Raw genomic sequence first — 57355 nt, 5'->3', positions numbered from 1 at the left:
ATAACAGCCTGGACACGCTGACCAGCCATGCCAAGGCGTTGGAGGAATACGGCTGGCAGGGCGCCTTGATCGGCACCGGATGGGGCCGTCCCGACACCTTCACCGTGGGCACCGCATTGGCTGCCCGTACCGAGCGCTTCAATCCCCTGGTTGCGATCCGTCCAGGCTATTGGCAGCCAGCGCAGTTTGCCACCGCGGCGGCGACGCTGGATCACCTGAGCAATGGACGCTTGCGCATCAACATCGTATCCGGCCAGGACAGGCTGGCAGCCTATGGCGACAGCGAAGGCGACCAGGCGCATCGCTACGCGCGCACCCGTGAATTCATGCAGCTGGTGCGCAAGCTGTGGACGGAAGAGAGCGTGACCTACAAGGGTGAACATTTCCAGGTCACCGACGCCACCGTGGTGCCGCGCATCCAGGCGCGGCCGGGACGGCCGCATCCCAGGCTGTATTTCGGTGGTGCATCGGCGCCGGCTGAACGCGTGGCGGCCACCGAGGCCGATGTGCAGCTGTTCTGGGGCGAACCGCTGGCCGACGTGCAGGCGCGCATCGAGCGGCTCAAGACACTGACCGGGCAATTGGGTCGGGAACACGCGCCGCTGGAATTCGGCCTGCGCATCACGGCCGTCGTGCGCGAGACGTCGGCGCAGGCCTGGGCCGATGCCGAGGCCAAGGTGGCGAAAATGGCGGCGACGCAGGGGGCCGGCTGGAACGACCATGGCCGTACGTTCCTGGCCGAAGGGCAGAAGCGCCTGCTGGATCTGCAGGCGCGTGGCGATGTGCTGGATGACAATCTCTACACCGCGCCGGGGCGTTATGGTGGCGGGGGCGCGGGCACCACCTGGCTGGTGGGTTCGGCGCAGGAAGTGGCCAGTTCCTTGCGCAAATACCAGGCGCTGGGGATACGCCATTTCATCCTGTCGGATACGCCCTATCTGCAGGAGATCAAGCGCCAGGGCGAAACGCTGCTGCCTTTGCTGCGCGGTTGATCCCGCCATACGTTGAAAAAAACATGGCCCACCGTAAGGTGGGCCATGTGTAGTGAAAATTCCAGGCAGCCGGTAACGGACGGCAGCAGGTTGATCCTGTTTCGGCCGGAACACCGGCGCGGCGGCTAAGCGCTCGGCGGCGAACCATGTGGCGCTAGCCCAAAAAGGGGGCGTGGGGGTTTACCCCTCACAATAAAAATTCCTCTTAAAGTTCCTTCAACTTCTTCGCCGCATCGATCGCGAAGTAGGTCAGGATCCCATCGGCCCCGGCGCGCTTGAAGCCCAGCAGGGACTCCATCATCACCTTGTCATGGTCCAGCCAGCCATTCTGGGCCGCCGCCTTCAGCATGGCGTACTCGCCGCTCACCTGATACACGAAGGTCGGCACCCGGAACGCATCCTTGACGCGGCGCAGCACGTCCAGATAAGGCATGCCGGGCTTGACCATCACCATGTCCGCGCCTTCGGCCAGGTCGCCGGCCACTTCCCGCAACGCTTCATCGATATTGCCCGGATCCATCTGGTACGCCGATTTGTTCGACTTGCCGAGATTCGAGGCCGAACCCACCGCGTCGCGGAAGGGCCCGTAGAACGCGCTGGCGTACTTGGCCGAGTAAGCCATGATGCGCGTATGAATGTGATCGGCGCCTTCCAGTGCCTGGCGGATGGCCCCGATGCGGCCGTCCATCATGTCGCTGGGCGCGACGATGTCGACGCCCGCATGCGCCTGCACCAAAGCCTGCTTGACCAGGAGTTCCACGGTCGGCTCGTTGATCACATAGCCGTCGTCGTCGATCATGCCGTCCTGGCCATGGCTGGTGTAGGGATCCAGCGCGACGTCCGTCAACACGCCCAGTTCCGGAAAGCGCTTCTTCAGCTCGGCCACCACGCGCGGCACCAGGCCGTCGGGATTGGTGGCTTCGATGCCATCCGGCGTCTTCAGCGACGGATCGATCACTGGAAACAGCGCCAGCACCGGAATGCCCAGTTGCACGCATTGCTCGGCCACCGGCAGCAGGGTGTCGAGCGAATAGCGCACCACGCCCGGCAACGACGGCACGGCCTGTTGCAGGCCCTTGCCTTCGGCCACGAACACCGGATAGATCAGATCGTTGGCGGTGAGCGTGTTCTCGCGCACCAGGCGACGGGTGAAATCGTCACGGCGCAGGCGGCGCGGGCGGGCAGCGGGGAATTGAGCGGAGATGATGTGGTGGTTCATGGCACTACCTTCGGTGAAATCCAGTTCGCGATATGTTCGCCGGCCTCTTCCAGGCCAATGCGCTCCAGCGCCGAGAAAGGCACGGTATGCAAGGCGCCGATGTCGGCCAGGTCCTTCTTGACGGCAAACACGGTACGCATGCGTTGGCCGTAGGGCAGCTTGTCGGCCTTGGTCAGCAAAGCCAGCACGGGGCGGCCCGTCGGTGCGATGAAATCGACCAGGCGCCGGTCCAGGTCGGTGACGCCGCGGCGGATGTCCACCAGCAGAACGACGCCGACCAGCGACTGCCGGGTGGCCAGGTAGCCGCCCAGCACTTCAGCCCATTTTTCGCGCTCGGCCTTGTTGATGGCGGCGTAGCCGTAGCCCGGCAGGTCGACCAGGTAGCCGATCTTCTCGTGCTCCGGATCCAGCGGGTCCGGCAGACCGAACATATTGATCAGCCGCGTGCGCCCCGGCGTCTTGCTGGAGAAGGCCAGGCGGCGCTGGTTGGTGAGCACATTGATGGCCGTCGACTTGCCGGAATTGGAGCGCCCGACAAAACAGACCTCCGGCGCGCCGGGGGGCGGAAGTTGGTCCAGGCGGGCTGCCGAGACGAAGAAGGACGCGCGATGGAGGAGGGACACGGTATCGATGGAAACGGTTGGTTGCGAACCCTATTGTATAATCGCCCCCTTGCAAGGGTGGCTCCACGCCCGCGGTTCTGGATTCCTCGGACAGTATTCGCTGCATATGTTCGATTACCGGTGTCCGGTATTCCGGCAGGGCTGGTGAATGGCAAACATAGCTCAAGTAACGACTAAGAATCGTTACGAATAAAGCTGCGATCATCGAGGTTTACACATGAAGCGTGTGCAGTCCCGAATGTCAGTAGCGGCGCTGATGCTGGGCGCTTTCGTAGTTTCAACCACTTCCTGTCTGGCAGCTGACGCGCCACCGGGGGCAGCCAAGCCGGATGCGGCCAAAGGCGGCCAGCTTTACGAGCAGGGCGATGCCGCTCGTAACATCACGGCCTGTGTAGCCTGTCACGGCGCCGGGGGCAGCAGCACCATCCCGGCGAATCCCAATCTTGCGGGCCAGGCCCACGAGTATCTGGCCAAGCAGCTGGCGGATTTCAAGTTGGCGGAGGGCGCCAAGGCGCCGGCCCGCAACGGCAGCGGTGGCAATCCCACCGTCATGACCGCCAACGTGGCGCCGCTGACTCCCCAGGACATGGCCAATATCGCGCTGTACCTGGCGCAACAGCCGCTCAAGGAACCCGCGACGGCTGGTCACAAAGAGTTGGTAGAGTTGGGCCAAAAGATCTGGCGTGGCGGCCTGCCGGAGCGTAATGTACCGGCTTGCGCGTCTTGCCACAGCCCCAACGGCGCCGGGATACCAGCACAGTATCCGCGCCTGTCAGGGCAGTTCCCGAGTTATATCGAGGAACAACTGAAGCTGTTCCGCAGCGGTGATCGCAAGAATAGCGACCCGATGCACACGATTGCCGATCGCATGTCGGATGCCGAGATTCAAGCGGTATCGGACTACGCGGCCGGCTTACGTTAAAAAATATCGAAGCGCCCGAACCATGTCCGGGCGCCTGCTGTCTATCGAAGGGGGGTTGCCGGCTGATCCGGTCCCCCCTTTTGTTTTATGAATCAGAATACCTCCTCTTCCCGCTTCACCCTGCGCAGCATCCCCGGCGAATTCTTCGAGCTTCTTGGCTCGATGCGTTTCGCTGTCAGCCTGCTGATGTTCATCTGCGTGGCCAGCACCATCGGCACCGTGCTGGAACAGAATCGCGCATCTTCGCAATACATCGATCAGTTCGGTCCGTTCTGGTTCGAGCTGTTCGATAAATTCTCCATCTGGCACATCTACAACAGCTGGTGGTTCCTGTTGATCATGACTTTCCTGGTGGCCTCCACCTCGGTCTGTCTGATCCGCAATGCGCCGAAGATGCTGCGCGACGCGGTCTCTTTCCGCGATTACGTCCGCGCGTCCAGCCTGCGTGCCTTCCCGCAACGGACCGCGTTCGACAGCGCCGCTTCCGTGCCCGCCGCCACCGACGCCGTGCGCAAACTGCTCAAGCACCTGGGCTACGCCGTGCGCGAACGCCAGGACAATGGCGCGGTGCTGCTGGCGGCGAAGAAGGGCAGCGCCAACCGCCTGGGCTACATCCTGGCGCACACCGCCATGATCGTGATCTGTATCGGCGGGCTGCTCGACAGCGAGCTGCCCATCCGGTTGCAGGTCTGGCTGGGCGGCAAACATCCCATTTTCGACAACATGCTGATCAGCCAGGTGCCCGACAGCGGCCGGCTGTCCCTGCACAACCCCAGCTTCCGTTCGAGCATGCTGGTGCCGGAAGGCGGGCGGGCCAATAGCGCGGTGGTGATGGTCAACGACGGTGCGCTGGTGCAGCCCATTCCGTTCACGCTGACGCTCAAGAAATTCGCCATCGATTACTACTCCACGGGCATGCCCAGCCGCTTCGCCAGCGAGGTGGAAGTCCAGGATCCCGACACCGGCAAGACCTTCGACCAGACCATCGAAGTCAACGAGCCGCTGCGCTACAAGGGTGTGACGGTCTACCAGTCCAGCTTCGACGATGGCGGCAGCACCGTGCAATTGCGCGGCTATCCCCTGCGTGGCACCGACGCCACGCCTTTCCTGCTGGATGGCACGGTGGGCAAGACGTCGGATGCGGGCAAGGACGCCCCGCCATCCCTGCACGATGTGCGGGTGGACGTGACCGCGTTGCGGCCTATCAACGTGGAAGATCTGTCCGGCGGCACGCCCAAACCGGCGACGAATTTTTCGCAGGACGTGGCAGCGGTGGCCGGCAGCGCGGCCGGCAAGAAGAACGACAACCTGCGCAACGTCGGCCCCGCCGTCGAATTCCGCCTGGTCGACGCCAGCGGCCAGTCGCATGAGTTCCGCAATTACATGCTGCCGGTGGTGCTGGACGGCGCCCCGGTATTCCTGACCGGCGTGCGCAGCAACGCCAGCGAGCCCTACCGCTACGCCCGCCTGCCCGTCGATGCGGACAACAGCGTGGCCGAGTTCATGCGCCTGCGCGCGCTGCTGGCCGATCCGCAGGCACGCAAGGAAGCGGCGCAACGCTTCGCCGACAAGAATGCCCCGCAGGGGGTGGACAAGCAGCCGCTGGAAGCGGCCGCCGAGCGCGCCTTGCAGACCTTCTCCGAAGGCGGCCTGCAGGCCGTGGCCGCCTTCCTGCAAAGCAATACGCAGCCCGCGGACATGGAACGCGCCGCCGACATCGTCGTGCGCCTGATCGGTTCCAGCGTGGCGGAGTTGCGCGCCATCGAACGCGAACGCGCCGGCCTGCCGCCCCTGGCCACCAGCGGCGAAGCGGGCGCCCAGGCGGCCGTCTGGTCGCGCATCGCCGTGGCCGCGCTGTCGGACCTGGCGTTGTATCCCTCGCCCGTGTTTTTCACCCTGGCCGATTTCAAGCAGGTGCAGGCCAGCGTATTCCAGGTCAGCCGCACGCCCGGCAAGAAGGCGGTCTACCTGGGCTGTCTGCTGTTGATTCTTGGTGTGTTCAGCATGTTCTACATCCGCGACCGCCGTGTCTGGGTGTGGATTACGCCCGAGGGTGATTCCGGCAGCGCCGTGCAGGCTGCCATGACGTCGCAGCGGCGCACCCTCGATTTCCAGCGCGAGTTCGAACGATTCAAGCAGGCGCTGCTGCGCCTGAAGCAGTGAGGCCCCCCCAATGTCAGATTCCACCATTTCCACTCCTGCCGCCGAACTTTGGCAGGAAGGCATTTCCGAAAGCGGCGACGGTCGCATCCAGCGCGGGCGTCCCGACTGGACCGATGCCGTCTTCTTCCTGCTGCTGGCGGTGGGCGCGGGCTATGCCCTGACGCGCTTCGCCGGCTCGATGGATTACTACGAGAAGCTCATCCTGTGCGGCGCCGTGCCGGTGCTGACGTGGATGGGCTGGCTGTGGCGGCCCTTGCGCCGCCTGATGATCGCCGCCGCGCTGGCCAGCGGCCTGGCCATCATGCTGTACGGCACCGACCTGAACCGCGCGGAACAGGTGTTCTTCCTGAAATACCTGCTGTCGTCGCAATCGGCCATCCTGTGGATGTCGGCGCTGTTCGTGCTGGCCACGGCCTGTTACTGGATCGGGTTGTTCAGCCCGACGGCGGCCTGGCTGGGCAGCGCGCTGACCTGGGGCGCGGTCTTCGCCGGCCTCACTGGCATGCTGGTGCGCTGGCGCGAAGGCCACATGATGGGGCCGGACCTGGGCCACATTCCGGTCAGCAATCTGTATGAAGTCTTCGTCCTGTTTTCGCTGATCACCGCGCTGTTCTATCTGTACTACGAGCGCCGCTACAACACGCGCGCCCTGGGCGGCTTCGTGCTGCTGGTGATTTCGTCCGCGGTGATGTTCCTGCTGTGGTACGCCTTTACCCGCGACGCCGCGCAGATCCAGCCGCTGGTGCCGGCCTTGAAAAGCTGGTGGATGAAGCTGCACGTGCCGGCCAACTTCATCGGCTACGGCACGTTCTCGCTGTCGGCGATGGTGGGGTTCGCGTACCTGATCAAGGAGCACGCCAACACCACGTCCTGGCTGAAGATGTCGCCGCTGCTGCTGGTGGGCGCACTGCTGTGCGCGGAACCCATGATCTTCCGCACCAAGGAACTGTCGCCCGTCTGGATGGAGTATTTCGGCATCGGCATCCTGATCGTCTCCGCCATCCTGCTGGGCCGGCGCCGCATCGCGGCGGCGCTGCCTTCGCTGGAGGTGCTGGACGACATCATGTACCGCGCCATCACCATCGGCTTCGCTTTCTTCACCGTGGCGACCGTGCTGGGCGCGCTGTGGGCGGCCGATGCCTGGGGCGCCTACTGGCAGTGGGATCCCAAGGAAACCTGGGCCCTCATCGTGTGGCTGAACTACGCGGCCTGGCTGCACATGCGCCTGATCAAGGGCCTGCGCGGCGTCATGGCGGCTTACTGGGCGCTGATAGGCCTGGTGGTCACCAGCTTCGCCTTCCTGGGCGTGAACATGTTCCTGTCCGGGCTGCATTCCTACGGGCAGTTGTAGGCGCCTGCAAAGCCGGTCTCAGTCAGATCGCCGGCTTGAGACCAAGCGGCTGCATTTGCCGGTCGGCCGCAGCCGGGCCGGCCCCGAAGCCCAAAGAAAAAACCCGCCTAGGCGGGTTTTTTCACAGGTGGCGCTTGCCGCCGGCCTTTGCGGCCAGGGTGTCCAGCGCCTGGCTTCAACGCCCCGCTCAGGGCAGCGTCGATTCCCCGCGCAGCAGGTCTTCCACCGATTCGCGCTTGCGGATGACGTGGTATTCCGCGCCGTCCACCATCACTTCGGCGGCGCGCGGCCGCGTGTTGTAGTTGCCGGCCATGACCATGCCATAGGCGCCGGCCGACTCGATCGCCAGCACGTCACCCTGTTCCACCACCAGCGGACGCTTGCGGGCCAGCCAGTCGCCGCTCTCGCAAACGGGACCGACGACGTCGTACTCCACCGGCTCGCCCTTGCGCTGGTGCAGTGGCAGCACGCCGTGCCAGGCGTCGTACAGCGTGGGACGCAGCAGGTCGTTCATGGCCGCGTCGACGATGGCGAAATTGTGCGTCTCGCCGGGCTTGAGGAATTGCACCGTGGTCAGCAGCACGCCCGCATTGCCCACCAGCGAGCGGCCCGGTTCCATCACCAGCTTCAGGTGCGCCAGCTTGCGCGCTTCCAACCGGGCGAATACCTGGTCCAGCAGCGCCTTGGGCGACAGCGGGGTCTCATCCACATAGGTGATGCCCAGGCCACCGCCCAGGTCCAGGTGCTCGATGGCGATGCCGGCCTCGGCCAGTGCATCGATCAGGTTGAGCAGCTTGTCCAGGGCATCCAGGTAGGGACTGACTTCGGTGATCTGCGAGCCGATGTGGCAATCCACGCCCACCACGTGCAGGCCCGGCAGGCCGGCGGCCGTGCGATAGGCGTCAAGCGCGTTCTCGATGGCGATGCCGAACTTGTTTTCCTTCAGGCCGGTGGAAATGTACGGGTGGGTGCCCGCGTCCACGTCGGGATTGACCCGCAGCGACACGGGCGCCTTCTTGCCGATCGACACCGCGACATCGGACAGCAGGTGCAATTCCGCCTCGGACTCGACGTTGAAACATTTGACGCCCGCTTCCAGGGCAGCCTGCATTTCCCAGGCTTGCTTGCCCACCCCGGAAAAGACCACCTTGGCGGGATCGGCGCCCACGGTCAGCACGCGCTTGAGTTCGCCGCCGGACACGATGTCGAAACCTGCCCCCAGCCGCGCGAATTCCTTCAGCACGGCCAGGTTGGAATTGGCCTTCATACCGTAGCAGACCAGCACGTCGCGGCCCGCGATGGCGCTGCGATAGGACTCCCAGGCGGCATGCAGGGCGGCACGGCTGTAGACGTACAGCGGCGTGCCCAGGCGGTCGGCCAGCACCTGCAGCGGCACGTCTTCTGCGTACAGGGAGCCGTCCTTGACGTGGAAAAAGGGATGGCCGGCCGGTTGGGTGCGCTGGGGAAGGGAAACAGTCATCGTTGTGAACCGGTCGACGGAAGGGTAGGAAGGGCGGGGATGATGCGAACGTCGGGCGCGCTGCCGGGAATGGTCGGCGGCAACGGGGCCGGACGGATGCCGACGGGGGGCTTGGCCTGCTCCTTGCTGTCGCCGGTGGGCAGGTAGAGCGGGCCTTTATAGCCGCAACCCGCCAGCCAGGCGCCGGTGGCCAGCGTGGCTACAATGCGTAGAACCCTGCGGCTGCTTGCCTTATGGGACACTGGGAACTCCGAAATTCATGCAGGTTGGGATTATGAACGAAACCGAATTTCTTGCATTGGTCGAGCAGGTGCTCGATTCTCTCGAAAGCCAGGCTGACGACTGGGCGGCTTCGCTGGATGTGGACATCGAGGCCAATCGCAGCGGCAATGTGCTGACCCTGGTCTTCGAGGACGACACCCATGTCGTCGTCAACAGCCAGGCTGCCATGCAGGAGATATGGGTCGCCGCGCGTAGCGGCGGTTTCCATTACCGCTACGACGGCAAGCACTGGAACGATACCCGCGGCGGTCCCGGCCTGGCCGATGCCCTGTCGCAGATCTGTTCGGACGCGGCCGGCGTACCGATAACCGTCAAGCTCTGACGCCCCTGTCGCGGCGGCTCGGGCCGGACCGCCGGCGCCGGGCCTTCTTCCCTCCGGTTAGCGCGGAATGGGAATCGAGCCTTCGCCGAACGACGTACCCTGCGGTTTCTGCGGCGCATTGTTGAAGCCGTCGCCGTCATTCGTCGACGAACTCAGCGCGTTCAGGAACTCGCCCAGCGAATCGCCCTGCGGCAGGCCCAGCCGCGCCACCGCCTGGCCAGGCGGGAATTCCGAGAAATAGTAGTCGCCGCCTTCGGAGATCAGGCCGTCCGGCTTCGGACGCTGCTTCTGCTCCGGCACGCCCTTGAGCACGTCACCCATATAGCTCAGCCAGATCGGCAGCGCCACGCCGCCGCCGGTTTCGCGCGAGCCCAGCGACTTGGGCTGGTCATAGCCCAGCCACGCCGTCGCCACCAGGCTGGGCGTATAGCCGGAGAACCAGGCGTCCACCGATTCGTTGGTGGTACCGGTCTTGCCGGCGATGTCGTTGCGCTTGAGCACGGCGCGGGCGCGGGCGGCCGTGCCGTAGGTGGCCACGCCACGCAGCATGTCGTCCATCACGAAGGCGGTACGCGGGTCGATGGCGCGCGCGGCGGAGTCGCCGGCCACCACGGGCTTGGACTGCATCACCACCTTGCCGCTGCTGTCGGTGACCTTGTCGATCAGGTAGGGCGTGATGCGGTAGCCGCCATTGGCGAACACCGAGTAGGCGCCGGCCAGCTGCAGGGGCGTCACCGAGCCCGCGCCCAGGGCCAGCGGCAGCACCGCGGGCTGGCGCGACTTGTCGAAGCCGAAGCGGGTCAGGTAGTCCTGCGCATATTGGGGGCCGATCGCCTGCAGAATGCGGATGGACACCATGTTCTTGGACTTGTACAGACCCTGGCGCATGGTCAGCATGGGCTCGTACTGGTTGCCGTAGTTCTTCGGGCTCCAGGCCTTGGAGCCGGTCTGCGACGCGCTCAGTTCAAAAGGCTGGTCCGAGATCTGGGTGGCCGGCGTCAGGCCGCGTTCCAGCGAGGCGGCGTAGACGAAGGGCTTGATGTTCGAACCCGGCTGGCGCCAGGCCTGGGTGACCCGGTTGAAGTTGCCGCGGTAGAAATCGAAGCCGCCGACCATGGCGCGGATGGCGCCGTCCTGCGGTGACAAGGAGACGAAGGCCGCCTGCACCGCCGGCATGTTGATGACTTCCCAGCTGTCGTCGGGCAGCTTGTGGATATAGACCACGGAGCCGCGCTTGATGCGCAGTTCCGCCTTGGCCTTGTCATTGAGGGCGCGGGCCACCACGCCCAGCGCCTTCTTGTCCGTGATGGAGATGACTTCGCGCGAGCTGCGCACCAGGCGGATCTCGGTGGGGCTGGCCGACAGGACCACCGCCACCAGCAGGTCGCCGCTGTCGCTGTACTTGTCCAGCACGCCGTCCAGGAACTCATCCATCTGGCCAGGGTTGTTCTCGACGCCGGCGGGCATGTCCAGCTGGTCTTCCGGGCCGGGGTAGGGGGCACGGCGGGTGTAGTCCAGCACGCCCTCGCGCACCGCGCGGTAGGCCGATTCCTGGTCCTTGGACTGCACGGTGGTGTAGATATTCAGGCCGCGCGAATAGACGTTGTCCTGGTACACGCCGAACAGGAGCTGGCGCGCCAGTTCAGCGACGTATTCGCCGTGTATCGAGTAGCCGCCCGCCGGCGTGCCTTCAGCCGACTTCAGCACGATGGGCTGGCTCATGGCCGTCTGGTATTCGGCGTCGGTCAGATAGCCCAGGCTGTGCATGCGGCCCAGCACGTAATGCTGGCGGATTTGCGCCCGCGGCAGGTTGGACAGCGGATTGAACCGGGACGGCGCCTTGGGAATACCGGCCAGCATGGCGGCTTCGGAAGGCGTGATCTCCGACAGCGGCTTGCCGAAATACGTGCGCGAGGCAGCAGCGAAACCGTAGGCGCGGTGACCCAGGTAGATCTGGTTCATGTACAGCTCAAGAATCTGGTCCTTGCTCAGGCTGGACTCGATCTTGAACGTCAGCAGCAGCTCGTAGAACTTGCGCGAATAGGTTTTTTCCGACGACAGGTAGAAGTTACGCGCCACCTGCATGGTGATGGTGCTGGCCCCCTGCGTCTTGGACATATTGATGAGGTTGGTCAGCCCAGCCCGCGCCACGCCGGTCCAGTCGATGCCGCCGTGCTGGTAGAAGCGGTCATCCTCGGCCGACAGCACCGCCGCCTTCATGACGTCGGGAATCTCGTTGAAACGCAGCACATTGCGGCGCTCTTCGCCGAATTCGCCGATCAGCACCTTGTCCGCCGTATAGACGCGCAGCGGCACGCGGGGCCGGTAGTCGGTCATCGCGTGCAGGTCTGGCAGATTGGGCCAGGCCAGTGCCAGGGCCATGCCCCCCAGCAGCAGTCCGCATAACCCCAGGCCCAGGCCGAATATGCCGAGCTTGACGAAAAAACGGAGGAAGGGAGAGCCGCTATGGGTGGGCTGGTCTTTCTGGGAGGGGTTCTGGGGCTTGCTCATCGCGGCGATTTTAAGGGCAACTCGCGGCCGGGCCCTGGCGCGAACGTCGGTTTCTGTAACAGCGTGGTTCAGTGTAGCGCGCGGACAACTCTTGCCAATGGGATAATACTCACCATGAACGTCATCCCACCCGCCTGCCCGGACGAAGATCCGGCCCCGGACACTGACTCCGCCTCCTGCCCGGACTCCGAGTCCGGGCTGCTTTACGACCCCTGCCAGCCCTTGCCCGGCCCGCGGGCGACCTTGCCGTACGACCTGCCTATTTTCCTGGTCGGCATGATGGGCGCCGGCAAGACAACGATAGGACGGGGCCTGGCGCGTGCGTTGGGGCGCGAATTCGTCGACCTGGACCATGAACTGGAAGCCCGCTGCGGCGTGCGGGTACCCGTCATTTTTGAAATCGAAGGCGAGGAAGGCTTCCGCAGGCGCGAGTCGACAGCGCTGGAACGCTGCGCCTCGCGCCGCAACATCGTACTGGCCACCGGCGGCGGGGCGATCCTGGCCGACGGCAACCGCAAGCTGCTGCGCGAGCAGGGCGTCGTGGTCTATCTTAGTGCCAGCGTGGATGAATTGTTCCGGCGTACCGCGCGCGATCGCAACCGACCGCTGTTGCGGACCGCCGATCCCCGCGCGACACTGCGCGACCTGCTGCAAAAGCGCGAACCGCTTTACCGCGAGGTCGCGCATCTGACCGTGGAAACCGGCTGCACGCCGGTCTATTCCCTGGTGAAGTCGCTGGTGCCCAAACTGCAAGCCTACGAGATCAAGCAAGCATGAATGTCGTTGACGTCGATGTCCCTGGCGGACGCTATCCCATCCGTATCGCCCCGGGGCGCCTGGATGCCCTGGACGAGTCCATCCCCGCGGATGCCACGGCCATCGCCCTGGTCACCAATCCCACCGTGGGCGCGCTGTACGCCGAGCGCGCCGAACGCGCGCTGGCCCGCAGCGGGCGCCGCGTGCTGCGTATCGAGCTGCCGGACGGCGAGGCGCACAAGGACTGGCAGACGCTGAACCAAATTTTCGACGCGCTGCTGGCCAACGGTTTCGATCGCCGTTCGGTGCTGGTGGCCCTGGGCGGCGGCGTCATCGGCGACATGACCGGCTTCGCGGCGGCCGTCTACATGCGCGGCATCCGCTTCGTGCAGGTGCCGACCACGCTGCTGGCGCAGGTCGATTCGTCCGTGGGCGGCAAGACCGGCGTGAACCATCCGCTCGGCAAGAACATGGTTGGCGCCTTCCATCAGCCGGTGGCAGTGGAAATCGATACCGACGTGCTGGGCACCTTGCCGGCGCGCGAAGTGTCGGCGGGGCTGGCGGAAGTGATCAAGTACGGCATGATCCTCGATCCGGTCTTCTGGGCCTGGTGCGAGGAAAACGCCGGTGCCTTGCGGGCGTTGGAGCCGGCTGCCATCGCGCATGCCATCCGGGTGTCGTGCGAATTGAAAGCGCAGGTGGTGGCGCAGGACGAACGCGAAGGCGGCCTGCGCGCCATCCTGAACCTGGGCCATACCTTCGGCCACGCCATCGAATCGGGCCTGGGCTACGGCGCCTGGCTGCATGGCGAAGCCGTGGGTTGCGGCATGGTGCAAGCGGCGGAACTGTCGGCCGAAGTGGCCGGCTTCCCGGCCGGTGACGTGGATCGCGTGCGCGACCTGGTGGCGGCGATCGGTTGTCCCACGGTGGCGCCGGACCTGGGCGCGCAGCGTTGGATGGACTTGATGCGGGTCGACAAAAAGGCCGAGGGCGGTGAGATCCGCTTCGTCCTGACCCCGCGCATCGGCGAAGCGTTGACGCGCAAGGCCCCCGAAGACGCCGTGCTGCGCGTGCTGGCGCGCACCGTGGGCCCGGTCTGATGGACGATGGGGCGGCGGCGATGAACATGACTGTGCTGGCGCCCTATGCTTGCGATCCCGCCCACAGCCGGGGCCGCAAGCACGCTGAACCGCCGCCGACCAATCGTACCGATTACCAGCGCGACCGCGACCGCATCATCCATTGCACCGCGTTCCGGCGCCTGGAATACAAGACGCAGGTCTTCGTCAATCACGAGGGCGACCTGTTTCGCACGCGGCTGACGCACAGCCTGGAAGTGGCCCAGATCGCCCGTACGCTGGCGCGCAGCCTGCGCTTGAACGAGGAACTGACCGAGGCGATATCGCTGGCGCACGACCTGGGCCATACGCCGTTCGGCCACGCCGGACAGGACGAGTTGAACGCCTGCATGCGCGAACTGGCGCCGGCGGCCGGCGGCTTCGAACACAACCTGCAGAGCCTGCGTGTGGTCGACGCGCTGGAAGAACGCTACGCCGCCTTCGACGGGCTGAATCTGTGCTTTGAAACCCGCGAGGGCATACTCAAGCACTGCTCGCTATCGCATGCGCGGCAACTGGGCGATGTCGGCGAACGGTTTTTGTTGAAGCGCCAGCCGTCGCTGGAGGCGCAGCTGGCCAATCTGGCCGACGAGATCGCCTACAACAATCACGACGTCGACGATGGCCTGCGCTCCGGCTTGATCACCTTGGAGCAGTTGCAGGACGTGAGCCTGTTCGCGCGCCATCACGCCGAAGTCCTGCGCCTGTACCCCGCCGTGGCGTCGCGCCGCCAGATCGCCGAGACCATCCGGCGCATGATCAATACGCTTATCGTCGACCTGACCGAGACCACGGCCGCGCGCATCGCTGAACATGCGCCCGCCACGGTCGAAGAAGTGCGTGCCGCGCCGCCGCTGGCGGGGTTTTCGGCGGCGGTGCGCGCCGAAGCCGATGTGCTCAAGCGCTTCCTGTTCGACAATCTTTACCGCCACTTTCGCGTGGTGCGGATGACGACCAAGGCGCGCCGTATCGTGCGCGAACTGTTCACCGCCTTTCTGGACAATCCGCGCCTGCTGCCGCCGGACTATCGCCGCCCCGACGAGACGGCGCAGGCCCGCGCCATCTCGGACTACATTGCCGGGATGACCGACCGCTACGCCATGCGGGAACACCGGCGCCTGTTCGACATATCGGAAGGGTGAAGCAGGGGCCGGGGTTGCCAGCACCGACCTTGCCCCTGTTTCCTGAGTCTTCCCGGCGCAGTGGATTCAGTGCGCCTGCGGCCCGGGTTGCGGTTCACCTTGCGTTTGCAGCCGGGTGCGCAGCAGCCATCCCGCCAGCAAGGCGGCCACCAGCGCACAGACGGTGCCGCCCAGGAAGGCCGCCTGGTAGCCCAGGTTCAAGGCCTGCGCGGGCGCGGCGCCCGCGGCCGTCGCCACGCTGGTGCGTGACGCTGCCAGGCTGGCCAGCACCGCCAGTCCCAGGGAACCTCCCATCATGAACGCCGTATTGACGACGCCGGAAGCCAGGCCCGATTCGCTGGGCGCCACGTCGCTCATCGCGGCCAGCAGCATGGGATTGAAGGCAATGCCGGCACCCAGGCCCAGCAACACCATGCCGGGCAGCACGTGCAGGGCGAAGCCGCCGTCGCTGGGCGCATGGCTGAACAAGGCCAGGCCCGCTGCCGCCAGCAGCAGCCCCACGGTGAGCGGCCCGCGCACGCCGAAGCGGATCACCAGCCGCGCCGACACGCCCAGCGACAGGGCCGCCATGATCAGGTTGGCGGGCAGGAAGGCCAGGCCGATACCCATGGCGTCGTAACCCAGCACGCGCTGCAGGTACAGCGCGGAGATGAAGAACCAGGCGAACAGGGCGCCGGCCCACAGCACGCCCACCACATTGGCCACCACCACATTGCGCAGGCGGAACAGGCGCAGGGGCACCAGCGGCGCACGCACGCGCGCTTCGATGGCGAAGAAAGCGATCAGCAGCAGCGCCGCCGCCGTCAGCATCGAGACGGATTGCGCGGACGTCCAGCCTGCCTCGTTGCCGTTGACGACGGCGTACACGGCCAGCATCAGCGCCAGCGTAATGGTGACCGCGCCGCCAATGTCCAGGCGGCCCTCCATCGCCTGGCCACGCCCGCGCGGAATCAGCCGCACGCACAGGCCGTACACCAGGGCGCCGATGGGGATGTTGACCAGGAAGATCCAATGCCAGCTCAGCACCGTGGTCAGCAGACCGCCCAGCAACACGCCCAGGCTGCCGCCGCCCGCGCACACAAAACCGTAGACGCCCATGGCCTTGGCCCGTTCGGCGGGCTCGGTGAACAGGTTCATCACCAGGGACAGCGAGACCGCGGAAACCACCGCGCCACCCAGCCCCTGCATGGCGCGCGCGGCGATGAGAAATTCCTGGGTCTGCGCCAGGCCACAGGCCAGCGAAGCCAGCGTGAACAGCGCCAGGCCGGCAAGGAACAGGCGGCGGTGGCCATACAGGTCGCCCAGCCGACCACCCAGCAGCAGGAAACCGCCGAAGGTGAGCATGTAGGCATTGACCACCCAGACCAGCGCGGTTTCCGAGAAGTGCAGGTCGCTGCGGATGGAAGGCAGGGCGACGTTCACGATGGTCGTGTCCAGCACGATCATCAACACGCCCAGACAGAGGATGGTCAGGGCCAGCCAGCGGCGCCGGCCTTCGATGCCGTGATGGTTCATGCGGTAGCTCCACTAGTGGGTAGAACGATGGCGTGCGTCGGGGCGGCGGCAGCGGCTCGCCGCCGCGGTAACGCCTGAGACGTTTTTTGCCCGTCCATTGTGCCAGGGGCCGCCGGGCGGGGTTCGGCGCAGGCCGCAACCCCATGCTGTGCCGTGGGCGGCACGCTATTTGCCAGAGTGCAGGCATCAATTGAATCGGAATCGGCAAATGGCTTTCGTAATAGACGAGCTGCAAGATGACTTTCAGCGGACCTCCGCGGTCAACCCCTCGGTAAACCCCTCGATCCACCCATCGGCCGCGCACATCGCGGACTCCCATACTCAGCTTTACCAGCGCATGGTACGCGACCCGGAATGTCCCGAAACGCTGGGCCTGTCTCGTGCGTGGCTGGCCCGGCAGCTGGCGGCCATGGATCCCGCCAAGGCCGAGCTGCCGGACGATCCCCGGCAGCTTTACGCCTGGATGGACGCCAACGTGGACGCCGTGGGCGAGCGCTACAAAGCCTACCTGGCGCGCCGCAAGGCAGGCGGCAAGCGCGAGATGTTCATGACGCGTTCCCACGCCCTGCATTTCCTGGCGCAAGTCGCACCGACGAAATTGGTGGATGGCTCCTGGCTGTACGGCAGCTTGCGGCATCAGGGCGATGCGCGTTTCGAGCCGCTGATACGCACCTATCTTGAAGAACTGGGCATGGGCGACGAAAGCCAGAACCATGTCACGCTGTTCTCCAATCTGCTGCGCGCGACGGGCGCCGATGGATGGGAGCCGACCGCGGACGCGTTGTATGAACAAGGCGCCGTGCAGTTGGCATTGGGTCTGCATGGGCACGAACTGACCGCGGAAATGGCAGGCTTTAATCTGGGCTACGAGCAACTGCCCTATCACTTGCATATCACCGCCTACGAACTGGATGAGCTGGGCATCGATCCTTACTACTTCACCGTCCACGTGACGGTGGACAACGCTGGCTCCGGCCATGCGCGGCAGGGTGTCGATGCGGTCCTCAATCTCATGCCGGAAGACCCCGTGGAACAGGCAGAGTTCTATGAGCGTGTGAAGCGCGGCTTCCTGCTCAATGACGTGGGCATCTCTTCGACCTCGATCGCCAGCAGCTTCGATCCTGGCGAGGTCGTGGTGGAGATCTTTCAGAAGAAGTCCCGCTACGGCAGGGCGGCGCATGCGGACTACTGCCGCATCGCTGGCCGCACGGTCAACAACTGGTTGTCCATGCCCGAAGACATGCCGGAGTTTCTTCAGCAATTGCAGGCGCAACGTTGGATCGTGCGCCACCAGGACCCCGCACAGTCGAAATTCTGGGGCTTGCTGTCCGGTGCGCATGCGTGCATGTTCGGCGTTTTCAATGCGTTCGAACTGCAAGCGATCTATGACTGGATCGCCGGCGATTGCGAAGCGTATTTGCCAGGGCCGGTATTGCCCGGACGGGAAGCCCGGCCCATGGTCAACGGTCGTCACCTGGGTTTCCGCGCGGCCCAACGGTATGCGAGCCGCCACGCGAGCCGCAAGCAGGCGGCGGCCGCCACGAGCGATCTGATCGCCCAGCTGGCACCCGGTTCCCATTACACGCCGGAAGGGCTCGCGGCGACCCGTGCGTTCGCAGAGCATGCCTACGCAACGCCGGTTGCTTGATGCCGGTCCGGGTTGGTCCCGGCATGGTTTACGGCCGCGGGCGATGGGCAGTACCACCCGCAAGGCGTCGATGGTTGCTCAGGGCTGCTAGTACACTGTCGGGCTGCTGCAGAGTAGTACGGCCCGCCGCCAGGCGGCCGGGCGAGCCCACATCCCATGACCACGAATTCGACATCCTCGACGCTGCCGACCGATACTCTCGAGTCCCCCGATTCCCGCAAGGGATCGAAGCGGGGATCGAAGCCCGCGTCTGCCGCCAAGGCGGAGGTCGATGAACGCCTGTATGTGGCGTCCGTGGCAAAAGCGATGCGGGTGTTGGAGGCCTTCGACAAAAGCGCCAGCGAGTTGTCCATCGCGGATATCGCGCTGCGCACCGGCATGGGTCGCAGCGCTGCCCAGCGCTTCGTTTATACGCTGTGCCAGTTGGGCTACCTGCGCCGCCATCCAGCCACGCGTCTCTATTCCCTGTCGACCAAGCTGGTCGGGCTCGTGGGCGGCATGCTCAGCGCCAACGCCCGCCTGCAGGCTGCGTATCCGGTGTTGTCGCAGTTGGCCCAGGAAACGCACGAGACCGTGTCGTGGGTGGAGCGCGATGGCGATGACATCGTCGTGTTGGGCAACATTCCCAGCGAGCATCTGGCGTCCGTGAACCTGCCGGTGGGCAGCCGTTTCGCCGCCTTGCCGGCGTCGTCCGGGCAGGTGCTGCTGTGCCAGGAATCCGATGCGGCCTTGCGGGCCATGCTGGGCCGCCTGGAGCCCGCCGTGCGCGCGCGTTTCGGCGATCGCGCCGATGACGACATCATCGGCCTGATCGAAAGGACCGGTAGCGAAGGCTACTCGATGACCGAAAAGAACCTGGGGCAGGGTAGTGTGTCCATCTCCGTCCCGGTATTCGACCACGCCGGCCGCGTCGTGGCTGCCATCAACCTGTCCACGCTGTCCATGCGTTACGACGTCGACGCGGCTCGCCGCGATCTTTTGCCGCGCGTGTTGCACACCGCCAAGGCGCTGTCCGCCGGCTGAGCACCGCTGCGCTTACGCTCCCCCGGAATTTCCCTGGTTTTACCCCTTTTCAATTGAATATCAATTAACCAAATTGATATCCAGTTGTTTTGTCGTGTTTTCCCTAATTTCCACCGCTGCTCGCGACTCCTATATTTTCTTCAATCGCTAATCAATTTTAGTAATTACATATCAATTACTTGTTGATCGCGGCTGATACTCGATGGAGTCGTCCCCAGCCATGCAAGCAAGTTCCGCCACCTCGCACGTCGACATCGCGCCCGTGCCTGATGAAACCCTCGCCGATCTGCTGGCGCGCCGTGCCGCTGAAGATCCGCAGGGCATCTACTGCTACTTCAAGGAAGAAGTCCTGACCTTGAGCGCGCTGAATGCGCGCGTCAATCAACTGGCCAATCTGCTGTGGCAGGACGGCCTGCGCCCGGGCGATCGCGTCGGCCTGATGTTGCCCAGCCATCCCGACCATATCGTCGCCATCTTCGCGCTGGCCAAGCTGGGACTGGTGCGGGTGCCCATCAACATCCATTTGAAGGGCCCGTCCCTGCAGCATATGTTCGATCATCTGGCGCCGCGCGCGCTGATCGCCGATGCGCTGCATGCCGAGGCCCTGGCGCCGGAGCTGGCCAAAGTCGAGCACGTTCTATGGCGCGGTGGCGACGATGCCGCACGCGCTTTCGAACGCCTCGACAGCCAGTCCACGGATGAACCGCCGACGCGGCCCGCGCCGGATGACATCCTTGCCCTGACGCCCAGTTCCGGCACCACGGGCGCGCCCAAGGGGGTGCTGAAATCCGACCGTACGCTGCGCGCGGGGCCGCAGGCCATTCTGCGCCTGACCGGCGCGCAGCCCGGCGACACCTTCCTGTTGTGGGAGTCGCTGCATCATGGCGCCGGCGTGGCCGTCATCATCTCCGCGCTGATCGGCGGCACGCGGCTGGCCATGGTCGAACGCTTCAGCGCCTCGCGTTTCTGGGACGATGCGCGCCGCTACAACGTCACGCACATCCATTACCTGGGCACGGTCATTCCCATGCTGCTCAAGCAGCCGCCGCGCGACAGTGACCGCAGCCACGGCGTGCGCATCGCCTGGGGCGGCGGCTGCCCGCCCGAATTGTGGAAAGCCTTCTCCGAACGCTTTGGCGTGGCGATGCGCGAAGGCTACGGGCTGTCGGAGCTGATCACCTTCGTCACGGTCAATCCCGCGGGGCCGGCGGGCTCCATCGGCAAGGCGCTGGATTACTACGACGTGCGGCTGGCGGACGATGAGGGCCAGCCCGTGCCGGTGGGGCAGGCCGGCGAGATCACGGTGCGCGCGCGCACGCCCGGCCTGGACTTCCTCGGCTATTTCCGCAATCCGCAAGCCGAGGCGTCGTCGCGCCGGGGTGAATGGTTTCTGACCGGCGACCTGGGCCGTCAGGACGCGGAGGGCTTCCTGTACTACGCCGGCCGCAAGAAGGAAATGCTGCGGCGGCGCGGCATCAATATCTCGACGTGGGAAGTGGAACGCGTGATCGCCGAGCATCCGCGGATCGAGGAGGTCGCCCTGATCGGCGTGCCCAGCGACCTGGGTGAAGACGAGTTGAAGCTGTTCGTGCGAGTGCGTGAACAGGAAGCCGGCATACCGGGCCAGCTGGATCCGCTGGACTTGATCAAGTGGAGCGAAGCGCGCCTGCCGTATTACCAGATACCCCGCTACGTCGCATTCATCGACGAATTTCCGAAGACGCCCACGCAACGCATCCAGAAGAAGGAACTGCCGCGCACGGTGAATGACGCATGGGATCTGGACAGTTCGGGATATCGCATCGGAAAGTAGCGGAGCCGGACGATCCGGCACATGCGCACACAAGGGACATGAGCCTGCGCGCATCATCACAAGGGGAACACAGATGAAGACGTATCGTTGGTCCAGCCTGCGTCAGGCGTTTGGCCGCGCCGCGGCCAGGGCACTGTTCGGCGTGGCGGCGCTTGGAATGGCGGGCACCGCGTGCGCGGCCTATCCAGACCGGCCCATCACGCTGGTGGTCGCTTATGCCCCCGGCGGCGCGGTCGATGTCGTGGCGCGCATCCTGGGCCGTGAATTGAGCGAGGCCCTGGGCCAGTCCGTAGTCGTCGAAAACAAGCCGGGCTTCGCGGGCAACCTGGGCGCGCAGTACGTCAAGCGCGCCACGCCGGATGGCTACACCTTGTTGATGTCCCCCAGTACGTCGTATGCGCTGATCAGCAAGCTGATGGGCGTGCAGACCGTAGGCTATGACCTGGCGAAGGATTTCCGGCCCGTCGCCATGGTGGGCGAACTGCCCATCGTCCTGGTTGCCAGCCATACCGTGGCCGCCAAGACCTTGCCCGAGTTCGTCGCGACCTTGAAGAAGGAACCCGGCAAGATCGCCTATGGTTCGTCGGGCAACGGCACGATCGAACATGTGGTGGCCGAGATGTTCCGCCTGCAGGAAAAGGTGGACATCATGCACGTGCCTTATCGTGGCGCGGCGCCGGCGATGACCGACCTGATGTCCGGCCAGATCCAGATGATGTTCGCCACCGCGCCGACGGCGCTGGCGAATATTCCCACTGGCCGTATCCATGCGATCGGCGTGGCGTCGGCGCATCGGCTGCCCTCGTTGCCGGACGTGCCGACATTGGCGGAGCAAGGTTTGCCGGACTTCTCCGCGCAAGCCATCTACAGCATCCTGGCCCCGGCCGCAACGCCCGATGCCGTTATCGACAAGTTGAATTCCACGCTGCAAAAGCTGATGGCGACCCAGCGTGTGAAAGACCAGTTTGCCTTGCAGGGCGTGCTGCCCTTGCGCAATAGCCCGACCGAGGCGGCGCATGACTTGCAGGCCGACATGATGAAATGGAACAAGGTCATCGATGCGGCCGGCATCACCTACACACCTTGATCGTTTGATACCAACGAATTTTTTAATAATGGGGGTACCCCCATTACCCCTTTTTTGGGCTATCGCCCCTGCCGCCACGGTTGCCGGCCGTCGCAGGGCCGGCGCTCCATTGAAATGGTTTTCAAAAATGGGGAACTCCCCATCGCACTCATGACTTCTGAAATCCTCGTAGAGTACCGTGACGACGGCCGTGTTGCCGTGGTCACCATCAACCGGCCTTATCGCCGCAACGCCTGCGACCTGCGAGCCTGGACGGATCTGCGCGATGCCTTCGTGGCGATCGGGCGTGACCGCAAGTTGCGGCTGGCCGTGCTGCGGGGCGCGGAGGGGCACTTCTGCGCGGGTGACGACATCCTGGCGTTCCGTGACGCTTTGTCGGATCCGGTCCGCGCCGATGCGTACCGCGCGGTCATCCAGGAGTGCTATGCCGCGGTACAGGACGCGCCCATCCCCGTCATCGCGGCGGTCAGTGGCGTCTGCGTGGGCGGCGGCTGCAGCCTGGCCATGTGCTGCGACTTTCGCGTCGGCGATGCCAGTGCGCGCGTGCGCGTGCCGGTGGCCTTGCTGGGCCTGGTCTATCCGACCATCCAGTTGCAGCGCCTGGCCAGCCTGATCGGCGTGCGCACGGCGCGCCGCTGGTTGTACACGGGCGCCATGATCGATGCCGATTCAGCTTGCGCGGCGGGCTATCTGGACGAGCGCTGCGATGGCGACGTACTGGACGCGGCCCTGCATTTCGGCCGGTCCATGATGGACAACGCGCCACTGTCCATTGCCGGCAGCAAGATGCAGCTCAATGCCATCGCCGCGGGTACCGTGACGGAGCACGCGGAGCGCATCGAGGCCATCTCGCGCCGCGCTAACGAGAGCGACGACTACCGCAACGCCGCCGCCGCGTTCGCGGCCAAAACCAGGCCGGTATTCACCGGCCAGTGAATCAGGTCGCTGTCTTGCGTGCCGGCGCGCTCTTCAACAGTCGCGCCAGGTAATGCCCGGTATGGCTGCCCGCCGTCTGCGCGACCGCTTCGGGCGTGCCTTCCGCCACCACCCGGCCGCCACCATCGCCGCCTTCCGGACCCATGTCCACCACCCAGTCCGCCGTCTTGATGACGTCCAGGTTGTGCTCGATGATCAGCACGGTATTGCCCGCTTCGACCAACTGGTTGAGCACCTTCAGCAGCAATTCGATATCGTGGAAATGCAGGCCGGTGGTTGGTTCGTCCAGGATGTACAGCGTGCGGCCGGTGCTGCGGCGCGACAGTTCCAGCGACAGCTTGACGCGCTGCGCTTCCCCGCCTGACAGCGTGGTCGCGCTCTGGCCCAGGCGGATGTAGGACAGGCCGACGTCGATCAAGGTCGTCAGCTTGCGTGCAATCGCCGGCACCGATTCGAAATACTCCAGCGCCTGTTCAACGGTCAGGTCCAGCACTTCGCTGATGTTGCGGCCGCGATAGCGGATCTCCAGCGTTTCGCGGTTGTAGCGCTTGCCGTGGCAGACATCGCAGGGCACGTACATGTCCGGCAGGAAGTGCATCTCCACCTTGACCACGCCGTCGCCCTGGCAGGCTTCGCAGCGCCCGCCCTTGACGTTGAAGCTGAAGCGGCCGGGGTCATAGCCGCGCGCCCGCGATTCCGGCACGCCCGCGAACAGTTCGCGGATGGGCGTGAACAGCCCCGTGTAGGTGGCGGGATTGCTGCGCGGCGTACGGCCGATGGCGCTCTGGTCGACGCTGATGATCTTGTCGAAATGCTCCAGGCCTTCCATCGCGGCAAAGGGTGCCGGTTCGGACTGCGCATGATGCAGCTGGCGCGAGACCGCCACCGCCAGGGTGTCGTTGATCAGCGTCGACTTGCCCGACCCCGACACGCCGGTCACGCAGACCAGGCGCCCGCCGGGAATCCGCAGATCGACGTTCTTCAGGTTGTTGCCGGTGGCGCCGGTGATGGCCAGCCAGGGCAGGGTGTCGTCCACCGGGCGGCGTGCCGGAATCTCGATGGCGCGCCGGCCGCTCAGGTATTGGCCCGTCATCGACTGCGGGTCGTCCTGCACTTCGTCCGGCGTGCCTTGCGCCACCACCTGGCCGCCGTGCTCGCCGGCGCCCGGGCCCATGTCCACCACGTAGTCGGCCGAGCGGATCATGTCTTCGTCGTGCTCGACCACGATGACGCTGTTGCCCAGATCCCGCAGATGCTGCAGGGTGCCGATCAGGCGATCGTTGTCGCGTTGATGCAGGCCGATGGATGGTTCGTCCAGGACGTACATCACCCCGGTCAGGCCGGAACCGATCTGGCTGGCCAGGCGGATGCGCTGCGCTTCGCCACCGGAGATCGTATCGGCGCTGCGGTCCAGCGACAGGTAGTTCAGGCCGACGTTGTTGAGAAAGCTCAGGCGGGCCTCGATCTCGCGCACGATGCGCTGGGCGATCTCCTGCTTGGCGCCGGTCAGCGCCAGCGCCTGGAACCAGTGCAGGCAATCCGACAGGGGCATGTGCTCGACTTCGTAGATGGCGCGGCCCTGGCGTTCGCTGCCCGGATGCGTTTCATTGCCGATCAGCACGTGGCGGGCTTCGGCGCGCAGGCGTGAGCCGCCGCAATCGGGACAGGTCTTGATGTTGCGGTACTTGCCCAGCTCTTCGCGCACGGTGGCGGAATCGGTTTCCTTCCAGCGGCGTTCCAGGTTGGGAATCACCCCTTCGAAGGCGTGGCGCTTTACCGTGCTGCGGCCTTTTTCGTTCAGGTAAAGGAAGGGGATCTCTTCCTCGCCCGAGCCGTACAGCACTTTATTGCGGACGTCTTCAGGCAGGCTCTCGAAGGGCGCCTCGATGTCGAATTCGTAGTGTGCCGCCAGGCTGGTCAGCAGCGAATGCGTGAAGGCATTGCGTCGGTCCCAGCCGCGGATGGCGCCGGCAGCCAGGCTCAGTTCCGGAAAGGCCACGACCCGCTTGGGGTCGAAGAAGCCCACCTGGCCGATGCCGTCGCAGCTGGGGCAGGCGCCCATGGGATTGTTGAAACTGAACAGGCGCGGTTCCAGTTCCGGCAGGCTGTGGCTGCACACGGGACAGGCATAGCGGCTGGAGAAAACCTGCTCGCGTTCGCTGTCCATGTCCAGGGCCAGCGCGCGGCCGTCGGCCAGCGTCAGCGCGGTTTCGAAACTTTCCGCCAGGCGCTGCTTGCTTTCCGGCCGCACGCGCAGGCGGTCGATCACCACGTCGATATCGTGCTTCTCGGTTTTCTTCAGCGCCGGCATGCTGTCGATTTCGACCATCTGGCCGTCCACGCGCAAGCGCACGTAGCCTTGCGACTGCAGGCTGGCGCATTCGTCCTCGAAACCGCCTTTGCGGCCACGCACCACCGGCGCCATGATGGCCAGGCGGGTTTCCGGCTGCCAGTTCAGCACCGCGTCCACCATCTGGCTGACGCTCTGCGCTTGCAGCGGCAGGCCGTGATCCGGACAGTACGGCGTACCGACGCGAGCGTAAAGCAAGCGTAAATAGTCGTGGATTTCCGTGATGGTGCCGACCGTGGAGCGCGGATTGTGGCCCGCGGCCTTCTGTTCGATGGAAATCGCCGGCGACAGGCCTTCGATCAGGTCGACGTCGGGCTTGTCCATCAGTTGCAGGAACTGGCGGGCATAGGCCGACAAGCTTTCGACGTAACGACGCTGGCCTTCCGCGTACAGCGTATCGAAGGCCAGGGAGGATTTGCCCGAACCGGACAGGCCCGTCATGACCACCAGCTTCTGACGGGGCAGGTCCAGCGAGACGTTCTTGAGGTTGTGGGTGCGAGCACCCCGAATGCGTATCGCGTCCATCAGGTCGGTTTCAGCAGATTCAAAGGGCAACTTGGTACTATAGCGCGCCGGGCTGTCACCAGCCCGACTCCGTATGGGGTCCGGCCTTGTTCCGGGCCGCTTTCCTGGCTTCCGCTTCCTTCCGCGGCCGCAATTCCTGATAACGCATGCCGGCTCACCCCAAATTACAGCTCACATCCTCTGAACGCCGGGCCAGCGTAGCGCTGGCGGGACTGTTCGCCTGTCGGATGCTGGGCCTGTTCCTGTTGCTGCCCGTCTTCACCGTGGCCGCGCGCGGGCTGCCCGGCGGCGACAACCCGGCCCGGGTCGGGCTGGCCATGGGCATGTATGGCCTGACCCAGGCGATCCTGCAGATTCCCTTCGGGCTGGCGTCCGATCGCTGGGGACGGCGGCCGGTGGTGCTGCTGGGGCTGATCCTGTTCGTGATCGGCAGCGTGGTCTGTGCCCTGTCGCCGGATGTGTTCTGGATCACCGTCGGGCGGGCCATCCAGGGCGCGGGGGCGATTTCCGCTGCCATCACGGCCTGGCTGGCGGACGCCACCCGGGACGAAGTGCGCACCCGCGCCATGGCGATGGTGGGCGGCTCGATCGGCTTGTCTTTTGCGGTTTCCCTGGTGGTGGCGCCCTTGCTGGTGGGTTGGTGGGGCCTGTCGGGCCTGTTCTGGACCATTGCCTGCCTGGGTTTGGCCAGTCTGGCCGTGGCACGCTTCGTCGTGCCGCTGGCGCCGCGCAGCGACGATCGCGCCATGACCGGGCGGCGTCCGGCTGCCGTTTTCCTGCATCCGGACCTGTTGCGCCTGAATTTCGGGGTGTTTTGCCTGCATTTGACCCAGGTATCGCTGTTCGTGGTGGTGCCGGCCTTGCTGGCGCGCCTGGGCGGCCTGGATGCGCATGACCTGTGGAAGGTGTACCTGCCGGTCATTCTGATTTCCTTCGTGCTGATGGTGCCGGCCGTGTTCGTGGCGGAAAAGCGCCGCGCCCATCGGGGTGCCTTGCGGGCGGCGGTGGCGTTTCTCATCGTGGTGCTGACGGCCATGCCCTGGGCCAGCCACAACTTCTACACGCTGATGGCCTTGCTGACGGGCTTTTTCGTCGCCTTCAACATCCTGGAGGCCTTGCAGCCGTCGCTGGTTTCGCGGGTCGCCCCGCGGGAGTACAAGGGCCTGGCCCTTGGGTTCTACAACACCTCGCAGGCTGCGGGGCTGTTCTGTGGCGGCGCCCTGGGCGGCGTCCTGGCCGTCCATGTGGGCGCCTCCGGCGTCTTCGTGGCGGTCGCCTGCCTGGCCGTGGTGTGGCTGGTGCTGGGCTGGAAGATGAAGCCGCTGGCTTGAGCGGCGCTTTGTAACCGTTCTGGTCCGTCCTGGCATCCAGAGCGGGATTCATCCGTCCCTGTCGGTAACTTGGTTGCCGGAGCGTTATCGCCGATAATATCGCCCTACGCAAAGAGGAACAGCAATGGCATCGGTCAATAAAGTAATCATCGTCGGCAACCTGGGGCGCGATCCCGAGGTGCGCTACAGCCCTGACGGCGCGGCCATCTGCAACGTTTCCATTGCGACCACCTCGCAATGGAAAGACAAGAACAGTGGCGAAAAGCGCGAAGAAACCGAGTGGCACCGGGTCGTCTTCTACAACCGCTTGGCCGAGATCGCCGGCGAGTACCTGAAGAAGGGCCGTTCGGTCTATGTCGAAGGTCGCCTGAAGACACGCAAGTGGCAAGACAAGGACACCAACCAGGACCGCTACAGCACGGAAATCGTGGCTGACCAGATGCAGATGCTGGGCGGCCGTGAAGGCGGTGGCGGTGGTGGTGACTACCAGGGCAGCAGCGGCGGCTACGACGACGCGCCGCAGGCCCCGCGCCAGCAGCGTCCGGCCCCGCAACGCCAGGCCCCCCAACAACGCCCGTCTGCGCCCTCGCAGTCGAGCGGCGGCGCCAACCTGGCGGATATGGACGACGATATTCCGTTCTAGATTGGAAAAGCTCACTTTTTGTGGGTGCAGGCCCGCTTCCTCTCGAGGAAGCGGGCCTTATTTTTTTATCAGACTAAAACTTCGAAAACGTGATGGAGGAGACCCCACATGCATTTGCGCCAGTGCCAGAACTTCCACGACTTCCGCCTGATGGCGCGGCGGCGCCTGCCAGGTCCGATCTTCAATTACATCGACGGTGCCGCCGATGACGAAGTGACCTACCGGCGCAATACCGCGGCTTTCGAGGCGTGCGACCTGGTACCGGACGTATTGCGCGGCGTGGCGGACGTAGACCTGTCGGTGACGGTCATGGGCCAGAAGCTGGCGCTGCCGGTCTATTGCTCGCCCACGGCCCTTCAGCGCCTGTTCCATCACCAGGGAGAGCGGGCTGTCGCGGCCGCCGCTGGTAAATACGGCACCATGTTTGGCGTGTCTTCGCTGGGGACGGTGAGCCTGGAGGAAGCCCGCAGGATCAGCGCCGGCCCACAGGTCTACCAGTTCTACTTCCATAAGGATCGGGGCCTGAACCGGGACATGATGACGCGCGCCAAGCAGGCCGGCGTCCCGATAATGATGCTGACGGTGGACAGCATTACCGGCGGCAATCGGGAGCGCGACAAGCGCACGGGTTTCGCCATTCCCTTCAGGCTCAATCTCAGCGGCATTGCCCAGTTCGCGGCCAAGCCGGCGTGGGCGCTCAATTACTTCACGCATGAACGCATCGCCCTGCCGCAACTCGACAGCCACGTGGACATGGGCGGCGGTGCCATGTCCATCAGCCGCTATTTCACGGAGATGCTGGATCCGGCCATGTCTTGGGACGATGTCGCGGCGATGGTGCGGCACTGGGACGGCCAGTTCTGCCTGAAAGGCGTCATGTCGGTGGAGGACGCAAAACGGGCGGCGGACATCGGCTGCACAGGCATTGTGCTGTCCAACCATGGCGGGCGCCAGCTCGATGGCTCGCGTAGCGCTTTCGATCAACTGGCGGAGATCGTCGACGCTGTCGGCGACCGCCTGGACGTGATGATGGATGGCGGCGTGCAGCGTGGCACGCATGTACTCAAGGCGCTCGCGCTGGGCGCCAAGGCCGTGGGTTTGGGCCGCTACTATCTGTTCCCCCTGGCAGCCGCTGGCCAACCCGGCGTCGAAAGGGCACTGGAGCTGATGCGTGTCGAGATCGAGCGGGCAATGAAGCTGATGGGCTGCAAATCCATCACGGAACTCACGCGCCGGCATCTGCGGTTTCGCTGACGTCGAAATAGGTGGGTCGTGTCGCCCGCTAATCGCTGACGATCGCGATCACGCCTAGCGCCACGAACAGCATGCCGGCGACAAACTGGCTGATCCGCAGCGCCTTGCCGCTGGGCGACACGCGGGCGCGTAGAGGATGGGCGAGGAGGATGCAGAACACGTCGGCGGTCGTGAACAGCAGATTCGCGCAAGCGCCGAGCAGGAATAGTTGCCAGCCGACCCCGAGCGACGCGTCCGGGTTGGTGAATTGCAGCAAGAAGGAAAAATAGAACAGCGCTGACTTCGGATTCGACGCTTCGATGAGCGCACTCGACGACACAACGTTGCTGGGCACGCCGATCGCCGCGTCCTGCCCGACGGGCGCACGGATGCGCTGGACGCCGAGCCAGACAAGATAGGCACCGCTAAGCACTTTCAGCGAGTGATATAGCATCGGCGCTGTCTTCAGCACCGCAACCGCACCGAGCGCGACGATACAGATCTGGAAAAAGGCGCCGAGGTGGATGCCGAGCGCCGACAGAAAACCGGCCCGCCGTCCGTGCTGCAGCGTCAACGAAACGGTCTGTAGCAGCGCGGGCCCTGGAATGAAGCCGAAGCCAAGGCAGGTCAGCCCGAAGAACAGTGCTTGTTCCAGCGACATCACAGATCGTCTCCGATCACGATGCCGAGCCGGCCACATTCGCTGCGCACTTGATCGCGCGCGCTGGCGAGACGTTCCTTCGACAGTTCGGGCATGAATACACCGATATAGTCGTCGATTGCGGCCTCGCGATCGAAGATATCGACGTTCCGGTACCGATCGGCCACACTCTGTCGCAGCGCGCGGCTGCCTATCCTAAGACCCAACCGAGCCGACATCGTTTGAGCCTCGTCCGGATCGGTCAGGTAGCAAAAATCTTTCGAGCCTGGTTCCGGCGACAGCAATTCGATGTCGGCGCTGATGATTACGTCCCGCCCAGCCTTGAGAAATGCGACGTAGCTCTCGATGTTTTCCTCAAGCAACGCCTCGTTCATTCCTATATGTCCCAGCACGAATCCCGCCTTGATTGCCACGCCATGCGTGCGAGCGTTGTGTAGTGCTCGCGAATTCGCGTTGGCCATCCGATGCGCAGCCGCCACTGGATCCTTGTTCCGCAGTGGTTTGTTGAGCGCCTGCAGGGAACGCGCCGCGCCGGCGTCGACGCCCACGAAAAGAATGCCAAAGCCGATTTCGCGCATGGCTTTCAAAACTTGCTCCTTCTCCATGCCGTCCGCGCGTGCGTAGCCCACCAGGACCGGGCGCTCGTGCACCGGCAACGCCCGCCACCAGGGCGGCGGCGATCCCGCCATATCGAGCATCAATCGCGCGAACGTGAGCGGCAGCTCGTCAGCCGTCACGTACAGGTAGTCGTAGCCCGCTTCCCATGCGCTGCGCACGGCGGACCACGCGTGATCGGCTGGAAGTTCGTTTTTCCACATCCTGCCGTACTGAATGGAGCAGAATGAACAGGCATCGTCGCCGCTGAATTTATGCAGCCGCGTCCGATTTCGACAGGCACACCCTTGTGCACCTGCCGTCCGGTCAGCGCGAGAATTCGCCGGCCCAGGCGCCGAGTGAAATTACTGGTGTAGACCGTCGTGTGCGGCAATGTGCGGTCGATCAAGTCGTAGTCGATGATGCGGTTCACAGGCTCACGAATCGCCGGATCGGCAACGATCCGCCCGGCTTCCAGGCGAATCGAACCGGGATAGACGCCAGTGGTTCGTGATCGTTGCCGATCTCTCAGGAAATCGACCAGGCCGCAATAGACTTCGTTGCCGACGAATCCGCAGTCGATCAGCTCACCGTGGCGATCGAGAATTTCGCGGTTCAATGCCGTGAAATGATCGTTACCCACCACGATCGCTATGTGCGAATCGAGGGATCTGACTGCGCGGGCGATCCGAATCGAAGCTTCGTAATTGGCCGTGATCGCACTTAGACAAACGGCTAGCGTGCGATCGGCTCGCTCACGGATAGCTGCGAGGATGCTGTCAAGCGGATGAATCACGCCGTCGACGTAAACGCTTTCGAAATCCGGCAGCGCATCGACATAAGAAGCCAATGACAGGATGCCGAGATGCGGGAAGCTGGCCCAGTCCGTATGCTGAATGCCTTTCGATACGACGATGTCGTTCGCGTCGACCACGTCATCAGCATCCAGATCGTTGCTGTTCGGCGGGTTGATGAAAAATACGACGACTCTAGCGGTGGATTGCACTTTGCAGCCCTCATCCAATGGAACGTCTTGGTACTCAAGATACGTTCGCGAGTTCCATTGGAATGGGATCTGCAGGACCTTTATGTGCGAGGCTCCACATCCTCAGATGGGAGCGCAGCGGCTAAGCGTGCCGGAGGGACGGGTCAGCGAGCCGCCGCGCGCTTCAGTGTCGCAGTTCCGGGGCCGCGAGCAACGCTTTTTGCATCTTTATCAGAGCATCCTCCGATGCACGTTCACCAGTAAGCGTGAGATGCCCCAGAAATTCGTCCGAGGTGGCCTTGCCTTCTCCCGTTACGCGGATCTGGGCGACCTGCCTGCCGGTCGTATCCATGATCGTGCAAGTCAGGGACATGGACATATTGCTCGGCGGCCACCACAGCATGCTGGAACCGGAAGACTCGGTGGATATCGACGTCTGAATCACATAGGCGTTATTTTCCGCAGGGGACGGAGTTGGCGTGCGGGCCTTGCTCACCTTCGTGAATACGTTGGTGAGCATCTTGTAGAAGCCGGCTTCGATGTCCTTGTACGGTTGGTATCGGACACGGTCGCCCCCAGACGCTGAGGTAGTGACCTGCTTATCCAGATCTTCCGATGACATGTAGTAGGCCACATTCGCATCGATGCGTTCAGCTGACGGGTCGCGCTGGATCTTGGCCAGGTCCGGTCGCACCGTATAAGGATGCGCGCAGCCGGCCAACACGGCCATGGCGAAGACAACGCCCGCCCATTTGATGAATCTCATGATGGTTCCCGAGACGTTTATTTGAGAGCGTTGATGAAGGCGGGGTCGCTGAACAGCGAGTCGAGCAGTTTTTGCACCAGCGCCGGATAGGCCTGGATGGCGGCGGGAATGGCGACCGAGCCTACGAAGGAGGATTTCCAGGTCGTCTGCGCCGATTTCACCTGGTCATAGCTCACGGTTCCGGCCTTGGTGACGACAAAGCGGGCTTCTATTTCTCCCTCGCCTTTCGAAAAACCGGTCGCATCCAGATCGTTTTTCTGCAACGTACCAGTCACTTCGGTCGTCGAGGTGTTCGAAACCTTTTCGGCGAGCGAAAGCTCCTGTTTCAGGGCATCCGCCAGATAGGCTGAATAGGAGTCATTGATCGGGGAGTGCATCTTGCTGCCGCGCAGAGAGATGGTGTCACTGCTGTTTCTCGGCTTTGGCGCCGTCGTAAATTCGCCAACTTTTACTGGACCAGCGTCTTGCAGTTTGGCGACGTTGTCGACCTGGGGAGAATAGGGGGGCGCCGTGAACGAACAACCACTTAGAAAAGCCGTCAGAAACAGTGCACCAAGCAAGGACCTCATCATTATCTCCGCGTTTAATAAAATTACTAAAGTCACATATTGTAATGTAACGCGAAAAAAATACAGGCCATTTTGGCCCTGGATGCCTCCGGTGCCTTGCGGCAGGTTGTGTTTGTGAAAAAAAGACCAGCGCCGGGATCTTTTCTTGCCGGCGGCCGGTTAAGGTCGGTCAGTATCCAGTCTTCGCGCTCAAGCTGGCCCACAGATGCGCGGCGGCCATGGTGCGGTGGGGGCTGTAGCGCTGCAGAAGCGCTTCCGCCGCGGCCATGTCGGGGCGGACTTCCAGCCCCCAGAGCTTGCCGATGGCCGAGCGTACTGCCACATCACCATGCAGCGAGCAGTCCGGCTGGCCGAAGCCTCGTAGTAGCGCGTAGTTCACCGTCCATGGGCCTATGCCCTTGACGGCAAGGAGTGCCGCGCAGATCGATTCAATCGGGTTGGTGGCGCTTTCGACGATATCCAGTTCGCCGCTTGCCACCAGCGTCGATAGTCTCAACACCGTTTCGGCTTTGGATCGCGAGTATTGGCGCGACAGCAATTCCTCGATGGGAATCCGCGCCGCGTCCGCGGGCGAGGGGTAGCACCACAGGCCGCTGCTGTGCCTGCGGCCAGCCAACTGGATGAAGGTACGCCGCAATGTGACCGCGAAGGCCACGTTGATCTGCTGCCCCATCACCGCCCAGGTCAACGCTTCGAATACTGATGCGGACTGGACGATGCGCAGGGTCTTCTGCCTTTTGGTCAGGGGCCCGAAGACGGGATCGGCAGTGACGAATGCCGCGAAACTCCTAGGATCCAGACGCAAGCCAAGCAAGCCACGTACGATATCGGTGGCCTGCGTTTGCATGCCATCGGTCAACTTGCCATCGACCGCTACCGTATAGACGGCGCTCTTCTTCGACGATTCAATTTCAATATCAAGAACCGCCGGTGCGTCCCCAAGGAGAACACCCTTGCGCAACCCAAGCTCCGTCACCACTTCAGAGATCTTCTCTTTATCTCTTCCATGAAAATGAATAGCGTCGGCAGGGCTATAACCGCGCGGCAAGGCGAGTTTGAAGGAAAAAGTGGACGACATCGGGTTGATCGAGGATTTCAATTCCTGAGTCATCGTACTTCCAATTCGCTGCCGAACCGGGCGGTAACCCGGTGCTGCCTATAATTGCACCTTATCCACGCCTCAGCGCCCGCTCTGCCGCGCCTCATGTCCGCCTTGCCTCTACGTGTGCTGTCCGTCATCCCGCCGATGACGCAGCTCAATACGCCTTATCCGTCCACCGCCTACCTGACAGGCTTCCTGCGTTCGCGCGGGGTGACGTCGTTCCAGGAAGATCTGGCGCTGGCGCTGGTGTTGCGCCTGCTGTCGGTCGATGGCCTGCGCGCAGTGGCCGCACAGATCGAAGCGCTGCCGGCGCAGAAGCACACGCCCGCCGTCCAGTCATTCGTGGCGCAGCAGGCCCGCTATCTATCGACGATAGGTCCGGTAATCGCATTCCTGCAAGGGCGTGATTCGACCCTGGCGCACCGTATCGTGGCCCGCAATTTCCTGCCTGAAGGGCCGCGCTTCAGCGTCCTGGACGTGTACCTGGACGACGACGGCGGCGATCCCCTGGGTTGGGCATTCGGTGCCCTGGGCCTGCACGATCGCGCCAAGCATCTGGCTACCCTCTATCTGAACGACCTGGCCGATGTACTGCGCGACGCCGTCGACTCGCGCTTCGAATTCGTCCGCTATGCCGAGTCCCTGGCCGGCAGCCAGCCGACGTTCGATCCCTTGGCCGACGCCCTGGCGGCGCCCACCAACCTGGTGGACGACACGCTGCGCGACTTGACCACGCAAGCGCTGGCTCGCCATACGCCGAACATGGTGCTGGTGTCGGTGCCGTTCCCCGGCAACGTGTACGCCGCCTTCCGCATCGCCCAGGCGATCAAGGCGCAAGACCCGAGCATCGTCACCGTACTGGGCGGCGGCTTCGTCAACACCGAACTGCGTGAACTCAAGGACCCGCGGGTTTTCGATTACTTCGACTACGTCACGCTGGACGCCGGCGAACGGCCCTTGCTGGCCTTGATGGAACACGTCGAGGGCAAGCGTTCGCGACAACGCCTGGTGCGGACCTTTGTGCGCGATGCAGAAAGCGGCGCGGTGCGTTACGTGAACATGGTGGAGCCCGACGTCGCGTTCGAGGAAGTGGGCACGCCCACCTGGGACGGCCTGCCGCTGGATCGTTACCTGTCCCTGCTCGACATGTTGAATCCGATGAACCGGTTCTGGAGCGACGGACGTTGGAACAAGCTGACCGTGGCGCACGGCTGCTATTGGAAGAAATGCAGCTTCTGCGATGTCAGCCTGGACTACATCGGGCGCTACGAAGGCGCGTCGGCCAAGGTGCTGGCGGACCGCATCGAAACGATCGTGCGCGAGACAGGGCAGACCGGCTTTCATTTCGTCGACGAGGCCGCTCCGCCAAAATCGCTCAAGGCCTTGGCGGCTGAATTGATCGAACGCGATGCCGGCATCTCATGGTGGGGCAATATCCGCTTCGAGAAAACCTTCAGCCCCGAACTGTGCGAGCTGTTGGCGGACAGCGGCTGCATCGCGGTATCGGGCGGTCTGGAAGTGGCGTCGGACCGCTTGCTTAAACTGATGAAGAAAGGCGTATCCGTCGATCAGGTCGCTCGCGTGACGCGTGCGTTCACGGACGCCGGCATCATGGTGCACGCGTACCTGATGTACGGCTTTCCCACGCAGACCGTGCAGGATACGGTCGATGCGTTGGAGTATGTGCGGCAGCTTTTCGAGAACGGCTGCATCCAGAGCGGCTTCTTCCACCGGTTCGCCTGCACGGTGCATTCACCGGTGGGCAAGAATCCGGAAGAATACGGTGTGACCTTGAAGCCGCTGCCACCGGTGACCTTCGCCAAGAACGACATCGGCTTCCATGACCCCACCGGCGTGGATCACGACGCGCTGGGGCTGGGGCTGAAGAAGGCCATCTACAACTTCATGCACGGCATCGGCGTGGAAGAAGACGTGCGCAGCTGGTTCCCCTTCAAAGTGCCGCGTACCACGGTCGCGCGCAACCGCATCGGCAAGGCGCTGAGCCAGCGCGACTGAGCCAACTCGCCTGGATTTCATGCCGGATCCGTGACGGTGCCGCGCACCCGCATCAGCCGGCGCTTGAGCCAACGCGGTTGCGGTTGCTGCCGCGGGTGCGCGGCATACGTGCGCGGCATACAACACGTCGCTAATCTCTATTACTCCCCGGCGCCGCCGCGAATGGCTGGATGTTCTGGTTATTCCGGAACAGGTTTTGAGGGTCGTAGCGGCCCTTGATATGGGCCAGCCTGTCGAAGTTGTCGCCATACGCGGCCTTGACCCGGTGGGCCTCTTCCTCCGTCATGAAGTTGACGTACACACTGCCCATGGCATGCGGCGCCGCGGCTTGGAAGAAATCGCGCGCCCACGCGATGCAGGCGGAATCATCCTTGGCGTCGTCCCAACGGCTGTGCACGTTCATTGCATACTGGGTCGAGCGTGCGGAATAAGCCATGGCATCGGCGGCAGGGCGCGCGGTCTGGCCGCCGATCTGGCCAAAGAATATCTCGCATTGCGGCGAGGGCAGGTGATGCACGGCATCGATGACTGCATCGATCAAGCCTTCGGATAACGTCGCCAGGTTGTGCGACTTCCAGTAATTGCGCGCGCCGGGCATCAGCAGGGCATCGAAGGCCTGTTGCCAGGCGCTGTAAGGCATGGCGCCGAGATGTTCGCCCAGCGGTGTGCCGAAGCCACGCAGCAGGGCATTGATGTCCGCCTGGTCGGTCGCCGCGCCAGTGTGGCATACGGCGAAAGCGACGATGGGCTGGCCGTGGACTTCCGGGGGCAGGAACGGCAAGGGCGGCGCCAACCGCAGCACCGCCCAGACCGTCAGGTCATCCGGCATCAGGGGTGTTGCTCCCTGGTATTTGCGTAAAGCGGCTTGCGCCTGATCGAGCGGAAATACGATCAGCCCGCCAAATACTTCGGTACCGACGCGATGCAACTGGAACTCGAACAAGGTGACCACGCCAAAATTGCCACCGCCTCCGCGCAAGGCCCAGAACAAGTCGGGGTGCGACGAAGCGCTGGCATGGACCAGCTTGCCATCGGCCGTGACGACATCTGCGGATATTAGATTGTCTATCGTCATGCCGTAGCGGCGGCTAAGCCAGCCGAAGCCGCCACCCAGCGTCAGGCCAGCCACGCCGGTCGTCGAGTTGATGCCAAGCGGCGTCGCCAGTCCGAAGGCCTGGGCCTCGTGGTCGAAATCAGCGAGTGTCGCGCCGGGTTCCACGTAGGCGCGCTGGGCATCGGGGTCTATCCTGACAGACTTCATCGTGGACATGTCGAGCACCAGTCCATCGGTGCAGATCGCGCTGCCGGCGATGTTATGTCCGCCGCCGCGAATGGCGATCGGCAGCTGGTGTTCGCGCGCGAAGGACAAGCTGCTTAGTACGTCGGCCACGCCGGCGCAGCGTACGATGACCGCGGGGTAGCGATCGATCATTGCATTCCAGATACGGCGTGCGTCGTCGTAACCCGGGTCGTTATCGGTCATGACCTGGCCGCGCAAAGTGGTCTTGAATGCCTCGATGGCGGCAACAGGAATGTCGGCCATGGTGTTCTCCCTAGCCGAGCCCGCGAGGTCCCGGCGTTCGTGCCTGTTGTTTTTTTCTTTGGCGTTGAGATCAGGATTCAGCTACGTGCGAGGGCTGCCCATAGCTGCGGCTTGCCAAGCGGCTCCCCCGCTTGGCCTCGGTCGTTATACGGCCAGCCCTTCAATCCGCGTAACGGTCATTTCCCTATCATCCGAATGGTGGTCACCATTGGTCCGAGCGGATGGGCTGGATTCTTCGGCCGCGACTCCTTTTTTAAGATGCAGGACATCAGACCCCGGCAGCCGCCTGTGCGCTCACCCAATCGGATATGCGTCTGGCTATTTCCGCGCTGTTCGAATCCATCATCGGAAAGTGCGAGTTGCCCGGTATGCCCATCTCTGCCAGACGCCACAGCGTGACGCGCGCGCGATCTTCAGTCAGGCGCGCCGCATAGTCCGCGCCTGCTCGGGTGAGGTCGCGCCACAGGGGCGTGGCATCCAGGTAGTCGCCGTAGACGAACAACACCGGCTTGTTCGCCATGCTGCCATTTGCCACTTCCGGTGAAAACCCCGACGGCTCGATGGCGACGATGCCGCGGACCAGTTCAGGCCGAGCCTGTGCCGCGCGGAACGCAACCTCGCCGCCATGGCTATGCATCATCACCAGGCAGGGGCCGACACGATCCAGCACGGCGCAGAAGCCGCGCAGGGCGGCATCATTGTTGCCCAGCCAGCGTGGCACCGCATGCCGCATCAGCATATCGAATGCCGCAACCGGGAAGCGTTGGCCCGCGAAAGCCTGTCGGTCCGCCCAACCATCCGCCGCACCGATGCGGAACAGCGTCCAGCTTTCTTCCGCATTGCGGATGATGGGCGCATCGGCCCAGATTTCCTCGAAGGGTGTCCAGCCCGCGCGTCCCCGCTCGACGTTGTCGACCACATACACAGCGTGGCCCATGCGCAGAAAGTCCTGCACCCAGCCGGGCCGTCCGTCCGGCGTCTGCTCCCACATGGCGCCAGTCATGCCGCCCCCGTGCAGCATGACGATGGGCAAGGGCTGGCTCAACCGCGCAGGAATGAAGTACTGCACGTAAGCCTGTTCGACGTGATACGTGCCGTTGGGATCGTAGTGAAACGACGCCGTCTGCGTGAACTTGATCGCCCGCGCTCCCTTGCCTTCGATATGCACCGTGCGGCCGCCAACGAAGAAGCTGCCGAAGTCGGCCAGCGCGATGGGTGCATTCGTGTTCATGGATGGATCAGTGGGCATTTGCTTTCCGAGAGCGGCCACGCCAGCTCGCTGCCAGGGATGGTGCGCACGACGTTGTAATAGTCCCAGGGCGCCTTGGACTGCGCCGGCGTCTTCACTTGCGCCAACATCATGTCACGCACCACCAGGCCATCGGCGCGGATGTGCGCATTGAGGCTGAAAGGGTCATCGATCGGCAGTTCCTTCATCTTGGCGGCGACGGCATCGCTATCGGCCGTACCGGCCGCCGCAACGGCCTTCAGATAATGCCGCACGGCGCTATACACCCCGGCCTGCAGGAAAGTCGGCGGATGGCCCACGCGCGCTTCGAATTTTTTCGAGAACGCACGCGTGCCCTCGTTCATGTCCCAATACGAAGGCACGGTCAGGTAGGTGGATTGGGCAACGTCCAGCCCAAGGCTGTGCACGTCGGTCAATAGCAACAGCATGGCAGCCAGCTTCTGGCTGCCGCGATTGATGCCGAACTCCGCCGCCTGCTTGATCGCCGCAATGGTGTCGCCACCGGCGTTGGCGATGGCGATGATCTGGGCTTTCGAGGCCTGCGCTTGCAGCAAAAATGACGCGAAATCCGATGCGTTCAGGGGATGGTAGACCGTACCCGCCACCTCGCCGCCAGCGGCTTTCACCACCGCCGTGGTGTCCGCCGCCAGTTGCTTGCCGAAGGCATAGTCCGACGCCAGGATGAACCAGCGTTTATTACCTTCACGCACGACCGCGTTGGCGGTACCGCGTGACAGCGCATAAGTCGTGTAGGTCCACTGGAAGCCATACGGCGAGCACTGTTCCTGCGTCAACGCCGTCGTGCCCGGGCTGGAAAACAGCACCAGCTTTTTCTTTTCTTTGGCGATGCCCTGCACCGCCAATGCCACCGCCGAGTTGGGTACGTCGACGATCACGCTGACCTTGTCGACGTCGAACCACCGCCGCGCCATGCTGCTGCCGATGTCCGGGCGATGCTGGTGATCACCGACGACGATTTCGATGGGCGGGCCCAGGACCTTGCCGCCCGCTTCCTCCACGGCCAAGCGCGCCGCTTCGACCGACCCCTTGCCGGTGGCGTCGGCGGTCACGCCGGCCATGTCGGTCAGCACACCGATCTTGACGCCGTCGGCGGCATGGGAAGGGAACGTGGTTGCGATCAAAGCCGCGCAGAATACAAGCGCGGCGCCAGCACGGTTGCCCAGACGCATGAGTATGTCTCCTCGTGAACGGAACGACGCACGTCGTCCGGCGTTATTGTTGTGAGGGGACTTGATTTTAGCGGCTAAAAAAGGCCGCGCCAGGCAGGGTGTCCGGCGTCAGCGCCCAGTGATTCAGGACTAAGCTATGAGCATGCCAGGGCCGCATCCTGGTGATGGTTCGTGGCTTCTCGCCGGCTCGGCGATGTGTTTTCTACAGGAAACTGAAATGACGCAATCCATGAAGATTCCCGGTCCTGATCATCCCATTGAAATTCGTCCCGCCAAGGCACATGTCGTCGTCAGGGCCGCCGGCCGTGTCGTCGCGGATACCGATGCGGCGCTGGTGCTGCAGGAGGCGTCCTACCCGCCGGTGTATTACATCCCGCGCAAGGATGCTGACATGAGCCAACTGGTGCATTCCACGCATGTGACGCATTGCCCTTACAAGGGCGAATGTTCCTACTACAGCATCGCCGGCGAAGACGAACGAGGCCGCAATGCGGTGTGGAGCTATGAAAGCCCCTATCCGGCGGTTGCCGCCATCGCGGGTCATCTGGCTTTCTATCCGGACCGGGTCGACGGCATCGAGACCGTGCCGGCGCCATGACGTAGTTTTTCAGGGTGGCAGAGCCGCGCCCGTGTCGACGGTCACGTGCGGGCCCGGCGCGCCGCCCAGCGATTCATTGCTGCGCAGCCGAGCAGGAGAAGGGCGGTGACCCAGAACACTTGGCGTAAGCCTGCATAGGTCGCGATCTGGCTGCCCAGCAAGGGGCCCAGGACCTGACCGGAAAACTGGGCCGACTGCAGATAGCCCAATGTCCTGCCTGACCGATGTTCATCGACGGCCTGCCGCACCAGCTTGGCGATGGCCGGTAGCAGGCCGGCGAGGGTCATGCCCATGATCCCGCGCAAGACAGCCAGTTGCCACCACTCCCTTACCCAGGCTTGCGGGATCATGACCAGGGCAGTGGCCGCCAGGCAGCCGATGATGACATTCCAACTGCCGATACGGTCGGCCAACGCCCCCAGGCGCGGTGCCGTCAACATGCTGCCCAGGGCGCTGGCGGCCATGACGAGGCCCGCGATGCGCGCCTGGCTATGCTCTGGAACACCCAGATCGCCGATATAGATGGTGATGATGGGCTCGATGGACATATTCGCCAGCAGGACCATCATCGCGCTGAGCAGCAGCACGGCAAGGACGCCGCCTTGCCCCGCAGATGCGCGCGGCCCATCGGTATCCGGACGCCGCTTGGCATCCATCTCGCGGTCGAAATCCTCCCGGATCAGGAATACCGTCGCTACTGCGGCTATGAGGATCATCGCGCCGCCGACGAAGAAAGTGCCACGTATGCCCACCAGGTCAGGCAGAAAACCGCCGATCAGGGGCCCGGCCAGATTGCCCGCCAGGGCGCCGGTGGAAAGCACGCCCAAGGCCCAACCCGCACGCTCGCTGGGCGCCTGCGTGCCTATCATGACGATGGACGCCGAGGCATAGCCGCCGATAAGTCCCGCCGCCAGACGGAGCAACACGAGCTGCGTGACATTCTCGGCCAGACCCAGCATGGACATGACGAGGGCCATGCCCAGCGCGGCACGCACCAGCATGGGCTTGCGGCCGTAGCGGTCCGCCAGTCTGCCCCATAGCGGCGCGGTGATCGCGGTGCCAAAGAAGGTGGCGCCGAAGGCGATGGCGGACCACTGCACGATCCGCGTGGGTTCCTTTCCCCCCAACTGCGCGACATAGAGCGGCAGGAAGGGCAACAACATGCTCAAACTGACCAGGGTCGTGAACGATCCGAAGATACAGACCGCCAGGTTGCGACGCCAATATTCGCGGTTGCGGTCGGCATAGCCTGGCTTTACAGCCAGGGGAGAAGCGAGCGGTGATGCGTGGGCTTGCATGGGAAACACCCTGGGCCGGCGCACAGGCGCGGCGGCGAACGATAGGACCTTCGCAGATTACGCATGCCACTACATCTGAAGAAGCGAAATGATTCGAGAGTGGCTATCTGAAATCAAGATAGGGCTCGTGGGTCGGCCGTCCTATCGGCGAAGGAATGTTTGCATGGATAATGCGGGCTTCGCGCTTGCACACGAAACCGATATCCGTCACTGCCGATGCCTTCACCTGCCAACCTCGCGAACCTTCTTGCCGCCGGCGTTCTGATGACGACCGCCATGGCGCCGGCGTTCGCCACACCTGTGGCAACGGCCGAGCCGGCATCCCCGCCCGCCGTGTCCGCTGCCTATGCCTCGCTTTATCCCAAAGGCCGCGTTCTGCGCGTGATCGACTACCAAGGCCCCGGCGGAACGGCGCGCCAGGTCGTGTTGGGCGGCGACTACGGTCCGCCGGTGCTCGACGATAAAGGCATGAACTACCTGCGTGTGTTCGGGCTTGAGGGCGCGGTGACGGAACCGGTGCAGGCGCAACGCTGGGAGATCAAGGAAGCCAGCGGTCCTTTGTGCGTGATCCAACCCTTGCAGGATCTGCTGAAGGTGGATGATCCCCTGAAGTCCGCCGATCCAGTCGTTCTGGTGCCGTACTGGGTGGATTGCGATGGCCTGGACCCGACCAACGTCAAGCTCATCATCTACTACCAGGATCGCAAGTACGCCTTGCGCGGCACCTTGCCCAACCAGGAAGGCGACGACATCACGCGTACCCCCAGCGCCAACTTCACGGAGCTGCCCGCCGCGCTACAGCAATACCTGTGGGACTACTGGGCGAAAGTCGAGAAGCAGGCCAGGCTGGAACACGGTGATCCGCCGAATTGAACGTCTAGCGCAGCCAGTACGCCGGCAAGGCGAACAGCTCTCTTGCTGTCGAATAGATATCGCGCATTTCGAAGTAGGAAGCATGCGCGGTGTAGACGGTCGGCACCCCTGCCCGATGCAAGGCATAGCGGCTGCGCGTCAGGTGAAAGAACTGCGTCACCACGACCACGCTGCGGAACCCTTGCTGCCTCATGATGGCGGCGCTGTTGATGGCCGTGGCCTGGGTGGTGTTGCCTTGCTCATCGAGCAGGATGGCGTTGCGCGGTATGGCGCGCGCACCGGCAAGATAATCGGCCATGACTTTCGCTTCGCTATAGCCTTCGCGACCCATACCGCCGCTGACGATGATGTGCTTGAACAGGCCCGCGTCGTACAGATCTGCGGCCTTGTCCAGGCGCGCGCGTAGACGTTCCGAGGGCTGGCCATCCAGCATGACCTTGGAGCCGAGCACCAGGCCCGCATCGCTGGGGCGCGCGTCATCACGCAGGCCGTCGAACACGATGGCGCCGATGCCGCCTATGGCCGTGAGAAAAATCGCCAATACCAGCAACGCAACGCTACGACGAACGCGGCGGCTCATTCGATGCCCTTCATGCGATCGCCTGGAATTGCACGACCCGGCCATAGAAGCGGCCGGCCACCGTGGACACATGCTCCGGATCTCCCGTGGTCAGATAGACGGTAGCCGCGGCACCAACCGATGAAAAACGCGGATGACGAGCAAGATAATGCTGCAGGCTTGCCGCGGTCACCTCGCCCTGTGTCAGCAGCGGGATCCGCGGCGGCAGGACTTCCCTGAACAGGTGTTCTATCAGTGGGTAGTGCGTGCAGGCCAGGATGCACACGTCCGGAGAATCACGTGGCGGCGCGAGCAACTCGCCGACATAGGCGCCGACGAAAGGCCGGATCTCGTCGTCGCTGGCACCGTCGTCGATCATCCCGGCCAGTTCGGGACACGCCTGCTGCGACACGCGGATGGCCGGCGCCCGCTTGGCGATCTCCGTGACGTAGGCGCCGCTGTTCACCGTATGGCGCGTCGCGCACACGGCGACATGCAGGGCCGGGTCGGCCAGGGTGAAGTCGATCGGCGTGGCGGCCGTGGCTTGCGCTTCCCACGGCATGCCCGTGATGGCTTCGATCATCGGCACGATGATGCCGATGACCCGGTGTTGCGGATACGCATGCGGCAGCCACGTCTGCTGCAACTGCCGCAGGCCGGTCGCCGCGGCCGTATTGCAGGCGATGATGACCAGGGAGCAGCCGAGACCGAACAGGCGCTCGATGCCCCGCAACGTCAGGTCGTAGATGTCGGCGGGGGAACGGTTCCCATAGGGGGCATTGCCGTGATCGCCCAGATAAATGAACGATTCAGTGGGAAGTGCTTGCTCCAGGGCGCGCATGACCGTCAGGCCGCCGCTGCCGGAGTCGAAAACGCCGATCACCGCGATTTCTCCGTAGACGTGGAGCCGCTATTATCGTTGCTTTCTTCCGCCCGATCAGCCGAACTGATAAAGCCGCGCCGGGTTGTCCACCAGGATGGCCTGCTTCTCCTGCTCGTTCACCCATCCACAGAAGGCTGCCAATTGCAGGCCATCGTCGATGGGATGCAAGGGCTCGCTGCGATCCACCAGCCGAGGCTTGCCGGGCCACCCGCCGGTGTGAGGCCAATCCGTGCCCCACAGCATGCGATCGAGGCGCGTCTCGATGAAGGCGCGGGCAATGTCGCCGGCGGCGCTGGGCGCGCGCCCGTCCTCCCAGGTCGTCAAACGATAAGGCGCGGATAGCTTCACGTAGATGTTGCCCCCCTCGATGGCCTGCAGTAGCGCGGCCAGCCCGGGCTGGCGCGGTCCCAGCAGCGCGCTGGCCAGGGCGAAATGGTCGATCACGACCGGTACAGGGCAATCAGCCAGCGTCCGCGCCATGGCGCTGATGACGGACAGGTTGCTGTAGATCTGCACATGCCAGCCTAGCTCCGCCACTTGCGCGGCCGTACGCATCAAGGCGTCGCGCGCCACCTTGGGATCCTGCTGACCGTACGATTGCAGGTTCACCCTTGCCCCGCGCACCCCTGCCGCATGCAAGGCACGCAGATCGCTGGCGCTGACGTCCGCCGCCAGCACCGCCACGCCGCGTGCCGCGTGCCCCGCGTCGTTGAGGGTACGCAATGCGTCCGTCATGCAGCGGTTGTCGGTGCCCTGCGGGCTGGCCTGCACGATCACCACGCGATCCACGCCGAGCGCAGCATGCAGCGCGAGCAGGTCGTCGGTAGAGGCTACGCCGGGCATGAACACGCGATCGGGTGCCAGGGGATAACGATCGAAGGGACCGAAGATATGCACATGGCAATCGCAGGCGCCGCGCGGGATGGATGCGCCTGGATCGCTGTGCTGGACATCGAGGATGGTACGGCTGCTGCTCATTCGGAGGTTCCTTGCTGCATGGGATGAAAGTACCGCAGGTCTACTGCGTGCCCTTGATGCCCGCCTTTTCGATGACGGCCACCCATTTCTCGCGATCCGTCTTGTAGTACTGCGTGAACTGGGCCGGCGTGTCGTCGGACAGCAGATAGCCCTGGGCCTCAAGTTTTTCCCGCACGTCCGGCAGGCGCAGCACGCGGCGGATTTCCGCGTTGATCTTGTCGACCACCGCGGGCGGCGTGGCCGCCGGTGCCAGCAGACCCAGCCACGTCGATACTTCGTAGTTTTTCAAGCCCGCTTCGGCGGTGGTCGGCAGTTGCGGCGCGAACGGCGCACGCTGGGCGCTGGTGACGGCCAGTGCGCGCAGGCGCTTGTCCTGGATATAGGGCAGGGCGGTAGGTGCGTTGGCGAACATGAAGGGCAGGCGGCCGGCCAGCATTTCCGTGATGCAGGCCTGTTCCCCCGCGAAGGGAATGCTGTGCAGCTCGATGCCTGCCGTCTGCGCGAACAGTACCGCGGCCATATACGGCGATGTGCCGATACCGCCCGAGCAGAAATCGATGTCTCCCGGGGCGGCCTTGGCCTGCGCAATCAGTTCAGGGACCGAATTGGCCTTCAACTTCGGGCCTGCCAGAAGGACTTGGGGTGCCGCGCCGATCAGGGCCACGCCGGTGAAGTCGCGTAGCGGATCGAAGCTGGTGACGTTCTGCAGGGTGGGCGCGACGGCGATGGTGGTCTGGCTGCCCAGCAGCAAGGTAGCGCCATCGGGCCGCGCACGCGCGACGTATTGCGCGGCGATCATGGACGCGGCGCCGTTCTTGTTCTCGATGATGACGCCGCGGCCATCGACCTGCATGTGCTGCGCGACGATGCGCGCGACGGTGTCGTTGGCGCCTCCCGGTGGGGCGCCGACGACGATGCGGATGGTGCCGGAGGGGGAATCTGCCTGCGCTTGGGCGGGACCGTTTGCACCGAGGACGGTCAGTGCGCTGCATAGCAGTAGCGTGTACAGCGTGGGGGCTGGTTTCATGGTCTCCTCGCCTGGACGATAGACGGTGTGTCGTCCTGTTATGTGCAAGCAGTGTCAGGCTTTGGGGTTGATATGGTCAAATATATAAATTGAGTCTTTTCATATATATCCGCATATGAGTTCTTGCGGCGGGGGGCGCGGCATACCGGGCGGCTGGCATTGGCCTTACCGCTTCCTTGGCCCATTCACTGGAGTCCGTGCATGAATCAGCGTGAGATGGCGCTTTTCGAAGCCGTGGCCCGCACCGGCTCCGTGACGCTGGCGGCCGCGGCGACGCGAATGTCCCAGCCGGCGGCCAGCGCCATGCTCAAGGCCCTGGAAGACAAGCTGGGCTTCGCCCTGTTCACCCGTGACAAGCGCCGGCTGGCGTTGACGGCCGAGGCGCGCTTGCTATTGCCTGAGATCGTCAACGCGCTGGCTGCCATGGACACCGCGGAACGGATGGCCGCAAGCATGCGTGGGGGCACGCACGCCCGCCTGGTGGTGGGTGCGGTGGCGGCCGTCGGCGCCAGCATCCTGCCGGGAGCGATGGCCTGGCTGCAGGAACAGGAGCCAGGCATCCGCGTGGCGGTGCGAACCGACATGACCCTGGGCGTGGTGGAGCTGGCGGCCGACCAGCGCATCGACATCGGCATCATCATCGGCGCGGCGGCCTTGCCCAACGTCGGCCAGCGCTCGCTGGCGCAGCTGGGTATCCGCGCGGTCATGCTGCCCGATCATCCTTATGCGTCCAGGCGTTCACTGACGCTGGCCGACTTCGAACACTGCCCGTATATCTCGCTAAGCCGCCATCTGCAGGTCGGCGCCCTGACCGCAAGACAGTTCGAGGCCGCGCGGCTGCCCTTCATGCCCACCATCGAAGTGAACCAATACTCGGCCGCCTGCGCGTTCGCCGAACGCGGCCTGGGCGTGGCCATCCTGGACAGCATGAGCGGCATCTACGCCCAGCGCCATGGTCTGTGCGTGCTGCCCATCGAAATCGAAGGCAGCCTGTCGCTGGACATCGTCTGGCCGCTGAATCGCGGCCTTGGCCGGGCCGCGCGCCAACTGGAAGCCGGCTTGCTGCGCGAACTCGAACATGCGCCGTCGCACTGACCTAGCGATCAGTCCGCGCGAAACAGACGTTGGGCCGCGAAGTCGATGAAGACCCGCAGCTTGGGCGATACATGCCGGCTCGACGCCCACAAGATGGAAAACTGTCCCTGCATGCCGGGGCAATGGTCCAGGACGCTGCGCAGCGTTCCGGCGGCAAGTTCGTCGCGCACCAGGAAGTCCGGCATATAGCCTATGCCCAGGCCCCCTGCCACCGCCCGATGCAGCGCCTCCATGTTGTTGCAAACGATGGCGGGGGCAGGATCGGGCGGAGCGCGGTCGTCGCAAGCCAGATCCCAGGGTTGCAGCTTGCCCGTAGTGGGAAAGCGGTAGCGCACGCAGGCATGGTTTGCCAAGTCGTCCACATCGCCGGGCACACCGGCCTGCTCCAGATACCGAGGCGCCGCGCAAAGTATCAGCCGGAACGGGCCCAGCCGGCGGGCAGCGAGTCTTGAATCGACCAAGGGGCCGCTGCGTATCACGGCATCGAAACCGCCTTCCACCACATCCACCAGACGGTCATTGAAATCCAGGTCCAGTTCGATATCTGGATACTGTCGCCGAAAGTCTGGCAGCACCGGCAACAGGAAACGATAGCCGATGGCAGGCAGGCTGATGCGCAGCCGCCCGCGTGGCGTGCTGGCGGCTTCGGACAGCACCGCCTGCGCCTCGCGCAGGTCTTCCAGAATGCGGCGGCAACTGGCATGGAAGCGCCGGCCTTCGTCGGTCAGGGTGATCTTGCGCGTACTGCGATGGAACAGGCGTACATCCAGGCCTTGTTCCAACTTTGTGATCGCCTTGCCAACAGCCGACGCGGAGATGCCCAGCCGTTCGCCCGCGGCGACGAAACTCAGGGTCTCTGCGACGCGTACGAAAGCGACGATACCGTTGAAATTATCCATGCGCGATTTTACGTGCAGCCACGCCGCGTGAACGGAAATGAATTCCGCAATGATCGGAGCCCAAGGCTGTTTTTGCGGTGCGGTGGCGGCGCTATCGTTCCTCGCCTTGGTGGCGCAGCCGTGCTTACGAATCCAGGGGCGGCGGCGCCGGGTCTTGCAGGAGTGATGATGAATACCGATCAGGAAAATGGCACGGTGCGCCGTGGAGCGATACTCGCTGCCGTCTGTCTCGCAGGCTTGGCGCTTCCCCTGAGTTTCTCTGGTGGCGCGATGGCTACGCCCGCCCTGGGACGCACCTTGGGAGGCAGCGCCGAGGCCATGAGCTGGGTCACCAATGCCTTCATGCTGTCCTTCGGCAGCCTGCTGATGCTGGCAGGTGCGCTGGCCGACAGGCTAGGCCGCAAGCGCATATTCGCCTGGGGGGTGGGCGGCTTTTCACTGTGTGCGGTCGCCATCAGCCTGGCGCCCTCGCTGCTTGCCATCGATTTGTTGCGCGCGATCCAGGGCGCCGCTGCCGCCGCCGCGCTGGCGGGCGGCACCGCAGCGCTGGCGCAGGAATTCGAAGGCCCGGCGGCGACGCGCGCCTTCGGCATGCTGGGCGCTACGTTCGGACTGGGCCTGGCCTTCGGCCCCGTGCTGGCGGGCTGGCTGGTCGGGCACCTGGGTTGGCGTGCCGTCTTCTTGACTGGTGCGGCCGCAGGCATTCCGGCGCTGTGCTTCGGCGTGCCTCGCATGCGCGAAACCCGCGATCCGCATGTGGGCCGGTTCGATCGGCTGGGGGCATTGCTGTTCACGGGAGCATTGACCGCCTTCACCTTCGGCCTCATCGAGGCGCCCGGCCTGGGCTGGGGCCATCCCCGGGTGATCGTCCTGCTGGTGGCCGCAGCCGTGCTGGCCCTTGCGTTCGTGCGCGCCGAAATCCGCACGGGAGGCGGCAGCGACAGCGGTGACCATAGCCACGTCCACAGGCCGATGCTGGACCTGAGCCTGTTCCGCTATCCCCGCTTCGTCGGCGTACAACTGCTGCCGGTGGCGACTTGCTATGGCTATATCGTATTGTTGGTGTTGCTGCCGCTACGCTTCATCGGCGTCGATGGCTATGACGAGATGCAAGCCGGCACGCTGATGCTGGCACTGTCGCTGCCTATGCTATGCGTACCTTTCCTGGCGGTACGGCTGACGCGACGCTATGACCCGGGCATTATCTGCGGCGCCGGCCTGGTCGTGGCAGCCGCCGGTTTGTGGGCGCTGCGCTGGGCTTTGCGTGATGGCGCCGGGTTGGCGGCCGTAATGCCGATGCTGGCGATAGGCGTGGGAGCGGGGTTACCTTGGGGTCTGATGGATGGCCTGTCGATCAGCGTAGTGCCCAAGGAGCGCGCCGGCATGGCCACCGGTATATTCAGCACCATGCGGGTGGCTGGGGAGGGCGTGGCGCTGGCCAGCGTAACGGCCATCCTGGCCGCGTTGCTGGCGGCACGCTTGCATGCGGACGTTCCTGGTATCGACATGGCGGCCGTCGCGCGCGCCGCAGTGCGGCTGGCTACCGGCGACCTGACGCAGGCCTTGCCTCTGTTGCCCGGTATCGCGCCGGCCTCATTGCGTACGCTATATGGAGAGGCCTTCGGACAACTGCTGGCCGGCCTCGCATGCATCACGCTGGCGTGCTCCGTGGGCGTATTGGCCTTCCTGGGACGGCGACCGGCGGCGCACATCGGCGCCGCCGCGGAATCGGCGCGATGATGTGCGCCTCAGCGACGTACGTGCCAGGGAATCGGGTGGCACACGCCGCGCTCAGACGCTGAAAATCACACGCTGAAATCCACGCCCTGGGCCAGCGGCAGCTCGCGCGAGTAGTTGATGGTGTTGGTGGCGCGCCGCATATAGGCCTTCCACGCATCCGAACCCGACTCGCGACCACCGCCGGTGTCCTTGTCGCCGCCGAACGCACCGCCGATTTCCGCGCCGGACGTGCCGATGTTGACGTTGGCGATGCCGCAGTCCGAACCGCTGGCCGACAGGAAGCGTTCCGTCTCACGCAGGTCATTGCCGAACACGGCCGAGGACAAGCCTTGCGGCACGCCGTTCTGCATGTCCAGCGCATCGTCGAAGGACTCGTAGCTCATCACGTAGAGGATGGGCGCGAAGGTCTCATGGCATACGGTGGCGGTTTGCGCGGGCATTTCCACGATGGCCGGCCGCACGTAATAGCCTTGCGGATAGCGATCGGCCAGCACGCGCTCGCCGCCGAAGACCTGGCCGCCTTCCTTGCGGGCGCTTTGCAGCGCGGCCTGCATGCCGTCGTAGGCGCCCTGGTCGATCAGCGGACCGATCAAGGTCTTGCCTTCGGTGGGATCGCCGATGGTCAGCTTTTCATAGGCCTGCTTCAAACGCGTCACCAGCGTGTCGCGCACGCTGCTGTGCACGATCAGGCGGCGCGTGGTGGTGCAGCGCTGACCTGCCGTGCCGACGGCGGCAAACAGCACGCCGCGCACCACCAGGTCCAGGTCGGCCGAGGGCGTGACGATGACCGCATTGTTGCCGCCCAGCTCCAGCAGGGAGCGGCCGAAACGTTGCGCCACGCGCGGACCGACTTCGCGGCCCATGCGGGTGCTGCCCGTTGCCGACAGCAGAGCCACCTTGGGATGATCGACCAAGGCTTCGCCCACTTCACGCATGCCCTGGACCACTTGCGACAGATGGGCCGGCGCCTTGCCGAAGCGCTGTGCCACGCGTTCGAACAAGGTCTGGCAGGCCAGCGCGGTAAGCGGCGTCTTCTCCGACGGCTTCCACACCACGGCGTCGCCGCAGACGATGGCCAGGGCGGTATTCCACGACCACACCGCAACCGGGAAGTTGAACGCGCTGATCACGCCCACCACGCCCAAGGGATGCCAGGTCTCCATCATGCGATGGCCGGGACGTTCGGAAGCGATGGTCAGGCCATAAAGCTGACGCGACAGGCCGACCGCGAAGTCGCAGATGTCGATCATTTCCTGCACTTCGCCCAGGCCTTCGGTAAGGATCTTGCCCGCCTCCAGCGAGACCAGGGTACCCAGGGCCTGCTTGTGCTCGCGCAGTTCTTCAGCGAACTGGCGGATGAGTTCGCCGCGCACCGGTGCCGGTACCACGCGCCACGCCAGGAAAGCCTGATGGGCACGTTCGACGGCGGCGGCGACATCGGTCGCGCTATCGGTTTTCACGGCACCGATCTGGCTGCCGTCGATGGGCGACTTCGATGCCAGCGCGCCCTGCTGGAACGCAGTGGCGGCCACGCCCAGTTTCTGCATGGCATCCTGGACTTGGGTTGCGGTAGTGGTCATGGCATGTATTCCATTGAAGTTGCGGATCGCGGCGCGGCCATCAGGCGCGCGTCGCGGCGATTCGATTCCGTGGAGGGTTCGAGCGTATCATCGCGCGCCCACACCGTGTATCAGGCGCGCGCCAAATTCGTACCAGCACTCGCGCGTGCGTCGCAGTGTCGCGCGCTGGATGGTCGTGACCGGCAGCGGCAGATCCGCTTCGGTCCTGGTTCCCAACACCAGCCTTGCCAGTTCCCGTCCCAGCACCGTGCCGGGGGCAATGCCACGGCCGTTGTAGCCGCTGAAGGAAAGGGTGTTGCGGGCGGGCCGATGCAGGCGCGGCAGGGCGTCGGCGGTCATGCCTATGGTGCCGTACCACTCGTGTTCGAAGGGGATGTCCTTGAGCGCCGGGTACAACTTCGCCAAGGCGCGGCGGCCCCACTGCGTGTGGATGTGCATGCCGGCGCCCGACAGGTCGCCCACGCTGCCGAAGACCAGGCGGCCGGCGGCGTCGTAGCGGAACGAGGACAGCACCTGCCGGGTATCCCACACGCCCTGGCATTCCGGCAGGATCTGTTTGCGCAATGCGGGGTCCAGCGGCACGGTGGCCATATTGAAATAGGGCAGACGCACCAGCTCCGTGCGCAGGCTGGCCCACGGCCCGTCCAGAGCGCTATAAGCATTGCTGGCCACGACGACCCAGCGCGCATGGACGGTTGCGCCGCTACGCGTGCGCAGTTCCCAATGCGTTTGCCGATCGCGCGCTGCCGTCACCGGACTGTGCGTATGCACGCTGGCGCCGGCGTTCAAGGCGGCGCGTGCCAGGCCGCGCGCATAGGCCAGCGGCTGTATGGTGCCGGCACGCAGGTCCAGCAGCGCGCCGTGATAGGCGTCGGTACCGGTCTTGGCGCGTGCCGCGGCAGCATCGAGCAACTGCACGGGGGCTTTCAGCGCGGTCCATTGGCGGGCGCGTTCAGCCAGTTCCTTCAGCCCGGCCTGACTGGCCGCGCAATGCAGGGTGCCGACGCGCAGCGCCTGGCAGGCTATGCCGTGGCGCTGTATCAGGTCGAACACCAGATCGGGGGCATTGCCCAGCGTGTCGAGCAGCCGGGCGCCGTAGGTCTCGCCGAGCACCTTGGGCAGTTCGGCGGGCATGACCCACATGCCCGCATTGACCAGCCCGACATTGCGGCCGGAACCGCCGAAGCCGATTTCCTCCCCCTCCAGCACGGTGACGCGCGCGCCGCCCTCGGCCAGGTGCAAGGCCGCGGACAGGCCGGTGTAGCCGGCGCCGACGATGGCGACGTCCACCGTCTGATCCGCTTGCAGCGGTGATGTGGGGGGCGCGGGCGGCGCCGTGCTTTCCCACAAGCCATGCGAATGGCGGTCGTTCTTCATCAGGGTTATCCCCAGCCCTTGAATCGGTAGGTCATGCGCACCAGTCATCAACTGAAGCTGCAGTAAGGCATTCTGTGCGCCGGCGCCCTATGCGTCAAACGATGTTCCTGCCTGATGTCATGCGGATATAGAATGACCCCCATGTCGCTCATACGCCGCTTCCTGCCCCCCACCGCCGAACTTTGCGCCTTCGAGGCCGCGGCGCGGCGCCAGAGTTTCACCGCCGCCGCGGAAGAACTGAACCTGACGCAGAGCGCCGTCAGCCGGCAGATCCGTTCACTGGAAACGTTGCTCGGCGCCGACCTTTTCATCCGCGAGCGCCAGGCGGTGCGGTTGACGGTGGCGGGCGAGGCTTTCTCCCACGAAGTCCGCGAGGCCCTGCAACGCATCGCCACCGCCACCTTGGGATTCCGTGCCAATCCGCGCGGCGGCACGGTCAATCTGGCCGTGCTGCCGACGCTGGGGGCGCGCTGGCTGACACCGCGTCTGCCGGATTTCATGCAGACGCATCCTGACATCACGGTCAACCTCATCACCCGCTTCGAGTCCTTCGATTTTCAGGCCGGGGCGCTGGACGCGGCGATTCATTTCGGTGCCGACCACTGGCCCGGCGCGCGCCTGGACTTCCTCATGGAAGAGACCGTGGTGCCGGTGTGCAGCCCGCATCTGAAGGCGCGCCATCGTTTCGCCGTGGCGGCGGACCTGGCCACCGCGCCGTTGCTGCACCTGGTGTCGCGCCCCGATGCGTGGGAGCGCTGGTTCGATGCCATGGGGGTGCCGGTCACCGAGGTGCACGGCATGCTGGTCGACCAGATCGTCTTCGCGGCGCAGGCGGCCATCGCCGGCATGGGGGTAGCGGTGCTGCCCAGGTTTCTCATCGAAGACGAACTGAAGCGCGGCGATCTGGTGCTGGCGGTGGACAAGCCCTTGCGCAGCCAGGGCAGCTACTACCTGGCGTGGCCGCCGGGCAAGCAGGACTTCGCCCCGTTGCAGGCTTTTCGACTATGGCTGCTGGCGCAGGCTGCCGCTGTGCAGGCTACGTAGCTTACGTCGCCTGCACCAGTTGTACCGCTTACGTCGGCATGAGGCCCGGCCGGCGCAGGCGGACCACCTTGGGATGATCGTCGTTGAGGCGCACGGCTTCGCGGATCGGCTTGTAGGCGCGATCGGCAATGAAATTCGTCACGCTGTGCATGACATGTCCGCGTTCATTGTCCACGCAGATCATGTGATAGCTGTTGTCCAGCAAGTGCAGCGTGCTGCCTTCGATACGCTGGTGCAGCGCATGCGCCGATTCCGGCGAAGTCAATTCGTCTTCGGTCGCGTGCATGATCATCAAGGGACAGCGCAGCTTATCCAGCTTGCGCCACACCATGGCACGCAGGCGATCGGCCTCGCGCACGGCGCACAAAGGCACCCAGGGATAGTGGAAGGCATCGCCGCGCTTCAACATGCCGCGCACCAGGCGGCGGATACGTTCGTTCCTGATGCCGTAGGGTTCGCGCTCGTGCACGCGCCAACTGCGCGCGACGGCCGGGATGCGATAGAGGACATGGCGTATCGCGCGATACCAGGGCACGCCCCAGCCATCCAGGCTCAGGGGCGCGGCCAGCACCGCCAGCTTGCCCTTCGAATGGCCCGTCCTCTTGCAGACCTCGATCGCCAGCAATGCGCCCAGGCACATGCCGACCACATGCAGGGTGTCGTATTGCGCCGAGAGACGCAGGTATTCGACGGTGACCGCGTCGAGCCAATCTTCGGTGCGTACGCCCACCAGGTCCTCGGGGCGCGTACCGTGGCCGGGCAAGGCGACGACGTATGCATCGACGCCGCTTTCTTCCAGGGACGTGCGCAGACGGCCGAGGTCGTATTCCGTGCCGCCCAGTCCGTGTATGAGAAGCACGGCGGGGCGTTGGGGTTTTTCTGTGGATGGCTTATTCGATTGCGGGCCGGGTAACGGCATGCCCTGTTTTTGTTCGTGATTCATGGCACATACTCTTGATCGTCGGGAGTGGATGACGATGAGGAGTGTGCTGCGGCCGCACAATTGCAGCGACGCGATTCACGATGATTCGCCGTGCGAAATTTCCCATTCGACCGGGACGGCTCATTCGCGGTTGCCGGTGCCCAGGAATTGGCTGGGCCGGCGCAGGGCGGGATCGAAGGGATTGATCTGCGCGCCCATGGCCCGCGCTTCCCGGTGCAGCATCTCGACGATGAGCGGCAAGCGCTCCGGGCTCATGCGTTCCGACGGCGCGGCCACGCTGAGCGCCGCAACCGTTTCCCCGTTGCGGTCTTTGACAGGCACGGCCAGCCCGGCGATGCCCGGGAACAGGCCTGGGCCGCTGCTGAAGACGTAGTCGTTGTCCAGGCATTCCTTGATTCGCACGCGCATGGATATCTCATCGATGAAACCCAGGTGATGCAGGCGCGGAATGTTGAAGCGCATGACCTCTTCGCGTTCCTCGGCTGGCAGGCATGCCAGCAGGATCAGGCCGGCCTGGCCCAGGCCCAGCGGCACGCGGCCGCCGATGTCGCCGCTATGCGAGCGCACCGGGAAAGGACCATCGATGCGATCCAGGCAGATGGCGTCGAAGCCGTGCCGCACCAGGATGAAGACAGTGTCGTTGAGCATGCCGCACAGGCGCAGCAGGGAAGGGCGATACACCTCGCGCAGATTGGAACGGAAGCGGCCCGACGTTGCGGCCAAGGCATAGAAAGCCACGCTCAATTGATAGGCCTTGCTGTTGGCCGGCTGCTCCACCATGTCTTCCTGCATCAAGGCCTGCAGCACGCGATGCGTGGTGGCGGGCGCCTGGCTGGCGCGGGCCGCGATATCGGTCAGGCGCAGCTTTTCGCCCTTGGCGTCGGCAAGCACGCGCAGCACGGAAAAGGCACGTTGAAGTACGCCCTGCCCGGCACTGTCGCTGTCGCCCTTCTCTTCTTTCGCCATGTTATGAATTCCGATAGTGAAAATTAGCTGCCGTTTAAATCTGCGGAAATTCTACTACTCAGAATATCTTGGAGAAAAATTCACGTACCCGGAAAACCCTAATTGACCGTCTTTCGCACCGAATCCTAGACTGGGCCGCATCTTCTCCCCGTTTTCCCTGAACGGTCCTCTCGGGCTCAAGGGGGCAGCAAGGCGTTCCATGTCATTTCTCCAGCTGGAAAAAATCTCCAAGAGCTACGGCGACCTGCAGGTCGTGCGTGATCTCGACCTCAGCGTCGAGCAGGGGGAATTCGTGTCCCTGCTGGGACCGTCGGGTTGCGGCAAGACCACTACCCTGCAGATGATCGCGGGCTTTGCCGATGTCACCCGCGGGCGCGTGATCCTGGATGGGCGCGACATCACGTATGCCAAGCCCAACAGCCGCGGCCTGGGCATCGTGTTCCAGAGCTATGCCTTGTTCCCGCACATGACCGTGCGCGACAACGTCGACTTCGGCCTGTTGATGCGCAAGGTGGACAAGACTGAACGTGCCGAACGCGTGGCCGAGGCGCTGGCCCTGGTCAAGCTGGACAAGCACGGCGACCGCTATCCGCGCGAGTTGTCCGGCGGCCAACGCCAGCGCGTGGCGCTGGCGCGAGCCCTGGTGATCCGGCCGCCGGTGTTGCTGCTGGACGAGCCCTTGTCCAATCTGGACGCCAAGCTGCGCGAAGACATGCAGTACGAGCTGCGCAGCATCCAGCGCAAGACCGGCACCACCACCATCATGGTGACGCACGACCAGTCCGAGGCGCTGTCGATCAGCGACCGCATCGTCGTCATGCAGGACGGCCGCGCGACCCAGGTGGATCAACCCTATCGGATGTACGAACATCCCCGCAGCGAATTCATTTCCAACTTCGTCGGCAAGTCCAACCTGCTGCGCGGCGCGGTGACCCGCGTCGGCGTCGAAGCCGAGGTCAGCTGCGGCGCCTTGGCGCTGGCGGTCGAAGGCGCCGGTTTGCGCGCGGGCGATGCCGTCCAGGTATCGCTGCGGCCGGAAAAGCTGGTGCCGGTGCAGCCGGGCCAGGGCAAGCTGGACGCTTCGGTGGCCGGCCGCTATTTCCTGGGTAGCCAGTGGATGTACGAGATGGATACGCCGGTGGGCACGCTGACGGTGCTCACGCCCAATGACGGCAGCGCGCCGCACGAGAACGGCGCGCGGGTGGGCCTGGACTGGGCCGCCGGCGTGGTGCGGGTGCTGCCCGTTGCGCCTGGCGCGGCCGGCGCGTCGTCCGTGCTGTCGGTTCCTTCCGTCCCGCAGGAGGCTTGAGATGGCCGCGGGGACTTCTTCCACACCGCCGCCGGCGGCGCCGATCCTGCGTAGCGGTCCGCCGCCGCGGCTGGAAGGCTTGCCGGCGATCCTGGGCTCCATTCCACTGTCGCTGCTGTTCCTGACGCTGGTGATCACGCCACTGGGTCTGACCGTGGTGCTGTCGTTCAGCCCCTTCGACTACAACAAGGGCGTGCTGCCGGGCCATACCCTGGCGCATTACGCCATGGTGTTCAGCGATCCGTATTTCCTGGGCATCTTCTGGCGTACGTTCTGGATCGCCGGTGTGACCACCTTGATCTGCGTGCTGGTCGGCGCGCCCGAGGCCTACATCTTGTCGCGCATGCGCAAGCCGTGGCGCTCCATCTTCCTGCTGGTGGTGCTGTCGCCGCTGCTGGTCTCGCTGGTGGTGCGGGCCTTCGGCTGGAGCATGCTGCTGGGGCCGGCCGGTCCCCTGGGCAAGGCCGCGCAGGCCTTGGGCCTGGGCTCGCTGTTGTACACCCCCACCGCCATCATCATCGGCCTG

50 protein-coding genes (2 of these 50 only partly in view) are annotated in these 57355 nt (G+C 64.4%); 24 read left to right on the top strand and 26 right to left on the bottom strand.

What is annotated here, in order from left to right:
• Positions 1-992 carry the 3' portion of an LLM class flavin-dependent oxidoreductase gene (locus tag CEY05_RS16435; protein WP_088599425.1) on the top strand. It extends 85 nt beyond the left edge of the window, so the window shows 992 of its 1077 coding nt (coding positions 86-1077); its start codon lies off the left edge, out of view; the stop codon is at positions 990-992.
• A 205-nt stretch (positions 993-1197) separates the two neighbouring features.
• Here the strand turns inward: CEY05_RS16435 and hemB are convergent, their stop codons facing one another.
• Together hemB and yihA are read right to left on the bottom strand one after the other, a co-directional pair.
• Positions 1198-2211, bottom strand: coding sequence for a porphobilinogen synthase (gene hemB, locus CEY05_RS16430; protein WP_088599424.1), 1014 nt, complete (start codon positions 2209-2211; stop codon positions 1198-1200).
• A complete protein-coding gene (gene yihA / locus CEY05_RS16425; RefSeq protein WP_088599423.1) occupies positions 2208-2834 on the bottom strand; it encodes a ribosome biogenesis GTP-binding protein YihA/YsxC in 627 nt (208 codons plus the stop codon). Before yihA ends, hemB begins: the two co-directional genes overlap by 4 nt.
• A 217-nt stretch (positions 2835-3051) precedes the next feature.
• On the opposite strand from yihA, the gene CEY05_RS16420 reads away from it, so the two are divergent.
• From CEY05_RS16420 to ccsB, 3 genes are all read left to right on the top strand, one after another.
• Positions 3052-3756, top strand: a complete 705-nt coding sequence (locus CEY05_RS16420; protein WP_198952794.1) for a cytochrome c — start codon at positions 3052-3054, stop codon at positions 3754-3756.
• An 87-nt stretch (positions 3757-3843) separates the two neighbouring features.
• Positions 3844-5919, top strand: a complete 2076-nt coding sequence (locus CEY05_RS16415; protein ID WP_088599421.1) for a cytochrome c biogenesis protein ResB — start codon at positions 3844-3846, stop codon at positions 5917-5919.
• Positions 5920-5929: 10 nt separating this feature from the next.
• The gene (gene ccsB / locus CEY05_RS16410; protein WP_088599420.1) at positions 5930-7270 is read left to right on the top strand and encodes a c-type cytochrome biogenesis protein CcsB; all 1341 of its coding nucleotides are present in this window, start codon (positions 5930-5932) and stop codon (positions 7268-7270) included.
• Between the two features lie 187 nt (positions 7271-7457).
• On the opposite strand, the gene lysA is transcribed toward ccsB, so the two are convergent.
• Positions 7458-8750, bottom strand: coding sequence for a diaminopimelate decarboxylase (lysA, locus tag CEY05_RS16405; RefSeq protein WP_088599419.1), 1293 nt, complete (start codon positions 8748-8750; stop codon positions 7458-7460).
• Entirely contained in the window at positions 8747-8992 is a 246-nt protein-coding gene (locus tag CEY05_RS16400) for a lipoprotein (protein WP_088599418.1), read from the bottom strand. Before CEY05_RS16400 ends, lysA begins: the two co-directional genes overlap by 4 nt.
• A gap of 32 nt (positions 8993-9024) precedes the next feature.
• Here CEY05_RS16400 and cyaY point away from each other — a divergent pair, with 32 nt between their 5' ends.
• Entirely contained in the window at positions 9025-9354 is a 330-nt protein-coding gene (cyaY, locus tag CEY05_RS16395) for an iron donor protein CyaY (RefSeq protein ID WP_088599417.1), read from the top strand.
• A 57-nt stretch (positions 9355-9411) separates the two neighbouring features.
• Here cyaY and CEY05_RS16390 read toward each other — a convergent pair whose 3' ends face one another.
• On the bottom strand, positions 9412-11865 hold the full coding sequence (locus tag CEY05_RS16390; RefSeq protein WP_088599416.1) for a penicillin-binding protein 1A: 2454 nt from the start codon (positions 11863-11865) through the stop codon (positions 9412-9414).
• Positions 11866-11979: 114 nt separating this feature from the next.
• Here CEY05_RS16390 and CEY05_RS16385 point away from each other — a divergent pair, with 114 nt between their 5' ends.
• From CEY05_RS16385 to CEY05_RS16375, 3 genes are read left to right on the top strand one after another with little or no spacing between them, the layout of a single operon-like run.
• Positions 11980-12642, top strand: a complete 663-nt coding sequence (locus CEY05_RS16385) for a shikimate kinase (RefSeq protein WP_088599415.1) — start codon at positions 11980-11982, stop codon at positions 12640-12642.
• Positions 12639-13721: a 3-dehydroquinate synthase gene (aroB, locus tag CEY05_RS16380; RefSeq protein ID WP_088599414.1), complete on the top strand. Its 1083-nt coding sequence runs from the start codon at positions 12639-12641 to the stop codon at positions 13719-13721. Before CEY05_RS16385 ends, aroB begins: the two co-directional genes overlap by 4 nt.
• Positions 13721-14881: a deoxyguanosinetriphosphate triphosphohydrolase gene (locus tag CEY05_RS16375; RefSeq protein ID WP_088599413.1), complete on the top strand. Its 1161-nt coding sequence runs from the start codon at positions 13721-13723 to the stop codon at positions 14879-14881. Before aroB ends, CEY05_RS16375 begins: the two co-directional genes overlap by 1 nt.
• Positions 14882-14947: 66 nt before the next feature.
• Here CEY05_RS16375 and CEY05_RS16370 read toward each other — a convergent pair whose 3' ends face one another.
• Positions 14948-16396 carry a DHA2 family efflux MFS transporter permease subunit gene (locus tag CEY05_RS16370; protein ID WP_088599412.1) on the bottom strand — a complete coding sequence of 483 codons (1449 nt, stop codon included), beginning with the start codon at positions 16394-16396 and terminating at the stop codon, positions 14948-14950.
• A gap of 208 nt (positions 16397-16604) precedes the next feature.
• Between CEY05_RS16370 and CEY05_RS16365 the strand changes: the two genes are divergently transcribed.
• From CEY05_RS16365 to CEY05_RS16345, 5 genes are all read left to right on the top strand, one after another.
• The gene (locus tag CEY05_RS16365; RefSeq protein ID WP_198952792.1) at positions 16605-18044 is read left to right on the top strand and encodes an iron-containing redox enzyme family protein; all 1440 of its coding nucleotides are present in this window, start codon (positions 16605-16607) and stop codon (positions 18042-18044) included.
• Positions 18045-18200: 156 nt separating this feature from the next.
• Positions 18201-19067: an IclR family transcriptional regulator gene (locus CEY05_RS16360; RefSeq protein ID WP_088599411.1), complete on the top strand. Its 867-nt coding sequence runs from the start codon at positions 18201-18203 to the stop codon at positions 19065-19067.
• A 220-nt stretch (positions 19068-19287) separates the two neighbouring features.
• Positions 19288-20880, top strand: a complete 1593-nt coding sequence (locus tag CEY05_RS16355) for an AMP-binding protein (RefSeq protein ID WP_088599410.1) — start codon at positions 19288-19290, stop codon at positions 20878-20880.
• Between the two features lie 73 nt (positions 20881-20953).
• Positions 20954-21967, top strand: a complete 1014-nt coding sequence (locus CEY05_RS16350) for a tripartite tricarboxylate transporter substrate binding protein (protein WP_158219345.1) — start codon at positions 20954-20956, stop codon at positions 21965-21967.
• Between the two features lie 150 nt (positions 21968-22117).
• Positions 22118-22903: an enoyl-CoA hydratase/isomerase family protein gene (locus tag CEY05_RS16345; protein ID WP_233161544.1), complete on the top strand. Its 786-nt coding sequence runs from the start codon at positions 22118-22120 to the stop codon at positions 22901-22903.
• 1 nt (position 22904) lies between these two features.
• Here the strand turns inward: CEY05_RS16345 and uvrA are convergent, their stop codons facing one another.
• Entirely contained in the window at positions 22905-25778 is a 2874-nt protein-coding gene (gene uvrA, locus CEY05_RS16340; RefSeq protein ID WP_088599407.1) for an excinuclease ABC subunit UvrA, read from the bottom strand.
• Between the two features lie 146 nt (positions 25779-25924).
• Here uvrA and CEY05_RS16335 point away from each other — a divergent pair, with 146 nt between their 5' ends.
• From CEY05_RS16335 to CEY05_RS16325, 3 genes are all read left to right on the top strand, one after another.
• Positions 25925-27109: an MFS transporter gene (locus CEY05_RS16335; protein ID WP_088599406.1), complete on the top strand. Its 1185-nt coding sequence runs from the start codon at positions 25925-25927 to the stop codon at positions 27107-27109.
• A 124-nt stretch (positions 27110-27233) separates the two neighbouring features.
• Complete coding sequence (ssb, locus tag CEY05_RS16330; RefSeq protein ID WP_088599405.1) at positions 27234-27752, top strand: single-stranded DNA-binding protein; 519 nt, start codon at positions 27234-27236, stop codon at positions 27750-27752.
• 108 nt (positions 27753-27860) lie between these two features.
• Positions 27861-29006, top strand: a complete 1146-nt coding sequence (locus tag CEY05_RS16325; protein ID WP_088599404.1) for an alpha-hydroxy acid oxidase — start codon at positions 27861-27863, stop codon at positions 29004-29006.
• A gap of 28 nt (positions 29007-29034) precedes the next feature.
• Here the strand turns inward: CEY05_RS16325 and CEY05_RS16320 are convergent, their stop codons facing one another.
• The 6 genes from CEY05_RS16320 to CEY05_RS16300 all read right to left on the bottom strand — a co-directional run bounded on the left by CEY05_RS16320 (position 29035) and on the right by CEY05_RS16300 (position 33671).
• Entirely contained in the window at positions 29035-29646 is a 612-nt protein-coding gene (locus CEY05_RS16320; RefSeq protein ID WP_088599403.1) for a LysE family translocator, read from the bottom strand.
• Positions 29646-30422: a hypothetical protein gene (locus CEY05_RS31745; RefSeq protein ID WP_233161543.1), complete on the bottom strand. Its 777-nt coding sequence runs from the start codon at positions 30420-30422 to the stop codon at positions 29646-29648. The genes CEY05_RS16320 and CEY05_RS31745 overlap by 1 nt, the downstream gene beginning before the upstream one ends.
• Positions 30380-31246, bottom strand: a complete 867-nt coding sequence (locus CEY05_RS31740; protein ID WP_233161542.1) for a cobalamin B12-binding domain-containing protein — start codon at positions 31244-31246, stop codon at positions 30380-30382. The genes CEY05_RS31745 and CEY05_RS31740 overlap by 43 nt, the downstream gene beginning before the upstream one ends.
• Before the next feature lie 163 nt (positions 31247-31409).
• A complete protein-coding gene (locus tag CEY05_RS16310; protein ID WP_088599402.1) occupies positions 31410-31991 on the bottom strand; it encodes a hypothetical protein in 582 nt (193 codons plus the stop codon).
• A gap of 17 nt (positions 31992-32008) precedes the next feature.
• Positions 32009-32560 (bottom strand): hypothetical protein, encoded by a 552-nt coding sequence (locus CEY05_RS16305; RefSeq protein WP_088599401.1) that lies wholly within the window; start codon positions 32558-32560, stop codon positions 32009-32011.
• A 169-nt stretch (positions 32561-32729) separates the two neighbouring features.
• Entirely contained in the window at positions 32730-33671 is a 942-nt protein-coding gene (locus tag CEY05_RS16300; RefSeq protein WP_233161541.1) for a DNA-3-methyladenine glycosylase 2, read from the bottom strand.
• A gap of 93 nt (positions 33672-33764) precedes the next feature.
• Here CEY05_RS16300 and CEY05_RS16295 point away from each other — a divergent pair, with 93 nt between their 5' ends.
• Complete coding sequence (locus CEY05_RS16295; RefSeq protein WP_198952791.1) at positions 33765-35678, top strand: radical SAM protein; 1914 nt, start codon at positions 33765-33767, stop codon at positions 35676-35678.
• A 130-nt stretch (positions 35679-35808) separates the two neighbouring features.
• Here CEY05_RS16295 and CEY05_RS16290 read toward each other — a convergent pair whose 3' ends face one another.
• From CEY05_RS16290 to CEY05_RS16280, 3 genes are all read right to left on the bottom strand, one after another.
• Positions 35809-37221, bottom strand: a complete 1413-nt coding sequence (locus tag CEY05_RS16290; protein WP_088599400.1) for an FAD-binding oxidoreductase — start codon at positions 37219-37221, stop codon at positions 35809-35811.
• A 268-nt stretch (positions 37222-37489) separates the two neighbouring features.
• Entirely contained in the window at positions 37490-38470 is a 981-nt protein-coding gene (locus CEY05_RS16285) for a hypothetical protein (protein WP_198952790.1), read from the bottom strand.
• Positions 38449-39660: an ABC transporter substrate-binding protein gene (locus tag CEY05_RS16280; protein WP_088599398.1), complete on the bottom strand. Its 1212-nt coding sequence runs from the start codon at positions 39658-39660 to the stop codon at positions 38449-38451. Before CEY05_RS16280 ends, CEY05_RS16285 begins: the two co-directional genes overlap by 22 nt.
• 217 nt (positions 39661-39877) lie before the next feature.
• Between CEY05_RS16280 and CEY05_RS16275 the strand changes: the two genes are divergently transcribed.
• Positions 39878-40258 (top strand): DUF427 domain-containing protein, encoded by a 381-nt coding sequence (locus tag CEY05_RS16275; RefSeq protein WP_088599397.1) that lies wholly within the window; start codon positions 39878-39880, stop codon positions 40256-40258.
• 41 nt (positions 40259-40299) lie between these two features.
• On the opposite strand, the gene CEY05_RS16270 is transcribed toward CEY05_RS16275, so the two are convergent.
• Positions 40300-41556: an MFS transporter gene (locus tag CEY05_RS16270; protein ID WP_088599396.1), complete on the bottom strand. Its 1257-nt coding sequence runs from the start codon at positions 41554-41556 to the stop codon at positions 40300-40302.
• Positions 41557-41820: 264 nt separating this feature from the next.
• On the opposite strand from CEY05_RS16270, the gene CEY05_RS16265 reads away from it, so the two are divergent.
• The gene (locus CEY05_RS16265; protein ID WP_088599395.1) at positions 41821-42429 is read left to right on the top strand and encodes a hypothetical protein; all 609 of its coding nucleotides are present in this window, start codon (positions 41821-41823) and stop codon (positions 42427-42429) included.
• A gap of 4 nt (positions 42430-42433) precedes the next feature.
• Here CEY05_RS16265 and CEY05_RS16260 read toward each other — a convergent pair whose 3' ends face one another.
• The 4 genes from CEY05_RS16260 to CEY05_RS16245 are packed head-to-tail and all read right to left on the bottom strand — an operon-like array spanning position 42434 to position 45876.
• Positions 42434-43009, bottom strand: a complete 576-nt coding sequence (locus CEY05_RS16260) for a YdcF family protein (protein ID WP_088599394.1) — start codon at positions 43007-43009, stop codon at positions 42434-42436.
• 10 nt (positions 43010-43019) lie between these two features.
• A complete protein-coding gene (locus tag CEY05_RS16255) occupies positions 43020-43871 on the bottom strand; it encodes a glutamate racemase (RefSeq protein ID WP_088599393.1) in 852 nt (283 codons plus the stop codon).
• A gap of 54 nt (positions 43872-43925) precedes the next feature.
• Entirely contained in the window at positions 43926-44849 is a 924-nt protein-coding gene (locus CEY05_RS16250) for an amidohydrolase (protein ID WP_088599392.1), read from the bottom strand.
• Positions 44850-44889: 40 nt separating this feature from the next.
• On the bottom strand, positions 44890-45876 hold the full coding sequence (locus CEY05_RS16245) for a tripartite tricarboxylate transporter substrate binding protein (RefSeq protein WP_088599391.1): 987 nt from the start codon (positions 45874-45876) through the stop codon (positions 44890-44892).
• 201 nt (positions 45877-46077) lie between these two features.
• Between CEY05_RS16245 and CEY05_RS16240 the strand changes: the two genes are divergently transcribed.
• Positions 46078-46971, top strand: a complete 894-nt coding sequence (locus CEY05_RS16240) for a LysR family transcriptional regulator (protein ID WP_088599390.1) — start codon at positions 46078-46080, stop codon at positions 46969-46971.
• A gap of 8 nt (positions 46972-46979) precedes the next feature.
• Here the strand turns inward: CEY05_RS16240 and CEY05_RS16235 are convergent, their stop codons facing one another.
• A complete protein-coding gene (locus CEY05_RS16235; RefSeq protein WP_088599389.1) occupies positions 46980-47870 on the bottom strand; it encodes a LysR family transcriptional regulator in 891 nt (296 codons plus the stop codon).
• 168 nt (positions 47871-48038) lie between these two features.
• On the opposite strand from CEY05_RS16235, the gene CEY05_RS16230 reads away from it, so the two are divergent.
• Positions 48039-49610 carry an MFS transporter gene (locus tag CEY05_RS16230; RefSeq protein ID WP_088599388.1) on the top strand — a complete coding sequence of 524 codons (1572 nt, stop codon included), beginning with the start codon at positions 48039-48041 and terminating at the stop codon, positions 49608-49610.
• Positions 49611-49675: 65 nt separating this feature from the next.
• Here the strand turns inward: CEY05_RS16230 and CEY05_RS16225 are convergent, their stop codons facing one another.
• Together CEY05_RS16225 and CEY05_RS16220 are read right to left on the bottom strand one after the other, a co-directional pair.
• Positions 49676-51190, bottom strand: a complete 1515-nt coding sequence (locus tag CEY05_RS16225; protein ID WP_088599387.1) for an aldehyde dehydrogenase family protein — start codon at positions 51188-51190, stop codon at positions 49676-49678.
• A gap of 87 nt (positions 51191-51277) precedes the next feature.
• Positions 51278-52567, bottom strand: coding sequence for an FAD-binding oxidoreductase (locus CEY05_RS16220; RefSeq protein ID WP_088599386.1), 1290 nt, complete (start codon positions 52565-52567; stop codon positions 51278-51280).
• Between the two features lie 141 nt (positions 52568-52708).
• Between CEY05_RS16220 and CEY05_RS16215 the strand changes: the two genes are divergently transcribed.
• The gene (locus CEY05_RS16215; RefSeq protein WP_088599471.1) at positions 52709-53611 is read left to right on the top strand and encodes a LysR family transcriptional regulator; all 903 of its coding nucleotides are present in this window, start codon (positions 52709-52711) and stop codon (positions 53609-53611) included.
• Between the two features lie 28 nt (positions 53612-53639).
• Here the strand turns inward: CEY05_RS16215 and CEY05_RS16210 are convergent, their stop codons facing one another.
• Positions 53640-54470 carry a carboxylesterase gene (locus tag CEY05_RS16210; protein WP_233161540.1) on the bottom strand — a complete coding sequence of 277 codons (831 nt, stop codon included), beginning with the start codon at positions 54468-54470 and terminating at the stop codon, positions 53640-53642.
• A gap of 204 nt (positions 54471-54674) precedes the next feature.
• Positions 54675-55520 (bottom strand): IclR family transcriptional regulator, encoded by an 846-nt coding sequence (locus tag CEY05_RS16205; RefSeq protein ID WP_088599385.1) that lies wholly within the window; start codon positions 55518-55520, stop codon positions 54675-54677.
• 199 nt (positions 55521-55719) lie between these two features.
• On the opposite strand from CEY05_RS16205, the gene CEY05_RS16200 reads away from it, so the two are divergent.
• Positions 55720-56829 carry an ABC transporter ATP-binding protein gene (locus tag CEY05_RS16200; protein WP_088599384.1) on the top strand — a complete coding sequence of 370 codons (1110 nt, stop codon included), beginning with the start codon at positions 55720-55722 and terminating at the stop codon, positions 56827-56829.
• A 1-nt stretch (position 56830) separates the two neighbouring features.
• Positions 56831-57355 carry the 5' portion of an ABC transporter permease gene (locus CEY05_RS16195; protein ID WP_088599383.1) on the top strand. Its footprint extends 384 nt past the window's final position, so the window shows 525 of its 909 coding nt (coding positions 1-525); it begins with the start codon at positions 56831-56833; its stop codon lies beyond the right edge, outside the window.

Origin of the sequence: Achromobacter sp. HZ34 (assembly GCF_002209485.1) — a bacterium.
Classification (GTDB): Bacteria; Pseudomonadota; Gammaproteobacteria; order Burkholderiales; family Burkholderiaceae_B; genus Bordetella_C.
This window is presented reverse-complemented; position numbering and strand designations above follow the sequence as displayed.

Excerpts from the sequence above, each read along its gene's own strand:
- hemB (WP_088599424.1), bottom strand. The coding sequence starts at position 2,211 with ATGAACCACCACATCATCTCCGCTCAATTCCCCGCTGCCCGCCCGCGC.
- CEY05_RS16230 (WP_088599388.1), top strand. The coding sequence starts at position 48,039 with ATGAATACCGATCAGGAAAATGGCACGGTGCGCCGTGGAGCGATACTC.
- CEY05_RS16290 (WP_088599400.1), bottom strand. The coding sequence starts at position 37,221 with ATGGCCGACATTCCTGTTGCCGCCATCGAGGCATTCAAGACCACTTTG.
- CEY05_RS16240 (WP_088599390.1), top strand. The coding sequence starts at position 46,078 with ATGAATCAGCGTGAGATGGCGCTTTTCGAAGCCGTGGCCCGCACCGGC.
- CEY05_RS16300 (WP_233161541.1), bottom strand. The coding sequence starts at position 33,671 with ATGACTCAGGAATTGAAATCCTCGATCAACCCGATGTCGTCCACTTTT.
- CEY05_RS16235 (WP_088599389.1), bottom strand. The coding sequence starts at position 47,870 with ATGGATAATTTCAACGGTATCGTCGCTTTCGTACGCGTCGCAGAGACC.
- CEY05_RS16250 (WP_088599392.1), bottom strand. The coding sequence starts at position 44,849 with ATGAGCAGCAGCCGTACCATCCTCGATGTCCAGCACAGCGATCCAGGC.
- uvrA (WP_088599407.1), bottom strand. The coding sequence starts at position 25,778 with ATGGACGCGATACGCATTCGGGGTGCTCGCACCCACAACCTCAAGAAC.
- ccsB (WP_088599420.1), top strand. The coding sequence starts at position 5,930 with ATGTCAGATTCCACCATTTCCACTCCTGCCGCCGAACTTTGGCAGGAA.
- CEY05_RS16365 (WP_198952792.1), top strand. The coding sequence starts at position 16,605 with ATGGCTTTCGTAATAGACGAGCTGCAAGATGACTTTCAGCGGACCTCC.
- CEY05_RS16345 (WP_233161544.1), top strand. The coding sequence starts at position 22,118 with ATGACTTCTGAAATCCTCGTAGAGTACCGTGACGACGGCCGTGTTGCC.
- CEY05_RS16220 (WP_088599386.1), bottom strand. The coding sequence starts at position 52,567 with ATGAAGAACGACCGCCATTCGCATGGCTTGTGGGAAAGCACGGCGCCG.
- CEY05_RS16280 (WP_088599398.1), bottom strand. The coding sequence starts at position 39,660 with ATGCGTCTGGGCAACCGTGCTGGCGCCGCGCTTGTATTCTGCGCGGCT.
- CEY05_RS16335 (WP_088599406.1), top strand. The coding sequence starts at position 25,925 with ATGCCGGCTCACCCCAAATTACAGCTCACATCCTCTGAACGCCGGGCC.
- CEY05_RS16265 (WP_088599395.1), top strand. The coding sequence starts at position 41,821 with ATGACGACCGCCATGGCGCCGGCGTTCGCCACACCTGTGGCAACGGCC.
- CEY05_RS16390 (WP_088599416.1), bottom strand. The coding sequence starts at position 11,865 with ATGAGCAAGCCCCAGAACCCCTCCCAGAAAGACCAGCCCACCCATAGC.
- CEY05_RS16270 (WP_088599396.1), bottom strand. The coding sequence starts at position 41,556 with ATGCAAGCCCACGCATCACCGCTCGCTTCTCCCCTGGCTGTAAAGCCA.
- ssb (WP_088599405.1), top strand. The coding sequence starts at position 27,234 with ATGGCATCGGTCAATAAAGTAATCATCGTCGGCAACCTGGGGCGCGAT.
- lysA (WP_088599419.1), bottom strand. The coding sequence starts at position 8,750 with ATGACTGTTTCCCTTCCCCAGCGCACCCAACCGGCCGGCCATCCCTTT.
- CEY05_RS16260 (WP_088599394.1), bottom strand. The coding sequence starts at position 43,009 with ATGAGCCGCCGCGTTCGTCGTAGCGTTGCGTTGCTGGTATTGGCGATT.
- CEY05_RS16350 (WP_158219345.1), top strand. The coding sequence starts at position 20,954 with ATGAAGACGTATCGTTGGTCCAGCCTGCGTCAGGCGTTTGGCCGCGCC.
- CEY05_RS16370 (WP_088599412.1), bottom strand. The coding sequence starts at position 16,396 with ATGAACCATCACGGCATCGAAGGCCGGCGCCGCTGGCTGGCCCTGACC.
- CEY05_RS16420 (WP_198952794.1), top strand. The coding sequence starts at position 3,052 with ATGAAGCGTGTGCAGTCCCGAATGTCAGTAGCGGCGCTGATGCTGGGC.
- CEY05_RS16415 (WP_088599421.1), top strand. The coding sequence starts at position 3,844 with ATGAATCAGAATACCTCCTCTTCCCGCTTCACCCTGCGCAGCATCCCC.
- cyaY (WP_088599417.1), top strand. The coding sequence starts at position 9,025 with ATGAACGAAACCGAATTTCTTGCATTGGTCGAGCAGGTGCTCGATTCT.
- CEY05_RS16200 (WP_088599384.1), top strand. The coding sequence starts at position 55,720 with ATGTCATTTCTCCAGCTGGAAAAAATCTCCAAGAGCTACGGCGACCTG.
- CEY05_RS16375 (WP_088599413.1), top strand. The coding sequence starts at position 13,721 with ATGGACGATGGGGCGGCGGCGATGAACATGACTGTGCTGGCGCCCTAT.
- CEY05_RS16325 (WP_088599404.1), top strand. The coding sequence starts at position 27,861 with ATGCATTTGCGCCAGTGCCAGAACTTCCACGACTTCCGCCTGATGGCG.
- CEY05_RS16320 (WP_088599403.1), bottom strand. The coding sequence starts at position 29,646 with ATGTCGCTGGAACAAGCACTGTTCTTCGGGCTGACCTGCCTTGGCTTC.
- CEY05_RS16205 (WP_088599385.1), bottom strand. The coding sequence starts at position 55,520 with ATGGCGAAAGAAGAGAAGGGCGACAGCGACAGTGCCGGGCAGGGCGTA.
- CEY05_RS16305 (WP_088599401.1), bottom strand. The coding sequence starts at position 32,560 with ATGAGGTCCTTGCTTGGTGCACTGTTTCTGACGGCTTTTCTAAGTGGT.
- CEY05_RS16285 (WP_198952790.1), bottom strand. The coding sequence starts at position 38,470 with ATGCCCACTGATCCATCCATGAACACGAATGCACCCATCGCGCTGGCC.
- CEY05_RS16355 (WP_088599410.1), top strand. The coding sequence starts at position 19,288 with ATGCAAGCAAGTTCCGCCACCTCGCACGTCGACATCGCGCCCGTGCCT.
- CEY05_RS16245 (WP_088599391.1), bottom strand. The coding sequence starts at position 45,876 with ATGAAACCAGCCCCCACGCTGTACACGCTACTGCTATGCAGCGCACTG.
- aroB (WP_088599414.1), top strand. The coding sequence starts at position 12,639 with ATGAATGTCGTTGACGTCGATGTCCCTGGCGGACGCTATCCCATCCGT.
- CEY05_RS16360 (WP_088599411.1), top strand. The coding sequence starts at position 18,201 with ATGACCACGAATTCGACATCCTCGACGCTGCCGACCGATACTCTCGAG.
- CEY05_RS16215 (WP_088599471.1), top strand. The coding sequence starts at position 52,709 with ATGTCGCTCATACGCCGCTTCCTGCCCCCCACCGCCGAACTTTGCGCC.
- CEY05_RS16385 (WP_088599415.1), top strand. The coding sequence starts at position 11,980 with ATGAACGTCATCCCACCCGCCTGCCCGGACGAAGATCCGGCCCCGGAC.
- CEY05_RS16275 (WP_088599397.1), top strand. The coding sequence starts at position 39,878 with ATGACGCAATCCATGAAGATTCCCGGTCCTGATCATCCCATTGAAATT.
- CEY05_RS16295 (WP_198952791.1), top strand. The coding sequence starts at position 33,765 with ATGTCCGCCTTGCCTCTACGTGTGCTGTCCGTCATCCCGCCGATGACG.
- CEY05_RS16310 (WP_088599402.1), bottom strand. The coding sequence starts at position 31,991 with ATGAGATTCATCAAATGGGCGGGCGTTGTCTTCGCCATGGCCGTGTTG.
- CEY05_RS16225 (WP_088599387.1), bottom strand. The coding sequence starts at position 51,190 with ATGACCACTACCGCAACCCAAGTCCAGGATGCCATGCAGAAACTGGGC.